The following is a 56,693-nucleotide window of genomic DNA, read 5'->3' on the forward strand; positions in this document are numbered from 1 at the left end:
ACGACAGCCGGAACACCCACGCCCTCGACGACAGCAACGATGTCGTATGTTCCGGCTTCCGGACTTGGCTGCACGCTGTTTTCGACTGTGCCGAACAGCAGAATTTCGGTTCCGGTGAAGCTCGACGTGATCGCAACCTGCCGTGTCGATGCGTCCGCCTCGACGCTCTCCTGAGTGTCGCGCGCATGCCCAACGCTGGCAAAACTCAGAAGTCCAGCAAGGATGACAAAGGCTCGCACGCGCATCACGATCCCTTCAGCGATCCGAGTGAAAAGAGCTCGTTCGGCGTTGCGACGAGATCATACGCGATACGCGCCACGACAACGAGCACCAGCAAGCCGAGAAGAATGCGCATCTGATCGCCCCTCAGCTTCTCGCTCGCGACGGTGCCGAATTGCGCACCGACAACGCCGCCAACGAGCAGGATGGCGGCCAGAACGATGTCGACCGTCTGGTTCTGCCAGGCATGCAACAGCGTCGCGAACGCCGCCACGAATACGATCTGGAATAGCGATGTGCCGACGACGACGCTGGTCGGCATACGCAGGATGTAGATCATCGCCGGGATATAGATGAACCCGCCGCCGATCCCCATGATCGCCGAAATGAAACCGATGAACGCACCGATGACGATCGGCGGCACGACGCTGATGTAAAGCTTCGAGCGCTGAAAGCGCATTTTAAAGGGCAGCCGGTCCACCCAACTGTGCTGACCCGACTTGCGCGGCGAAGCCACGCCCGTCGTCTGCACTTGCCGCCACGAATTGATCCCCTCGATCAACGTCAGCGTTCCGACGACGCCGAGAAATGTGACATAAGTCAGGGAGACCGTCAGTTCGAACAGGCCAGCCTTGCGCAGCAAGCGGACGACTTCGACGCCGACAGCCGTACCGGCAAAACCCGCCACCAGCATCACCAGCGCCATTTTGACATCGACGTTGTTGCGGCGGTAGTGCACGACGGCGCCCGAGACCGACGACGCCACGACATGTGCATTGCACGTCGCCACCGCCACCGCCGGCGGAACGCCGAGGAATGTCAGCAACGGCGTCATCAGAAATCCGCCGCCGACGCCGAAAAGACCGGAAATGAACCCGACGGCAATTCCGAGCACCAGGAAAACGGCGACGGATACCGACATTTCAGCAATCGGCAGATAAAGGGACATCGATCAGGTCTGAATGGCGAGAGCTAGCGTTCCGGAAGACTCCGGATTGGCGCGCCTAAGGGACACCAAAGCGCCGCGCACCGCAAGCGCTCAAAAGCGACGCACAAAGGCGCCAGCCCATGCTGACATCGTGTCTCGCCGCCAGTCGGATTGGCGGTGAGCCCAATCATACCCTACTGCCGTCAGCCCGCGATGCTCTTCGTCGGATTTTTCTTCCATTCCTCGCCGGCGAGACGGGCGTCATTGACCTTGCGATCGACCGGAACCGCCCGCCATTCGCTGATCATCCGCTCGGCTTCGCTGAGATCGCTGGCCGACAGCTTGCTTCGCAGAATGCCTTGCCGTCGCACGGCGTCGGCGTCCTTGTCCTGTGCTGCCAATGAGATCCACATGTAGGCTTGCTTCAGGTCCTTGGTGACGCCAAGGCCGTTCTCATAAAGGATCGCGAGATTGAACTGGCTGTCGGCGAGGCCGCGCTTGGCAGCCTGCTCGAACCATTGTGCCGCGGTGGTATAGTCCGGCGCGTTATCGCTCTGATTGGCGCTCAACACCGCGAGATTATGCATCGCCTTGACGTTGCCTTGGGCGGCGGCGCGCTTGTACCACGCTTGCGCCTGCGCACGGTCGGCCTTCATCCCAAGGCCGCGCTCATAGAAAGTTCCGAGACGATACTGAGCCGGCGCGAGATCCTGATCGGCCGCGCGGCGATACCATTTCGCGGCTTCCTTGAAATCCTGCGGCGTCCCTTTGCCTTCCGCGAGGCGCGCGCCGACTTCGAATTCAGCCGATGCGTCGCCGTTGGCCGCGGCAAGACGCAGCGACAGCGGGCCAACCATCGCCGGTGGCAATTCAAAACGCGTCGATCCGGTTCCGTCGCGCGACGGAGCGGCTGCGGCTGCAGCGGGTGCGCCCTCGGTTTCGGCTTCCGTCGGAACCATGGAGGCAGGCACGAACGCCGCACTACTATTCTGCGAAGCCGCGTCGCCGAGCTTGCCCGACAGCGCCGCCATGGCCTGATGCCGTTGCGCCTGCTGCATGCTGGCTTCGGTCGCCGGACTGTTGAGATCGACGGCAACGCCGAGCATCGACACGTCCGTATTTGCCGTGCCGGTGCCGCCTGGCATCAACTGGCCCTGCTGGTCCTTATGCGCTCCGCCATCAGGCGACTGCGCATCATTGCCCTTCTGGTCCGTTGCCTTCGCACCCGAACCCGATTTGCCATCGTCGTTCGCCGCGGCAGGCGAAACCGAAGACGAGGTCTCCGCAACCGGCGCCGGATTCTCCGATCCGACAGTGAACCACAGTCCGCCCAACGCCAGAACGGCGGCAACGGCGAGCACGATCAGACGCGGCGACGGTCCCGACGGGCCGGAAGCTTTGGAGCGCGCGGGCGTCGGCCGGATCGGCTTGCTGCCTTGCGGGCCGCGCACCGCGTCCGGCGACGACATCGTGAACGTATCGGAATGCATTGCCGACGTAACGACGATGTCATCGTCTCCTGCCGACGACAGGCGCATTTTTGCGCGACGTGCTTCCGCGATGAAGTCCTGCCGCAGCTTCTCGTTCTTGCGAACGCCGGGCTCTGCTGCGTTTTCGTGCGTAAACGGATCGGCCGCGCGCGCGCGTGCTGAAGGCGCCGGCTCGGATGGAATTGCGGGTTCAATATCATCGCTGAAATCGAGCGGATCTTGGTCGCTCTCGGACGAATGGAACGAACCCTCGGGAAGCGGCGGCGATGCCGCGAAATCCTCAAACGACGCCGCCGGAATCGGTGTCGCGTTGCGCTGCGCAAGTTCGATTTCATCGACGCGATCCAGAAGCCGGATCATCGCCTGCTGCAGCGTATCGAGCAGCGCCGAAGTGTTTTCTCCACCGCTGCGATTTTCTTCCATCATCCGCTCGATCAGCGGACGCAGTTCTTCGGCAGCCTCGTGCGACGCGGGCGTCATCCCCTGCAACCGCAGCGCTGTCTGTTCGGCGGCGGCCCGTGCGATGGCTTCGACGTCAAGTCCCGCTCCGGGCAACGACATTGCAGCTTGCGCGCCGGAGAGCGGCGCATCGGGCCCGCCCGACAACGTCTGCGTGATCGCAGCGAGTTGCTCTTCGATGGCGCTGAGACGCGCCAGCTGATCCTGCGTCTGGACGAGATGATTGACCACCTCGCTCACGTGTTCCTCGATCAGCCGCACGGAGTCGAGGTCCGCGCGCGTCGCGACGCCTTCGAGCATGCCGCCGAAACGCTGCTCGAACTGATCGAGCCGTTCGCCGATCTGATGAAACCCGCGATCGGGCTTGATTTCTTCCAGCGATCGCTCGATGTCCCGCGCGATTTCGGCAAACCGCGCTTCGAACCACGCCTGATCGACGACCGTCTGAGGACGCGACGACGGCGTCGCATAAGCGGCTTGCGCGGTCTCCGCACTTTTGTGCGCCTGCGCTTCATAGACATGCGTCAGCGCTTCCGCGTTGCGCTGATCCCAAGCGCTGGCGTCCGGCTCCGCGGCATCCGCGTCATTGGCCTTCGCGAGCCGTTTCGCAAGCTCGGCGACGCCTTGCTCGATGTGCTCGAAGGTCGGCGCGTACTGTTCGGGAATATGCTCGCGCAGCACCTCGGCCTCCCGGCCCATGATCGCGATGCGGTCCTGCATTTCGCCAAGCGTTTCTGAATGGCGGCGCGTCGCGTCCGAAAGCTGCACCGCAATCGCATCGACCAGCGCTTTAAGCTCGCTGTGCTCTTCCTCGTGCTCCGAGGACTCGTGCCTAGCGCCGCTGAACGTGTCGGATGGATTGAATTCTGGACTCGGCATGTTCCCCTCGAAGCGGCGCGGCGTTGCCGGTCCGGCACGACCAGGGCGTTCAATCCGCGGGGCACGTTGGAGGTCGTCCGTGCCGCGTAAAAACGCGATCGTTGGCGGACGCAGCACTGTTCACTTCGACGAGCCTTGCAGAAGGGCAGTAAATAGCCCGTTAAGATGTATGGAAAATCGAGAAAACGTACATATTTTCAGGGACTAAGGGCGGCTAGCCACCCGCTTCCTGAGGCGGGTTTTGTCTCGAAAGCGTGATATCCCCGAGGTGATTCGTTCCAAGGGCCGCAGCTGGATGTGCCACACTCATCGGGTATCAGATGGCCAGACATGAAGAAGGAGGACGGTTCGGATGCGCAAAACGATAGTCTGGGGCACAACGCTTGCGGCACTCGCTTTGGCGGGTACGGCCGTCGCCGATACCGCAGACAACGCCGGCCGCTTTACGATGTCGCCGGTCGATGGCGGGTTCCTGCGTCTCGATAAGGAAACCGGCGCAGTCGCGATGTGCGCGCGCTCCGGCACGGCGTGGGCGTGCGCGCCGGTCGAAGATCGCACGCCTGCCGCTACAGCAGCGGACGTCTCCAAACTCGAACGCGAGAACCGCGATCTCAAGGACCGCGTCAAGGCGCTCGAGGAATCTCTGGAAACGAAAGTTCCGCTCGAAGGCCCACCCGGCGGCAAGGCGGAGCTCCCGACGGAGCAGGAAATCGATCAGGCGCTCGACTATCTGGAGCGCGTTTACAAAAAGGTCCGCGATCGGGTGAAGGATCTCGACAAGCCTCTGCCGCCGCCACCTGCCGACGCGGCGCCGCCTCCGCCTCTCGATGCGCCGCCGCACGCCGACGCACCGCCGCCGAAAGGATCGCTATAAGCTCGCGGCTTCTAGTAGCCGGATGAAAACTGCCGCGTCGCGCGGATGAGTTCGTGCACAAGTCCGGGCTCCGTCATCGCGTGTCCGGCATCGGTCGCGACGCGCAACTCTGAATCGGCCCACGCCTGATGTAGCAGCACAGCGCTTTTGATCGGCGTCACGACGTCATAGCGGCCGTGCGCGATAATCCCCGGAATCCCCTTCAGCCGTTCGGCATTGAACAGCAGCTCGCCGTCGCGGCGAAAAAAACCGCCGTTGACGAAATAATGGCTTTCGATCCGCGCGAACGCGACCGCATACGCATCGGCGCTGAACCGCGCGACGCGATCAGGCTCCGGCACGAGCGACAGCGTCGTACCTTCCCAGATGCTCCACGCGCGCGCCGCTGCCATCACGGTTGCGGGATCGTCGGAATTTAAGCGCCGATGATACGCCGCGATCATGTCGTGACGCTCGTCGTGAGGAATCCGGCGCTGGAATTCCGCGAAGGCCTCGGGGAAAATCCAGCTGCACCCGTCCTGATAAAACCAGCGCAGCTCCGCCTTCGTGCTGAGGAAAATCCCGCGCAGGATCAGCGCGCTCACGCGTTCCGGATAGGTTTCGGCATAGGCGAGCGCGAGCGTCGATCCCCACGACCCGCCGAAAAGCTGCCAGCGATCGATGCCGAATTCCTGCCGAATGCGCTCGATGTCTTCGACCAGATCCTGCGTCGTGTTGTTTTCAATCGACGCGTTCGGAGTGGATTGACCGCATCCGCGCTGATCGAACAGCACGATCTTGTAGCGATCGGGATTGTGAAACCTGCGCATTGTCGGATTGCTGCCGCCGCCCGGACCACCGTGCACGATGAGCACCGGCTGACCATTCGGATTTCCGCACTCCTCGACGTAAAGAGTATGTCCGCCGCCGACCTCAAGACGATGTTCCCGATATGGAAAGATCGGCGGATAGAGATCGAGCCGGTCCCGAATGGTCATATTCTCGCAGCTTTCAATTTGCGCCGTGCAGCGCGCGTTATCTCCGCCGGCACAGCCGCGGCAGGCTTATTGGGTGTCGCGTTTCTCGCAGCGTGCGGATGGCTCGCTCCGAACTCGAAACGCAACGCCTCCACAAGCATTAAGCACTTGCCCGTAGGGCTTCAAGTCCGCGCGTGTTTTCGAAGCTGCAAACGCTGCATCTGCCGGTCATAAATGATCTCGCCGCCGGGAACGCGAATGTCACGCACGATTTCCAGCGCATGCCGCGACGCACCCGGACGCAAAATGCTGATGCCGATCGCGGCTGCAAACGAGAGCGGCAAACCTAAAATGCCGGCGATTGGACTTGGCACGCCGAGCGCGCCGACTTCGCTGAGCAGAATAGCGAAGGCCGCCGCGCCAAATCCCGTCACCAGCCCCGCAACCGCAGCATTCGCCGTCAGCCGTTTCCACCACACCGACAAGATCATGACAGGAAACAGGCTGGCCCCCGTGATGGACAGCGCCCAAAGCACCAGCCGCAGCGGATCCGTCGGCGCAATCATCGCCAGGATCGCACCGCACGCAGCGACGACGCCGACAAAACCTCGTGTGATCCACACACGCGCTTGCGGCGCAACAGGCTCCCACGACATGCCCTGAACGACATCCTCACCGAGGATCGCCGCAAGCGAAACCGTCGTCGAACTCGCCGCGACCAGCACCGCAGCGAGCGCCCCTGCAAGAAGGACGTAGTAAAACGCCTGCGGCAGTCCCGTCGCGATCGGCAGCGCGAACAAGACGCCGTCGCGATCGAACTTCAGTCCGCTGAAGCCAAGCCGCGTCACTGTTTGATCGAAAGAAACGAGATGAACCGCCGCCGCGTCGAACAGCCATTTCGGCAGCGGGCCGAGCCGCTCGCTGACGACCGCTTCCAGCGCGACGTCGCGCATGAACACGGCGACCGACGAGATCGTGAGCAGCGCCAAGCCGGAAAACACCGTCGCCCACCCGAGCGCCTTGCGCGCGTCGTAAACGCTCGGCGACGCAGCAACGCGCGGCAACAACCAGGGGGCGGTGCTGATCCCGGTCGCAATCGCGAACGTGCCGATCGCGAAACCGAAGGTTCCGACAGACCCGAAAGGTTGCGTATAAGGCTTGACCAGAGCCGCAAATCCTTCGCCCGGAAAATCGAACGCCAGCGGCCAGACCTTGATCAGCTGAAGGCCTTCGTTGATTTCGTTGCGCACGAGCCCGCGCACCATCGGACCATTGGCGAGCTGCGGGATCGGCAGGTTGGTCACGATCACGCTGACGGTCGTCGCAACGCCGAGCAGCGCCAGAAACAACGCGATCGATTGTGCGACGCCCGCCCATGTCAACGACCGCTTGCCGCCGGCCGCAGTCGTAATCGCGATGGCGAACGCCAGCACGCACACGATCAGATTTGAATTGAGACCGATCAGACGCGACGCCACTCCGGCGCCGATGTGCAGCTCTGCCGAAAGAACGAGAAGCATCGGCACCGCGACGACGACAGCGGCGACGATCCTGAGCACGCGGCTTTCGAAACGGCCGCCGAGATAGCTCGGCACCGTGAACGCGCCGAATTTGCGATAGAAGGGCGCGAGCACGATCGCCATCACGACGAAGCCGGTCAGGATCCCCATCAGAAGAACGACGGCATCGAAACCAGCGAAAAAGAACGCCCCAGTTCCGGCGACGACAAGCGTGCCGCCGAGCGACGACGCCGCAAGCAGAAGCCCCGTATAGGCCGCGGGCACACGTCGCCCGGCGGCAAAATAGTTCAGCGCATCATTCGATCCGACCGAAAGCCCGATCCCGGCGAAGATGAGGATCGGTACCGCGAAAAACGCGGCTTGCAGCAGCGCTTCGCTGAGCCTGAGCTGCTCGAAAATCAGGACGAGCAGAAACAACGCCGTGAACAGCGCCGCAAAAATGCTGAAGTAGATTCCGAGGCGAGGATTGACCACTCGCGCGCGAGCACCGAACGCCATGCCTGCCCCTCACATCTCTTCGTGGGCGCCGTGCCAGTGATCGATCGCGTTCTGCCGGTTGACGTAGCTCGCCACCGTCACGACGGCGATTGCGAAGAACCCATGCGCCGCGAGGAAGTAGCCGAGCGGGAATCCGAAGAACCGGCTGGCGTTCAGCTGGTCGGCGTACAGCGGCAGCACGATGACGATGGCGAGAAACGGGATCAGGCTGGCCAGAACCTGCCACTTCGTATGCCGCCAGTAAGGCTTGCGCTCTTTACGTTCAATCATGTGCTTGTCCCCCGGGCGGCGTCACCACCGCTAATTGAGATTATGCCCGCCAGTATGACCGTTTGTCCAACCGCGACGATCCGGCGCCCAACGAGCATCCCTTTGCGGCTCCAAAGTCATTCCCTAAAATTGGGGCGCGATTCGAGAAGGGAATGTCGAATTCGTTCTAGGCCGTAACTCAAGAGGCTCTTGCGACGACGGGATGGGCCGATCGCATAAGCCTTTCCGGCTGTTTCAGTAAGCCCCCCGGAATGGACCACAAAGGATATCTCGCATGAAAATCGTGGACGAATTCAAAGAATTTGCGATGCGCGGCAACGTCATAGACCTTGCCATCGGCGTCATCATGGGCGCGGCCTTCGCGCCGATCGTCTCGACGCTCGTCGAAAACATCATCATGCCGCCGATCGGATACCTGCTCGCCGGTATCGATTTTTCGAGCCTCGCCGTCGGCATCCCGACGCCGACCGATCCGGTCCTGATCAAGTATGGCGTTTTCCTCAACGCGCTGATCAAGTTTCTCATCACGGCGTTCGCGATCTTCCTGCTCGTCAAGGCTATCAACCGGATGCAGAAGCCGAAGACCGCCGCCGCACCGGCGCCGACGCAAACCGAACTCTATCTGAAGGAAATCCGCGACCTTCTCGCCAGCAAGAAATAAACGGACGCCGCGTCCTGCCGCGCATCCCAAATCTGCCGGAGTTCGCCAAGCGCGAGCCCGGCAGTTTTCATTTGTGGATGGTCACCTCTTGGCTGACCCATCCACTGACGCTGAGACTGATCGGCGATTTTGTTTGCCCGGCTGCTGTGCGGTTGGCCTCCAACTGATCGATGCGCGACGAGAGATCGTCGGCGGAGGCCTTGTCGCCGCTCGCAGGCGCGGACACGGAACTGGAGGGGATTGAAGTATCGAGCGCACGCGTATGAGCGTCGTCAGCAGCAACCCCGCCGCTGGCGAGCATCGAACCCGCGACCATAGCCAAGCCGATAATCCGCGCTTGCAACCTCATGCGTCCCCCACGACGTCGACGGCAGACCTAACTGAGGGCTGAACCGATTCAATCGCTGTATCTTAAAGCCAGATTTTGGTGACAAACAGGCCAGTCAGGGAAATGCGTGGATAGCCACGCGGCCGAGTTGACGGCCTTGGTCCAAGGTTTGCGCAGGCCCCTGAAATGTGCCAGAAACCGCAGCGGTCACGCACCTGCGGGCGTAGTTCAATGGTAGAACGGCAGCTTCCCAAGCTGCATACGAGGGTTCGATTCCCTTCGCCCGCTCCATTTTTCACATGTAATGGCCTATGAGACATCTCGATCTCTTCAGCAGCATTGGTGGCTTTGCTCTTGCATCTCAATCAGTATGGCAAGACGCTGCTCTACGCTGACATTGCGACCTCATGAATCTCCTTATTTTATGGGGGTTCTCGCCCGTGAAACAATTTCGTTGACGCACTACCTAGAATCACATGAATTGAAGATGGGTTCTTCTCGCATCGGCTCGACTCACGTATGCCTTCCTTCTGCCAAAGTAGAAGGGGGCTTTCTGTGTCTGATGAGGAAAAACCGAAGTTCAATGCATTCTATGATTGGGCTATCCAACACGCCCCAAAATCGAAGAAGCGCAAACAATCCATCGCGCCTCCCATCAATCAAATCCAAGCACCGCATCCTCAACCGCTTCTGTATCGTTGTTGGGGGCGGTTTAAACCTTGGTGCCCGCACATCGTAGTCGGCGCGCTCGGCACGGTCATCGGCGGCATCGCTCTCGCCGTAATACTTCCCGGCCTCGGCCTCAACCAACAAGACATCACGAGCAAGAAGACCGACCCAGTACCAACATCACCTCCGGTGACGGAAGGATGGGATTACGAGCTCAATAGAGAAGCACGGTAGGTTTCACGCGCACCGTACCGCCCGCCCTGCTACGCCTTTCCATGTGCAAAAAGTAGCTGCATACGAGGGTTCGATTCCCTTCGCCCGCTCCAGCGATTTTCCAGACATCGGCGAGCCTTCCCCAAAATGCCTGAGCGCTCCAGCTCAACGGCAACGAATCGCCCCGCCACGCCTGATCGATTCAATAAAAAAGTCCAAATCCCAAAAAAAATCACAGACTTAAATGCTACACGTATCAAAACTGCAACATTTGGATTTAATTGCAGGACGGCAAATCATCCAGGAACATATCCCATATCCGGCAGGCGGCGCCGCCCGATAGCAATATCGTACTGGAAGAATTCTAACGGGGACGGGAATCCTAGGAAGCGACGATAGCAAACGTCGCGACCACAAAATCTCAGCGCCGGTCGAACACCACCGCCACGTCACTTCACGGCAAAACCAACAAGAAAGAAGCCAACCGGGCCGTTCCCGGGGGCAGGGGGAACTTATGCCAAAACACGACCAAAAACCGAGCCTACGCCGCAGACACATCGCACTGGCGACGCTAACCGCGACCCTCACCATGGGCCTTTCCCATCAAGCGATGGCAGCGTGCGTGGCAAGCTCGACGACTGGCACTGTTGTCGACTGCTCCGATACGAGTGAACTGCCGACGACCACCTTCCCCACGGTCTCAATCTCGGATTTTGGTTCGACGGTGACCAATCAAGTCGGCGTGCGCTTGACCACGAATGGCACCAAATTTGAAAACGAAACGACGATCGAGTCGAAAATTACGGACGTCGCCGGACCTCCAAACCGCTACTTCTTCAATGTTTATGGCGTCGCGACGACGGACATCGATGACTCAAACTGGACGATCGACAACAAGGGCAAAATTCACGGAGAGAGCGCCGGCCTCGGCAATCTCGCGGGCGTCGCTGTCATCGGTGATGCAGGTGAAGCCAGGGTAACGAACACAGGCGAGATCAGCATCAAGCGCGGCGACTTCGACATCACCACCAACAGCGCAACGCAGTTGAGAGGCCAGGTCGACGGGCAAGACATTTATTGGTTTGCCGCGTCGAGCCGCAACAATCCTCCGAATCCCGCATCCTCGGGTTATGCTGCCTCCATCTGGATTCAAGAAGAAGAAAACGAGGCCGCTTTCGTCGAGAATAAGGATGGAGGCAAAATCCTCGCGGAAGGAAAAGTGACGGCAGGCATTTTTTCACGCGGCAATTTTCTCTCAGTTGAGAACGAGGAAGGCGGCCTGATCAGCGTCGACGGCGCTGGCGCGACCGCGATTGCGGCTCATAACGGATCAGACACCTCGGGAAATACCGCCATCATCGGCAACACATCGGTCGTCAACGAAGGCGAAATCAAAGCTACTGGAGAGGGGTCGGCCGCGATTCAGATTTCGGACGTCAACGGTCTATTTCTCATGGCGTCGCGTGTCGATGAAGGCACTGGCGCCGGTTACGATCCGAGAACCATCACGAGCCAAGCCGGACGCCGCGACAGCACCATCGTCAACAGCGGCAGCATCACTGGCGACATGTATCTCGGCGCCGGAAACCACGTCCTCGTCAACACCGGCGACATCGAAGGCAATCTCACTGTCGACCAGCGCCGGAATTTCACGTATGCGACCGGCGCGACCCAAGTCTATCGCGGCGGAGAAGGTCCTGCTGATGAAGACGATGGAGACGGCGATGATGGCGACGAGAGCATCTCGCGCGTCTTCAACTCCATGTCGGACTTCCTCGCGGCCCTTCCAGACCACTATTTTGAATTCAACAACGCCAAGCCATTTGACGGTGATGTCACCATCCACACCAATGTGACACAGGAGACAGCAAGATTGTCCTGATGCCTCACATCACTGGCCCAGGCAGCGACTCGACCAACGATAATCCTTCGAAAAACAGCGGCTACATCGACGGCACTCTCTCAATCGGTAAAGATGGTACGACGTCCAACGGACAGGGCATCACCGTCAGCACGATCGCCACGACGACGACACTGAAGCCGGTGATCGACTCGACCGTGCGCAACAACGAGACATTCTTGGTTGCGAGCCATCTCTACGGCACCGAAGTTCCAACCGACATCGACAACAGTAATTCGGTACTCGTCAAATGGTCGGCTTATCAGGTCGGAACCGGCATCAATGGTGCCGTTCAGAGCGGAGACGCTCTCGCAGTCAAGGCGTCGGTGAAGGATGCCGCAGAAATCGAAGGCATCTCAAAATCCGGCGCCGCAGCTATTAACGCTCTGATTGCGGCGGGAAGCGACGATAGCGCTGAACTCGGTGAACTCGGCGCCGCCGTCCAAAGTCTGACCGACGAAGACGATGTCGCCAAGGCGGGCAAACAGCTGTCGCCCGAGACGAACTTCTCCACGCAGCAAGCTGCGATCACGCTGAACAATGCCATCGGCCAGCACATCGATACGCGTCTAAACTCAGTCGGAGCCACCGGCGCATCCCAGGGCTACACGAATGCGCCTTACGGCCTCGGGATGAAACAGCAGCAAACCGATCCCAATCGCTCGAACCTCGGCGGCAGCCTCAAGGACGATCAGGATTTCATCGCGCCGCGTAGCGCCGCTCTCTGGGGGCAGGCGTTCGGCGCAGGCATGAACCAGAACGAGCGTCAGAACGTCGATGCCTATGATGCTCGCATCTATGGCCTCATGGTCGGTTACGATAACTGGATCTCGCCGGGCATGCGCGTCGGCATCGCAGGCGGCTACGCCAACACCCGCATCGACGGCAACGGCGACACGACCAAAAATAGCACCGATATCGATAGCTACCTGGTCGAGGCCTATGGCGCGATCAAAGGCTCCGGATGGTACGCAACTGGACGCACCGGCTTTACATGGCACGATTACGACACCGTGCGTGCAATGACGGAGCCCCTCGACGATGTCGCCAAGGGAAGCCACAACGGCGATCAATTCAATGCCTCGATCGAATTCGGCGCGCCCATGAACCACTCTGGAACGATCATTACGCCGGTTGCCTCGCTCACCTACTCGCGACTGCATCAGGACGGATATTCCGAGACCAGTGATGGCGCGATGGCTCTTTCGGTTGGCAGCCAGAACAACGACTCGTTCGTGTCCGGATTGGGTGTCAAAGCGTTGGTACCGATCGCCAACGACACGATCATCGAAGGTCGCGCGCTCTGGCTGCACGAATTCGCCGACAACGCTCAGATCGTAACCGCAAGCTTCGCGGCTGGCGGCGGCACGTTTACGGCTGCCGGACCCAACGTCGGCCGCGACAGCGCCGATCTCGGCATCGGAATGATTGCTGATATCGGGTTCAACTCGACGTTCCAGATCAACTACGACGCCAATGTTCGCGAAGACTACCTCGCACACGTGGGCTCGGCGCGCGTCGACGTTCACTTCTAGCTAGTCGCCTTCGTTATACTGCCAGCTGACCGGCGCTCCCGTCCGCCGGTCAGCTTTTCTTTTTCTGCCGGCGATGAGGGATTTTCTTATCGCGACGCCTTCAGATGCCCAACTGCGCGTCAGCCCCAAATATTTCAGAATTTGAAGCGAAACGTCGCCGGCCCCGATGCTGCGGGCCGCGATGAGATGCACACACACAATTGCAAGCGCCACCAGATGGCTTGCCACGCCAAAAACCTCCTTTATCTATTTCAGCTCGATCTCCTCGATCCGCTGACCTCAAGCGGCGAAGCTGCGACCGCCTCACCAAGCGAATAGGAAGCCGCGATTTTGACGATTGAAATGGCCGACCTCAAACGTCTCCTCGATACCGTGCGCGATGAGCTTCAGTCGGCGGACCATTCCGGCAAGGTTGCCGACTACATTCCCGAACTCGCGAAGATTGATCCAAAAAAATTCGCGATCTCGATCACCAATCTCAAAGGCGAAACAGTCTCGACCGGAGACGATGTCGAACCGTTTTCGATACAGAGCATCTCCAAGGTCTTCGGACTTGCATTGGCACTCGGCAAAGTTGGTGACGCACTCTGGAAACGCGTCGGGCGCGAGCCGTCAGGCAGCGCCTTCAATTCAATCGTTCAGCTCGAACACGAACAGGGCATTCCCCGAAATCCCTTTATCAACTCCGGCGCCATCGTCGTCGCCGACGTCCTGCTCGCGGGCCACCGCCCACGCGAAGCGATCGCCGAAATTCTGCGCTTTGTCCGGATTGCCGCCAACGACGACACGATCATGATCGACCCGGCCGTCGCACGCTCGGAGCAGGCAACCGGCTTTCGCAATTTCGCGCTGGCAAACTACATGCGCGCATTTGGAAACCTCAATCATCCGAGCGAACTGACGCTCGGCGTCTATTTCCATCAATGCGCGATCGAGATGACGGCGCGGCAGCTTTCGGAAGCCGGGGTCTTTCTTGCGAACGGCGGCCGCGACCCGCGGAGCGGCTTGACGATCGTGTCGAAGGAACGCGCCCGCCGCATCAACGCGCTAATGCTGACCTGCGGCCACTACGACGGCTCCGGCGACTTCGCATATCGCGTCGGCTTGCCCGGCAAGAGCGGAGTGGGCGGCGGAATATTGGCAATTGTTCCGGGAGAGGCATCTATCTCCGTCTGGTCGCCCGCGCTCAACGCGCAGGGAAACTCATTGCTCGGCACGCGCGCCTTGGAACTCATCGTTCGCGAAACCGGATGGTCGGCGTTCTGATCGGCGACGCGCCCACATCGCGTTGTGCTCCATGCCGATCGCCCCGGGTAGCAGATGCGAGACGCGTGCCCTATAGTCGTTTCACTTTTGAATCACGAAACGAAATTGATTTGGAATAATCAAAATCTCGGAGTTTGCCGATGAATGAACAGGCCTTGGAAGCTTGGGCGCCGCGGGTGCTCAGCATCCTTCGGATCGTGGCTGCCGTACTCTTCTTCGAACACGGCACGCAGAAACTTCTCGGATTTCCTGCACGTCCCGATGGCGGAGCGGGACCGGAAATCTTCTCGCTCATCGGCGCTTCCGGAGTTCTGGAACTCGTCGGCGGCGCGCTGCTGATCCTCGGACTCTTTACGCGGCCCGTCGCCTTCGTGCTCTCCGGCGAAATGGCGTTCGCATATTGGATGGCACACGCACCCAAAAGCGCCTTCCCTGTTCTCAATGGCGGCGACGCTTCGATCCTTTACTGCTTTGTCTTTCTGTACATCTTCTTCGCCGGTCCTGGCCCCTGGAGCCTTGACGCGAAACGCGCGGGCTCGACCTTCTGACCTGCAATCGACACCGCATCCTGAAATGAAAAAGCAAGCGGGCGCTTTGCGCTCCGCTTGCTCTCACATGCGATCTGTCAATGAGCGTTGGCGATCAGCAACCGCGACGCCACACGCATCGGCGGTAGTTCGGACCACCCCAGCCCCAGCGCCATGCGCAATTGCGGCGAACGACTCCGCAGCTTCTGCCGACGACCACGCCGCCACCGTAGAATCCCCAACCGGGACCATACCAGCCGCGACGCCAACGACGGCCGTTCCAGCCTGGACGGTACCAGCCGCGATGTCTCCAACCGCCGCCGCGATGCCAACCGCCGTGGCGAACTTGCGTGACGATGGAGTCGCTGGCCGGCGCTACGGGAGTGATGGGTGCGGCCGTCGCGGCGCCAGACATGAAAATGGCTGAAGCGGCTACGATCGCGAAAGCAAGGCTTCTCATGAATCCTCCGGACCTACCTGATGAGCGTGCCCCTGCATCGAACCGAGGCACAGAATTTATGACAGATACGGAGCGAGTGCCATTTGTTTTCCGGGCGAATTGGTTTCAATTCCGTTTTTCGCGCTTCGGAATGATTCAATCGGCGAATTGGGAATAGGCTCCCCATTCGGCCTGATCGGCACACGGAGTTGATCGGACACCAGGTTGCAACAACACCCCAAAATATTCCCAGCGCTGCAAGAGCGGTTCTCGGCATTTGAAATGCTGTCCGATGGGCGAAAACGGGCTGTATTTCAAACGTATTTCGCACCTGCACGCGTGTGACAGCCTCGCGCACGCTTATCCCCCTAAGCTCCAAACGATGCCTAAGGTCCGCGCACGCGTAGCCCTGAACAACCCGCCCGCCGATCGCCGGAGATAGATATGCCGCCGCTCCATCAAGCCTCCGCACCCACTGCGATCGCTCCCGGCGGCCCGGTGATGGACATCGCTAACGACAAAGCCGCCCCGCCTCCTTCCGCGCTCGATCTCCTGAAACTCGGGATTGAGAACGCGAAGATGGGACAGCTCAATGCCGCCGCCGACGTACTCGCGCAATCCATCCTGAAGGACCCGCAGTCGGCCGAAGCGCACGATGCGCTCGCGACGGTTTTGCTGGCGTTGGACAACATCGAATATGCCTGCAAGGCGAAAGCCAAGGCCGTCGGTCTTGGAAACAATTCCGCCGCCGACTGGGAATTGCTGGGCGATATGTTCGTCGCGCTCGGCCAAGCCGACGACGCGGCGCAGGCGTTCGGCACCGCTTTGGCGTTGCAGCCCGGCGGCTCGCCCGAACTCGAACGGAAACTTCAGATCGTCGCGGCCGCCTCGAGCTTTGCCGCACCGGCAGCGAACGCCGCAGCGATACCGGCTGACATTCCTGCAGCTTGGCATAACGTCAATCTCGTCACCATCGAACCGGAAGGCAATCCGCATACGGCCTCGTTCAGCGATCTCGTGTCGAGCTTCGAGAGCGCTCTCCGCGCGCTTGGCATCACGGTTCGCACACGCAAGAATGAAGTCGGCGTTGAAGGCGTCAATTTGCTGATCGGCGCGCACCTCATCGCGTCACCCGAAAGCGCCGACCGCCTTCCTGCCAACACCGTGATCGTGAACCTCGAGCAGCTGCGCGGATTCAACATCGGCGCGCGCCCCGTCTACGCCGGCCTGATGCGCCGTCTGGCGGTATGGGACTACAGCCCGCGCAACATCGCGCAGATCAAGAGCCTGATGCGCACGCCGTACGTCAGCCGCTTCAAGATCGGCTATACGCCCGAGATGACGCGTTGCCAGCCGCAGACGCCGACGACCGACGTGCTGTTCTACGGCAGTCTCAACGACCGCCGCGCGGCGATCCTGAAAGGCCTGCACGAAGCCGGCCTCAACGTGAAGCATCTCTTCAGCGTTTACGGCGCCGAACGCGATGCCGCCATCGCCGACGCCAAGATCGTGCTCAACATGCATTTCTATGAAGACAGCCTGCACGAGATCGGACGCACGTCGTATCTGCTGGCAAACAGCAAGGCGATCGTCAGCGAATGCGGTCCCGACACCGAGATCGAGGACGACATCCGCGAGGCCATGATCGCCGTGCCCTACAAGGACATCGTCGCAAGCTGCGTCGCGCTGATACGCGATGAGCCGCGGCGGCTGGCGCTTGAGAAAAAGGCCTTCGAAATCTTCTCGAAGCGCAGCCAGGCCGAAATGCTGCACGATGCAATCGTGGCGACGACGTTCCCGCCCGCAGCCTAAGCGCCGCCAAGCGCCGGAACGATTACAATCCCTGGGCATCGTTCCCCGAGCGCGGCACGCAGCGGCTTGACACGAGCCCGAAACCCTCGCACGTCAGGCCTTCCTGCCTTAGAGCCGGCTGGCGCCTGGGACCCCACATGACCGCACCGAAAATCAAACTCCATAAAGGCGATCTCCCCGCCGGGCTGACGTTCCCGAACGGAATCGCCATCGACACCGAAACCATGGGTTTGAATCCGCACCGCGACCGCCTCTGCCTTGTGCAGCTCTCCGGCGGCGATGGCACGGCCCACCTCGTCAAGTTCGACGGCAAAAGCTATGACGCGCCGAACCTGAAAGCGCTGCTGGCCGATCCGAAGACGCTGAAAATCTTTCACTTCGCGCGCTTCGACGTCGCCGTGCTCGAGCATTATCTCGGCGTCGTGACGAGCCCCATTTATTGCACCAAGATCGCATCCAAGCTCGCGCGCACCTATACCGACCGCCACGGCCTCAAGGATCTCGTTGGCGAAATTCTGGGGATCGAGATTTCCAAGCAGCAGCAGAGCAGCGATTGGGGCGCCGCCGAACTGTCCGACAGCCAGCGGAGCTACGCAGCAAACGACGTGCTGCATCTCCACGCGGTCAAGACCCGTCTCGACGAAATGCTGGCGCGTACCGGCCGCCAGGATCTCGCCAAGGCGGCATTCGGATTTCTCCCGATTCGGGCAAAACTCGACCTTCTGGGCTTCGAGGACGACATTTTCGCCCACTGAAGGTTGCTCGAACCCGGGCAACACACGTCGCGGAGCCGGTTTTAGGGGCCTTAACAGTCCGGATTGCGGATGTCCCAAAGTCTCCCCAATTACGGCGGACATTGGGGCGACTTCTTGGGGGCGAAAATCATGAGCCGCGATGGCTGCCATATCTGACAGCACCGTAACGAGCGGCCGTGGGCGCGCGTCCGGCAGCAAAATCGTGTTCGCTGCCGATCGCACGACGAGCCGCCGCGTCGCGTCTAAACATACCAGGACTGTGCGGCGGTTGAAGGTTGTTCTGCCGCTGATCGCCGTCGGAACGATCGCCGTTTTCCTGATGACGGTTTTGAACGGCGCCGGCATCGGCCCGAAGATCGCCGACATCCAGATCCCGCAAATCGTCGCCGAAAATCTCAAGATGAAGAACCCGCACTACGAAGGGTTCCAGTCGGACGGCGGCCGCTACTGGGTCAAAGCTGAAACGGCGCAGCAGGATCTGAAGACGCTCACCGTCGTGCACCTGGACGGCATCACCGGCGACCTGCTCGACGTCAAGAAGCAGAAGACGCATCTCGTCGCGAAGCGCGGCACCTTCGACAACAAGGCCAATACGCTCGAACTTTACGACTCGATCAATGTCACGGGCGACGGCGGATTGAACGCAACGCTGACCCACGCGCTGGTGAGAACCAAGGAAGGCGTGATCACGTCCGACCAGCCCTCGACGATCACGATGGGCGCCGGCCAGATCCTGTCCAATCAGCTGACGATCCGGCAGAAGACAAAAGAATATACCTTCGTCGACAACGTGCGCACGCACATCAAGCCGAAGGAGCAAACTCCATCCGCCGGTCAGACGGCACAGCCGACGCTCCCGTTCGGCAAATCCGGTGAGCCGATTGATGTCGCATCGAGCCGTCTCGACGTCGACGACAACAAGAAGGTTGCGCTGTTCACCGGTCAGGTGACCGCAACGCAAGGCGGCTCCACCTTGGTCGCTCCGGAAATGGCGGTGACCTACGAAGGTCAAGTGACGCCGGAAACAGGTGCGGACGCGAGCAAGCAGACACCGGCCGAAGGTGGAACCAAGGTCAAGCGGGTCGTCGCGAAAGAGTCCGTGACGCTGACGCAAGCCTCCGGCGAAACGGCGACGAGCCGAACCGCAACCTTCGATACGGCGGCACAACTCGCCGTTCTCGAAGGCGACGTCGTGCTGACGCAAGGAGCGGACAAAAAAGCCGTTGGAGATCGCGCCGAATACGACGAGGCCAACCAGAAATTGACCCTCACCGGCCCCGTCGTCGTAACCCAGGGCCAGAACGTTCTCAAAGGCCGTCGCCTTGTCTATCATCGCGCCACCAGCAAGATGCAGCTGACAGCGGAAACCGAGACAACCTCGGGCCGCATAACGGCGCACTTCATCAAGCCGGCTGGCAAGCAACCCGCGAAGAACGCCGACTCGGACCAATCCGAATCCGCGGAAGGAATTCCGTTCGGGCAGGCCTTCAAGACCGACCCCAACGCGCCTTACGACGTCACCTCCGATCGCCTGGATGTCGACGACAACGCGAAGACCGCTCTCTTCACCGGAAACGTCGTGACGGTGCAAGGCAACTTCACGATTCAATCCGGTGAAATGACCGCCTACTACACGGGCCGCAGCGGCCTCGGCATGTCCGACGACAAAGCCAAGTCCGGCGCATCGCTGACGCACATCCGCGCCAAGAAAGACGTGACCGTTATCTCCAAGGACGGCCAGAAAGCCTCGGGCGATTGGGCGGAAGTCGACGTCAAAACCAACTTGGCGAAACTCGGCGGCAATGTCGTACTGACGCAAGGAAAGAACGTCGTGCGAGGGACGAAGCTGCTGATCGACATGACGACGGGACAGGCAACGATCAAGACCGAGCCCACCGCGTCGAGCGAAAGCTCGATGGTCTCTGCGGGCGACGTCAGCAAAAACGGTCAAATCATCAAGGCTGACCGGCCGAGCGCAGTCTTCTATCCCGGTGAGTTCGGCAAAAAGATAAAGGGCGCTGCGGAGGCTGTTGATGGCTGGCAAGCCCGTTCGTCACGTTGACCTCGACATCGATTTGAGACCAAGTCCCGAAAACGCGTGTTGCGTGGAGAGGCGATAAGTGTTCAAGGCCCTACCGATCCGCCTCAAATCGAAAGGCGCCGCAGCCCCGCAAGCCGGAGCAAACGGACACGCGCACGCCAACGGCCATGCTCAGCCGAGCGCTCCGAGCGAAGACGATCCGCACGCTATCGGCGCGGAAGGCTGGCTCACCGCCTTCCACATTAAGAAATCCTATCGCAAGCGGATCGTGGTGAAGGGCGTCAGCCTCGCGGTCGGCCGCGGCGAATCCGTCGGACTTCTGGGACCGAACGGCGCCGGCAAGACGACGGTTTTCTACATGATCACCGGGCTCGTCGCCGCCGACGACGGTCGCATCACGATCGACGGCGAGAACGTCACCAGCCTGCCGATGTACCAGCGCGCGCGCCTCGGCGTCGGCTACCTGCCGCAGGAGGCCTCGATCTTCCGCGGTCTGACGGTCGAGCAGAACATCATGGCCGTGCTGGAACTGATCGAGCCCGATCGCAAAGCCCGGCGCGAGCAACTCGATAGCCTGCTTGAGGAATTTTCGATTACGCGCCTCCGGAAATCACCGGCTCTGGCGCTGTCGGGCGGCGAGCGGCGGCGCTGCGAAATTGCCCGCGCACTCGCCTCGCGGCCTTCATTCATGTTGCTGGACGAACCGTTCGCCGGCATCGACCCGATCGCGGTTGGCGACATCCAGCAGCTCGTCCGCCACTTGACGGAGCGCGGCATCGGGGTGCTGATTACGGATCACAACGTTCGCGAAACGTTAAGTCTTATCGATCGCGCCTATATTATCTACGATGGTCAGGTTCTGACACAAGGCAAACCTTCTGAAATCATATCGAACGAAGACGTGCGGCGAGTCTACCTTGGCGATATGTTCGTTAATACGCGTTGAGTACAGCTGTCCGCAGGGTTTAGCCTACGGAGCAGCGGGTTAGCGCATGGCGCTTTCTGCAAAACTTGAGCTGAGACAGGGCCAGCAGCTGGTGATGACACCACAGCTGCAGCAGGCCATCCGGCTCTTGCAGCTCTCGAACCTGGAGCTGACCGAATTCGTCGACGCCGAACTGGAAAAAAATCCGCTGCTGGAGCGCGAGGAAACGAGCGCCGCAGCCAAAACCTCGGATGATCCCGTAGCGCAGGCCGAGGAAAAAACATCCTCGATCGACGAAGAACACTGGCTCGATCTGAGACAGCCCGTGCAGGATCATTCCGGCGGCCTCGATACCGATTTCGGCAACGTCTTCCAGGGACCGGGAACAGGCGAGCCGCTCGGCGGCCCTTCATCGGGCCTCGGCTGGGCGAACCTCACGCAGCGCATGCATTCCGGCGGCGATGACGACAGCGATCTCGAGGATTACGTCGCCAATCAGGTATCGCTTCGCGATCATCTCAACGCCCAATTGCCGCTGACGATCGTCGATCCGGTCGAACGCATCATCGGCCAATACCTCGTCGATCTCGTCGACGAAGCGGGCTACATCCCTGCCAACCTCGAACCTCTTTCTGATCGTCTCGGCGCCCCGCTCGAGCTCGTCGAAAGCGTTCTCGACAAGTTGCAGACATTCGATCCGCCTGGAATTTTCGCGCGGTCGCTCGCCGAATGTCTCGCGTTGCAGCTAAAAGATCAGAACCGCTACGATCCGTTAATGGCCGAGTTGCTGGCCAACCTCGATCTCCTCGGCAATCGCAATCTCGCGGCGCTGAAGAAAGCCGTCGGCGTCGATATGGACGAGCTTGCCGACATGATCCGCGAGATCAAACGGCTCAATCCGAAGCCCGGCCTGAAGTTCGGCTCCGTGCAAATGCAGCCCGTCGTGCCCGACGTGATCGTGCGCGCCGCGTCCGATGGCGGCTGGCACGTCGAGCTGAACAGCGACACGCTCCCCCGCGTTCTCGTCAACCGCACCTATTACACACGCATCGCCAAGACCGCGACGAACGAGCGTGACAAAGGCTATCTCTTCGACTGCCTGCAAACCGCAAACTGGCTTGTGAAAAGCCTCGATCAGCGCGCGCGCACGATTCTGAAAGTCGCCGAGCAGATCGTGAGGCAGCAGGACAGCTTCTTCATGTACGGCGTGCAGCATTTGAGGCCGCTGAACCTCAGAACCATCGCCGACGCGATCTCGATGCACGAGTCGACTGTCTCGCGCGTCACCTCGAACAAATACATCGCGACACCGCGTGGCATCTTTGAATTGAAATACTTCTTCACTTCGGCCATCGCCTCGGCCGCCGACGGCGAAGCTCATTCCTCCGAGTCCGTTCGTCACCGCATCAAGCAGTTGATCGACGCCGAGCACGCCGACGCTGTTCTCTCCGATGATCAGCTTGTTGATCGGTTGAAAGGCGAGGGCATCGACATCGCTCGCCGCACTGTTGCCAAGTATCGCGAGGCGCTGCGCATTCCGTCATCAGTTCAGCGCCGCCGCGATAAGCGGCTGGTCGAAAGACTAGGCGGCGCCGGTTGATGCAGATCAGAAACAACGCATTGATTGAACTATATTTTTTAGATAAATTTATGAACCCAAGCGTGATTTGACAGCGATCCGCTCACGGCCTAACGCTTTGGCGAAATAATGGGCTTGTCGCCGACGGACGCGCTTGCAATCGTGTATGGGGAACGTCGCCACATCGCGGCGTGGGAATGCACGTAGAAAACAGCCCAGATTTCAGCGAGTGCAGACATCCATGACAATCCAAATAACCGGAAAGAATCTCGACGCAGGAAACGCATTCCAGGCTTACGCCAGCGATAAGATTCACACGGTGCTGAACAAGTATCTGGACCGCGTGCCCGATGGGCACGTCCGGCTGGAGCGTGAGCGCGGTTTCTTCAAAACGTCATGCTCCGTGCGCTTGACGAGCGGTCTGCTGCTCGAAGCTCACGGCGAAGGCGACGACGCCTACACCAGCGTCGATTCCGCCGCGCACCGTCTCGAGTCGCGCGTCCGCCGCTACAAGAGCCGGATCAAAAATCATTCCTCTCCGGAAGCAGCCGCGCGCCGCAAGATAGACATGGAAGCGCGCGACTATGTCGTGAGCGTAGGCGAAGAGGATCAGCCGGAGCATCACGACGCGAATCCGCTTATCATCGCCGAAGGCCAGCGCAATATCGGCCACATGACAGTCAGCGAAGCGGTCATGCAGCTCGATTTGTCTGAAGCGCCTTTCATGATTTTCAAGAATGCGGCCCACGGGGGGCTGAATGTCGTTTACCGGCGTAACGATGGTCACATTGGCTGGATAGACGCAGAAACGTCAGCCGCTGCAAAACCTGTAGACTGAGGACAACCGGATCTTTGATCACCAGCGCCGGCCGCGAGAGTGGGGCGCGTCGCAAGACGCGATTGGCTCGGCGCTGTTTTTTCTATGGAGCCTAGATGAATATTGAGGACATGCTCGCCCCGGACGGAATAATTCCGCGGCTGAAGGCAGAGGACAAAAAGCAGGCGCTTCAGGCGCTGGCGACCAAAGCCGAGGCCGCAACGGGCGCTCCAGCGCATGAGATCTACGCCGCTCTGTTACAGCGCGAGCGTCTAAGCTCCACAAGCCTCGGCCGTGGGATCGCGATACCCCACGTCAAACTCCCTGTGGCCAAGGCGATTACGTGCCTGTTCGCACGCCTCGAAAAACCCATCCCGTTCGACAGTCATGACGGCGAACCTGTCGACCTGCTGTTCTTCCTGCTCGCGCCCGAGCAGGCTGGCGGCGATCATCTGAAAGCGCTCGCACGCATCTCGCGTTTGATCCGCGATCCTGCGACGCTCGAAGGCCTTCGCAATGCCAAGGATGTCAACGAATTGCGCCTCGTGCTGACGAAGCCGCTGACGTCGAATGCCGCGTGATGCTGTCGCTCGACAAATGTCTTAGATAAAAAAACGCCCCGCAAATGGGGCGTTTTTTTTATGCATCAATGCAGCACGGCCAGCGCGCCGAGCCCGACGCCGCCAACAAGAAGCCGCCACCAGCCGAAAAACGACAATCCGCGTCGCGCAATGAAATCAAGCGCATAGCGCACGACCACGACACCCGCGACGAACGCCGCAACGAAGCCGATTGCGATCATCCCGACATCGTCCGGTGTGAGAAGCGACCAGTTCTTGTAAAGATCGTAGGCGAAGGCACCGGTCATCGTGGGCATGGCGAGAAAGAACGAGAATTCCGCAGCCGTGCGCTTGTCCGCGCCGAGAAGCATCGCGCCGACGATCGACGAGCCCGAACGCGATACGCCCGGGATCATCGCAAGACACTGGCAGAACCCGATACCCAGCGCACTGAGCAACGGAAGATCCATCACGTCATGATAACGTGGCTTCAGCGGCAACCGGTCGATGAACAGCAAAACGATGCCGCCGAGCACCAGCGCGATGCAGATGATCAGCGGCGATTCAAACAGATAATTCTTGATGAAGCTGTGCGCGGCTGCACCGATGACCGCCGCCGGCAGGAAGGCGATGAGCACGGCCATCACGAAACGCCGCGACCTCGCATCGCTCGGCAGCGCGGTCACAAGATGCCAGAGGCGGCCCGAATAAACCGTCAGCAGCGCCAGGATCGCGCCGAGCTGAATGAGCACCTCGAACGTCCGGCCCGTCGATTTGACGCCGAGCAATTCCTCCGTCAGCAGAAGGTGCGCGGTCGATGAGACCGGCAGATACTCGGTCAATCCCTCGATCAGCCCAAGCAGCAAGGCTTCCCAAGAATGCATGAAATCTATTCCCCCTCAGGCACAACCGCGGGAGCGTTAGCAGAATTCGCCTCCGCGCCATAGCTCCGGTTTTGGCACTGATGCCTTCGAATCGGCCTAGGCCGAAGGTATAGTCGCCGCGTCGCAATCGAAGAGGCCCGATGCCCACACGCTTGACACAATACCGGCTTTGCCCGCGTTCCCGCTCGATCCGCCTCGCGCTCGCCGAGTACGGCGTCGAGGTGACGCTGCTCGACGAAAATCCGTGGGAATGGCGGAAAGGCTTCCTGGCAAAAAATCCGGCTGGAGAGATGCCCGTTCTGGAATACGACAACGGCCTGACGCTGTGCGGCGCTTATTCGATTTCCGAGTTCATCGGCGACGAGCCCATGCCAAGCGCCTCGGTCATGGGCCCGAAACCGCCGCCGCTATTTCCCGGCAATCGCGAGGACCGCGCCGAGGTGCGCCGTCTCGTGGACTGGTTTCACGGCAAATTCGACCGCGAGGTCTCGCGCGAGCTACTGAACGAAAAGGTTTACCAGACGATGCAGCCGTCGGGCGGCGCAGCCCCTGATCCGGCCATTTTGCGGGCCGTCCGCGCCAATCTTCGCTACCATCTCGCCTATACGGGTTATCTCGCCGATGCGCGGCGCTGGCTGGCGGGCGACGATTTGAGCTTTGCCGATTTCGCAGCGGCGGCGCATATCTCCATCGTAGACTATCTGGGCGAGATGCCCTGGCACGAGTATCCCGCGGTCAAGGCTTGGTATCAGAAGATCAAGTCGCGGCCGTCGTTCCGCGCGCTCCTTGCTGATCGCGTGCCGGGGTCCTCGCCGCCGCTCGCGTATTCGGACCTCGATTTTTGACCCATAGTTTGGCCTTGGCCGTTGACCGTGCTCGATAGCGTTACCGCCGCAACTGACCTCAACGTCATGCTCCGCGACGAGGCGCGCAAGCTCGGCCTCGACGCCATCGGCATCGCGCGGCTCGACGCCTCGGGCGAGCTTGCCGAACGGCTCGATTATTTTCTGAAACATGGCCGCCACGGCGACATGGATTGGATGGAAGAAAACGCCGACCGGCGCGGCGATCCCAATCGCCTTTGGCCGGAAGCGAAAAGCGCGATCATGATCGGGCAGTCCTACGCACCGCCCGACAATCCGCTCGATGCCCTTGCCGAACACGACCGCGGCGTCATCTCGGTCTATGCGAAGGGCCGCGACTACCACGACGTCGTGAAGAAAAAAATCAAATCACTGGCGCGCGCCTTCGCGGCGAAGTCGGGCGCCGATGTCAAGGTTTTCGTCGACACCGCCCCATTGATGGAGAAACCGCTCGCGATGAAGGCGGGCCTCGGCTGGCAGGGCAAACATACAGTTCTTGTCTCGCGCGAGCATGGCGACTGGCTCTTTCTCGGCGCAATCCTGACGACGGCGGCCCTCGCGCCGGACGCCGAAGAAGTCAGCCGCTGCGGCTCCTGCACGCGTTGTCTCGACATCTGCCCAACGAAGGCGTTTCCGGCTCCCTATCAGCTCGACGCACGCCGCTGCCTCGCCTACCTGTCGATCGAGCACAAAGGTCATATCCCGCTGGAATTTCGCGAGCCGATGGGCAATCGCGTATTCGGCTGCGACGACTGTCTCGCCGTCTGCCCGTGGAATAAATTTGCCTCCGCCGCGACCGAGATCCGCTTCGCCGCGCAGCCCGCAACCGACAACCCGCCGCTTGCCGATCTGCTGGTGCTCGACGATGCCGCGTTTCGCCAACGCTTTGCGGGAACGCCGGTGAAACGCACGGGACGCAACCGCATCCTTCGCAACACGCTTATCGCAGCCGGCAACTCAGGCGATCGATCGTTGCTGCGCTTGATCACACCGCTATTCGAAGACGAGTCTCCGCTTGTTCGCGCCATGGCGATCTGGTCGGCGAAACGTCTGATGCGCGAAGAAGAGTTCGCACCCTTTAAATCCCGCTACGAAGCGCGCGAAGCCGATCCCGAGGTCGCGCGCGAATGGGCTGAGCCCCTCGAAGGACATTCCGCATGAACCGACTTTTTTGCTTCGGCCTGGGCTACAGCGCGGGTGTGCTCTCGCGCCGCCTCGCCGCAAAAGGCTGGAGCATTTCCGGCACTGCGACGACCGCCGAAAAGGCAGATGCCTTGAAGCAGCACGGGTACGAAGCCTTCGTATTCGACGGACACGAACGCGATTCCGCCATCACCGATGCACTCAGCCGGTCGACGCACGTCCTGCTGTCCATTCCGCCCGGCGAGGACGGCGATCCGGCTTACCGCGTCTACGCATCGGACATCGCCGCGAGCCCCTCGATTGCGTGGATCGGATATTTGTCTTCGATCAGCGTCTACGGAGATTCAAAGGGCGAATGGGTCGACGAAACGACTCCGCCGGGCCCCGTAACGGACCGCGGCAAGCGCCGCCTCGACGCCGAGAAGGCCTGGATCGAACTTGGCCGCACGAGCGGCAAGACGATCGTCGTCCTGCGCCTCCCCGGAATTTACGGTCCGGGCCGCAGCGCCATCGATCAGCTCCGCGCAGGCAAAGCGCGCCGGATTTTCAAACCCGGCCAGGTCACCAATCGCGTCCACGTCGACGACATCGCAACCGCGACCGAAGCCGCCCTCGGCCTTGCCTCCGGCATTCACGTCTTCAACGTCACCGATGATCTGCCCGCCCCGCCTCAGGACGTCATCGCGTACGGCGCGGAAATTTTAGGTGTCCCTTGCCCTCCGGCCACCGATCCGACCGACGCGAGCCTGTCGCCGATGGCGCGCAGCTTCTACGCCGAAAGCAAGAAAGTCTCGAATGCGCGGATGAAAAGCGAGTTGGGCGTCAAGCTCGCATATCCCACCTACATCGAAGGCCTGAACTCTATCGCCAGTTCATAATTCCGAATTTTTTACGATCGTCACACGTTCTCCGCCATTCCGCCGGAATGAGGCATACATATGCTCTCATCGACGCCGCGCACTTCGAGCGCCGGCGTTTCGAATGCGGGCGAATTATTATGCGGGCTATCGTTGTCATAAGCACCGTGCTGACCATGCTGGCAGCGTCGCCCCTATCATCGCGCCCGGCAGCAGCCGAGCCCATCGATCCGGCGCAGGCCATCGCGCAGAAATTCATTGATGCCGATCGAGCGGCACCCGCTTCTCCGCGCGCCAAGCCGAAGCCTGCGCGCGTCACCAAATCGGAGCCGGCGGCACCTGGCCTCGACTACGAAACGGAGATGCTTGAAAACGCACGGGCCGAGCAAGCCGAGCGCCGCAAAGTAATCGCAGAGCGCGCCCCGCTCGTGATCGCGCAGCCTGCTCCCTCCGCAGCGCCGGAACCCGTCGTCAATCCGCCTCCGACGCCGCCACAAACAACCGAACCCGTCGCGAAACCGGTCGCTCCCGCTCTGCCGGCTATGACCCAGCCTCATCAAACGGCCGATACGAAACTAGCGACTGCGCCGGACGCAGTGCCCGCGCGTCCCGACACGCGGGCTACCGTACTGATCGTGCTCGATCCTGACGACACCGAGCAGACGCACGTGAAATCCGATCCGATCATCTGCTTCGATCAGCAATGCTGGATTTCGAACGGCTTGGACTCGCCTGCCAAACCGATGCCGCGCTCCGAGGCTATCGCGCTCAAGACGACGGAAACGCCAACCGGCGATTCTTGCAGCGGCAAATCCGCTTGCGCATTCCGCAACGTCGCGTTTCGACCCGAAACCCAGGTTCAGGTTGTCGAGGTCGGCGAAAGCCGCGGCGTTTCCGATGGCGCCTATACCGTTGCCGCAGATTCCACATGCCGGAAGCTCAACGGCGATCTGACCTGCGATAATGCACTCGTAACTCACGCATTCCGCATGTGGGTCGTGCCTGAAACGACAGCACAACAGGTCGGAGCATCGGCGCTCGAGGATGCCGTTGCGGAAGGTCTGCAAGACAGCAACAACGACAATTCCGCCGACGGCAAATAGCGGCGTTACTGCTAAACGAGCCTGCCGATTTCCTCGAACAGCAACGCCAGATCCTGCGGCCGCGACAGGCGATGCTCGCCGTCCGCGATCTCGACGAGTTTGACATGACCGCCGGTCAGAAATTCCGTTAGCTCGCGCGTATGCGCGGCCGGAACATCCGGATCTTGCAGCCCCTGGAGGATCGCGATCGGCCGTCCCGGATCGAACGGCTCGCGCGCCAGGAGATGGTTGCGACCATCCTCGATCAGCCCGCGCGTGATCGGATACGGCGAACCATAAGCCGACGGCTGTTCGTAAACACCGCGTTCGAGAATGGCGCGCCGCGCTTCATCGCCGAAGCGCTTCCACATCAGCTCTTCCGTCATGTCCCACGCGGGCGCGATGAGAACCAGCCCCTTGATGCGCTGAGCATCAGCCGGTTGCTCGCGCAGAAGCTTGCGCAGAAGCAACAGTGCGATATGCCCGCCCATGCTCGACCCGATGATCACCTGCGGACCCGTCGTGACGCGCGTGAACACCGCACAGGCTTCTTCGAGCCAGCGTCCGATTGTCCCGTCCGTGAATGGCCCATCGGAGACGCCATGCCCCGAGTAGTCGAAACGCGTCGAGGGAAGCCCGCGCGCCGCAGCCCATTCCGCAACGGCCACAGCCTTCGTCGAAGCCATGTCGGACATGAAGCCGGAAAGCCAGAACAACCCCGTCGCGTTTGCAGTGCCGGAGAGCGCCGTGCGATAGGCGATGCGGCGCTGTCCCTTGCCGTCTCCAACGATCAGCGTTTGCGGTTCGTCGCCTGGCACCTTAAACAACCTCGTCATTTCGATTGGAGCGATTCATGGGCCATGAGCTCATGGGCCTGAAGCGCCCTACCATATTGCAGATCATTCCGGAACTCGCCACCGGCGGCGCCGAATTGTCGGCGATCGAGATTGCCGCCGCCGTCGTTCGCGCAGGCGGACGCGCGATCGTACTGAGCGAGGGCGGACGCATGGCAGATCGCCTTGCCGCAGTCGGCGGCGAGCTGGTGATCTTCCCTGCAGCGACGAAGAATCCGATGAAGCTTCTCGCCAACGCCAGCGCGATCGAACGCATCGCGCGCAAGGAGAACGTCGATCTCATTCACGCGCGAAGCCGCGCACCCGCGTGGAGTGCGCTCATCGCAGCGCGGCGCGCGAAACTGCCGTTCGTCACGACCTACCACGGCATCTATAATGAGAAAGGCCGCGCCAAGCGCCTCTATAATAGTGTCATGGCGCGCGGCGACATCGTGATCGCCAACTCCCGCTATACCGCCGACATCGTGAAGAAGAGGTACGCCACGCCGGAGGAGCGCATCCGCGTCATTTATCGCGGCGTCGATCTCGATGCGTTCGATCCCGCAGTCGTTTCGGCAGAGCGAGTTAAAAATCTGCGCGACAAGTGGGGCGTGACCGACGAGCAGCGCATCGTTCTGCACGCCGCGCGGCTGACCAAATGGAAAGGCCAGGGCGAGGTCATCGCAGCCGCCGCACGTATCCGCGACAAGGTCCGTGATTGCGTTTTCATTCTCGCGGGCGACGCCCAAGGCCGCGACGATTATCGCCAGGGATTGTTGGACCAGGTCGCAAGCGCCGGACTCGAAGGTATCGTACGCCTCGTCGGCCACGTCGATGATATACCCGCTGCTTTTGCAGCCTCGCATATCGCCTTCGTCGCCTCGAACGAACCAGAGGCTTTCGGCCGTGCCGCTGCGGAGGCGCAGGCGATGGCGTGTCCCGTGATCTCGACCAACATCGGAGCGCCGCCCGAAACCGTGCTCGCACCACCGCACGTTGCTGCGAGCGATCGAACAGGATGGCTCGTCGCGCCGAGCGATATCGACGAATACGAAAGCGTGCTGCTTGAAGCGCTCTCGCTCGACGACGCTGCACGAGCCGAAATCGGCGCGCGCGCCCGCCGCCACGTGATGGAAATGTTCTCAACGTTCAAAATGCAGCGTCTGACTCTCGCCGTGTACGATGAGCTGCTGAAAACGTCGATGCAGATCACTTTTGCCCGTGGCAATTGAGAAACAATAGCCGCCGATATAACTGCAAGCCCATGAAGCGCAAACGAATTCGCGGCATTGTACGTTAGGGAACAGCGCGCAAGAAATCGCGCATTTTCGGCGCATATTCCATGAAATCGCCCACAAGCGGGCCTGCAAGTTCCACCGTCGCGCCAGCCGGCGCACTGTTGAGAGCTTTCAGGGGAGACAGCTTGTTATGGCAATGCCCGAAACGCAGTTCGCAGAAAGCCATCTCGTAACGAACGCGCGCGCCGATCGAATCTTCGATCACATGATCGCAAAGCTTCACAGCGTTCCGCTCGAAGCCGACCCCTACTGCCACTACTACGGCGCCGGTTGGTTTCCCGATGACTTTTATGCGGATATGCTCGCGAACTTCCCTGATCCGAAACTTTACGAACCGCTGAACATGCGCCTCTACGTTCGCCCGGACGGAGAGAGCAGCCGCGATCAGTTTCATCTTACGGAAGACGCAATCGCCAAGCTGCCGCCAAAGTCGCAGCAAGTCTGGAGCGACCTCGTCGACGTCGTGACGCGCCCAGAATATCGCCGCGCGATATTCGCAAAACTCGCGCCGGATCTGACCAAGCGCTTCGGCATCTCGAAAGACGCCGTCGTGAACAAGACATGTGCGTACGAGGTTCGTCTGGTGCGCGACACCGAAGATTACAAGATCAAGCCGCACTGCGATGGCTTGAACAAGATCGTCACAACTCAGTTCTATCTCGCGCCCGACATGAGCCAGATGGATCTCGGCACATCGGTCTATCGCCGGCATAAGAAATTATTCGGCAGCTCTTTTGAAGAATTGAAGCGCTTCGAATTCCGTCCCAACAGCGGCTACGGCTTTGCCGTCTCGGACTCTCGCGACAAACAAAGCTGGCACGGACGCGAGACGTTGAGCAACTTCAAGGGCGTTCGCAACACGCTCATGGTGCTGTTCCAGCAGACCTCGCCAAACAGCTACAATGGTTCGCCTCGAACCGACAAAGCAGCCGCGGAATACTGAAACGCAAGAAGAGAACGTCTCGAACGGCGGCCGCGGAAACTTATGCTTTGACGCGCAAACCTTCCGCTGCGCGCGTTGGCGCAAGGAGCCTCGGCTGCCGCTGACGGAATACGTCAGCCAGGAGATCGAGCCCGTTTTCGACGAGCGGCCTAATCGAACGAAGCTTTGCCAGCACCGCGTCTGGCGCAAGATCGGCGATGCGCATCGTATGCAGCCAACCGTTGCTTTCGAGGAAGCCGCGGTATTCGAGTTCGCTCGCGTCGAGACTGAAAACGCTCGGCGTGATGGCGATCGTCGGACGGCGCAGCCATACCGACTCCGAGACCATCGAGCTGCTGTCCGCCGTACACAGGATCGCCGACGAAGCCGCATAGAGTGCACGCAGCGTGCCATTTCCGGACGAGCGCACGTCGATATACTGATGGATCGCGCTGTCGTTCTCTTCCGCAAGCCGAACGAGCGCGTCGCTCAACTTCTGCGGCGTCCGCCGCGAGTTAGAGACGTAGAACGTCGTCCCCGTCGCGGCATGCATGTCGCGCATGAAGCTGACGAGGCGCGTCAGATCGGATTCCGAAAACGTGATGCTGGACGTGTTGCCGCCGATCAGAATGCCGATCAGCGCCGGGGGCTGGCTTTGCGACAGCGCCGGCTGGATCATCGAATCCGGATCGATCGGACTGGGCTTCATTGTCCGCACGTGCCGCGAATGGGTCGCGACCTTGGCGTGAGACGTAAACACGAGGTCGAAATTGTTGACGTCGTAATGCTTGCCCGAGCCGTAGAAATAATTCGGCGCATCGAAGAGGCGTGAAAAAGCAACATTCGCGCCAAGGGTATCGCCGCCCCCCGACGCGACGAAGTCGGCCCCGCTTACGGCGTCCGGCGTCAGCCCGTATCCGAGCCGCAGGACAACCTCAGGCCGAACGCCCCGATTGCTCAGAAATGCCAGGAAGCGCGTCGGCGTCCAGCGACGCTGAGATATTTCGATCCGCGTGACCTCGACCGGCCGCAGGCGCTCAATGGCTGCGACCAACCCTTCCGCCAGGTGATAATTCCCGGGCCGGCCGTCGGAAATGAGTAGGCCCTTGAGGGGTTCCGCCGAACGGCCGTCCGATTGCATCGCAAAATCCAATAGCTGTTGAACGGACATAGCCGCCCGATTGTGACGATTTATGGTTTAATCTTGAACCCCTTTTAAGGAGCGTTGTATTCACCCGATAAGACTTGACTTTACACCGCACCTTAAGAATCTTGCGCCGGGATGCTCGAATCTGCGCGCACGGCAGTAGAGTTGCGTCCAATTCGCGAAACAGTAGAGGAGAATGCCCCATCCGTAGACCTATGCGACCCGAGCCCCAGAGCCGGGAAAACCAAGGGCCCCGCATCAACGATCAAATCCGGGCCCGGGAAGTTCGTCTCATCGACGAGAACGGACAGAACATCGGCGTCATCGCCAAATTCGATGCCCTTGCCCGTGCTGAGGATGTTGGACTTGATCTCGTAGAGATCTCGCCGGATGCCGAGCCGCCGGTATGCAAGATTCTCGATTTCGGAAAATTCAAATTCCAGGAACAGAAGAAGGCCGCCGAGGCGCGTAAGAACCAGAAGATCGTCGAATTGAAAGAGATCAAGATGCGACCCGGCATCGACGATCACGATTACGACGTCAAGCTGCGCGCCATCAAACGTTTCTTCGAAGAAGGCGACAAGGTGAAAATCACCCTTCGCTTCCGCGGCCGCGAGATGGCGCATTCACAGCTCGGCATGGCCGTGCTTCAGCGCGTCAAGGTCGATACCGAAGCCATCGCCAAAGTCGAAAGCGAGCCTCGCTTTGAAGGCCGGCAGATGGTCATGGTGCTCGCTCCGAAATGACCGCCCGCGGCGGGGTGAATGATCCCCGCCCCACCCACCGGTTCACGGACAGTCCGGCGAACGCAATCGAGAGCCTTGCTCGGCCATGAGCAGGGCTCTAGTTTTGTCTGGCCTGCAGTGGAGCGAAAGCTATGAGCCAGGACAGCCCGTTTGATTTTTCCATCTTGGATCAAATCGGCGCGCCGTACCGCTTCTTCGAGGCCGGGGAGAAAATCTTCCTCGAGGACGATGCAGCCGACGCCATGTACATGGTCCGCTCAGGACGCGTCGACGTCATCACTTACGGCACGGTCCTCGAAAACGTGCGCGCTGGCGGTATTTTCGGCGAATTGGCGCTGATAGACGACGGTCGTCGCAGCGCCGCCGCGATGGCTACCGAGCCAACCGAAGTCGTGCAAATCGACAAGCAGACATTTCTCGCTGTCATCCGAAACGACCCCGAATTCGCGCTGCGGGTCATGAGCCTGCTCGCCAACAGGCTTCGGCGGATGAACAAGGAACATTAAGTGCTTCCGGAAAAGTGGAAACCGGTTTTCCGGTAAGAAGCACGACGATGCAAAGACCGAGCGTCGATCCGCTATTCAACGAAATGCGGAGCGGCTTGAGGAACGAGCAGCAGCTGTTGCGCGGCTGCTCGCTCCAATCCGGTCGTCAGCAGCCGTTTCTGATCATGCAGCGGCGGAAACGCGGACCGCCCCAGCCCCAACGATCAGCGCAGATGTTGCGCCATTTCACGCAGCGGCCGCCACGCCAGCCCGGGCGACGCCAATACTGAACCTGCTGGATAAGCGACTGGCTGACGCCAGCCTGCTGAGGGGCCGAAACTGGCGCTGCCCGGGCAGGGGCACCTGCTGCGAGGGAAAGTCCCGCCGCGACGACAACGGCCGCGGAAAGCGTTGCAATGCGCATGAAAAAGCTCCGTTAACTGATGGCGCACAAGGCGTTGAGCGCTCTGGACCTTCGCAGCCGACGCCTGAATGACCCGTGAATAACGATATACAAATTGGTGATATGGCCTCAGTCGAGATCGATGATCCCAAGCGATGCCAGCGTTATGAACGTCGCAATCATAAATGCGCCGACGATCAGCACCAAAGCCGGATAAAAAGCCGCGAACACGACGCCGGCGCGCCAGCCGCTCGCGGAGCGGACACTGATGAGGAACGTCGGAAACGCCGCCAGGGATAAAATCATCACGACAAACGGATCGAGTTTCATCGGACTGTCTCACGGACCAGGGCGATTAGTCCGGACATCTTCGCTCCAAGTTGAAATCTGCAACACCCGTGAAGGCGAAAAGAGGCGCAACGAGCGGCAAGTAGTGTTGCTGACAGTTGCAAGCGCCTTGAACTCCCGCCCAGCCCGGTCGAAATAGCGCAGACGCGAACGAGCAACCCGGTTTAAGAGATCATGCGTTGATGATTTGACGGCCAGCCTCCCCGACCGGCGACGTATCAAGAGCCATCACATGCGAGCCAAAGCCGAACACCTGCTGCGCTACACGGGCACGAACATCGTTTCGACCGTCGTCGACTACACGCTTCTGCTGACGCTGACGCATTTCTTTGGCATGCCCGTCGTTCAAAGCATCATCGGCTATTCGGCGGGCGTCATCGTCAATTATCTACTGTCGAAGCGATACGTTTTCACCGTCGACACCTCGCACAAAAGCCAGCACCGCTTATTCATGGAATTCGTCGGCACCGGCTTTATCGGCCTGCTGATCACCGCCGTTGTGGTGTGGTTTGGCGTGCACGTACTGAAACTGTCCGCGGTCGAGAGCAAGACCGCGGCGCTGCTTCTCTGCTTCATCGCGCTATACTTCGCGAGACGGCACATCGTGTTCACGGCAAACCCGGCGAACTCACCCGCAGGCTGATGCTCTGGGTCGCTGAGCGTGATCGCCTCTAGAGATTCACGTGCTGGATCACGTAGCTGCCGCCAGCCGCGATGAGACCGGCGATCAGGACGTAGGGCAGCACCGAGATCAGCACCATCAGCAGATCGACGAACGCTCTGAAAATCTGTTCCGCCGCGCGCCAGAGCTGGAAAAATCCGCGATAGAGAACATAGACGATCGCGAGCACCGCAATCGCGAGTACCGCGATCTTCCAGACCGGCAAGGACTGCCAGTCGGACCGGAAAATCGTCACCATCTGCCCGAACGACCACTGCCAGACGAGTTCGATGAACCTGAAGATCGCGGTGATCCCCTGCTGCAGCAGATTGACGATCTGATCGATGATTTCTCTCACGGTTGCATCTCCCTCGCCCCACGACGCCTTTTTCGGCGTCTGCGCTCCCAACGCGGAAGCGTTTTATCTGGTTCAGCAGGAACGAGCGTGACTTTCCCGTTCCGGCGAGAAAATCATGAGATTGCGTGGCAGAAATCGCATGCCCGCTGAAGATGTTGCGATTTCCGCAACATTTCCGTATAAACCCTCCCAGAGCCGCCCGGCGAGGCATGCCGTGGCGGTTCTTATGCTTTTGAAAAACAAGCGGAAACCGCAAAAAGCACCCTTCGCAGGACCGGCAATTTCACGATTGTCGAGAGTGCGGACGCCGTAAGGCATCTGCATTTCGGCTCGCAAGAGCCGTGAGCGCAACCCGAACCGCCGCACTTCGAACCGCAAGGTCCGGGGACGCAAGGCGGCCCGGCGCGAGCGCCGCCCCCGCGGAGGGCCAGCCGAACGCGTAAGCGGTCGGCGACGGGCCCGCGAGCGAACTAAAGGACACAAAGCAAAATGCCTAAGATGAAGACCAAGAGCGGCGCCAAAAAGCGCTTCAAGATGACCGGTACGGGCAAGGTCGTTGCCGCCCAGGCCGGTAAGCGTCACGGCATGATCAAACGCACGGCGAAGTTCATTCAGAAAGCGCGCGGCACGGGTGTGCTGAACGATTCTGACGCGAAGATCGTCAAGAAGTACATGCCCTACAGCCGATGATCTTTTCGGCGCTTGCGGCCGGCTCGCGGAACGCGAGTCGCAAGCGCCCAATGAAGACTCATCCACCCCACGCACAAATCTTGAAGCATTAGGAGAAATCCCATGGCCCGCGTCAAACGTGGCGTAACCGCCCACGCCAAGCACAAGAAAGTCATCAAGGCCGCCAAAGGCTATTACGGCCGCCGCAAGAATACGATCCGCGTCGCCAAGCAGGCAGTCGAGAAGGCGCAGCAGTACGCATATCGTGACCGCAAGCGTCGCAAGCGCAACTTCCGCGCTCTCTGGATTCAGCGCATCAACGCCGCCGTTCGCGAGCATGGCCTGACCTACGGCCGCTTCATCAACGGCCTGACGAACCTCGGCATCGAAGTCGACCGCAAGGTCCTGTCCGACATCGCGATCAACGATCCCGCAGGCTTCAAGGCGCTCGTCGACAAGGCCGCGAAAGCCGCCGCCTCGCCCGTCGCCAAAGCTGACCAGGACAAAGCCAAGAAGGCGGCCTAATCGCCTTCGCTTTACTGCGCTGACGTCATCCCGGCGAAGGCCGGGATCCATCCAAGCCGGACCGAACTGCGCGAAAGACACTTGGACGGATCCCCGCCTACGCGGGGATGACGTTGGTAATTGGCCAATCCAGCCATCTCACCGACGTCGGACGTGCCATGAGCCAAGACCTGAATAAGCTTGAAGGCGAATTAGTCGCCGAAATCGACGGCGCCAAAGATCTCGCCGCACTGGATGCCGTCCGCGTTTCGGCTCTCGGCAAAAAGGGCCGCGTCTCGGAGCTGATGAGCAAGCTCGGTTCGCTCCCGCCGGAAGAGCGCAAGACCTTCGGCCAGACGGTCAACACCCTCAAAGGCAAGATCTCGACTGCCCTCGACGAACGCAAGGCGGCGCTTGAAACCGCCGCTCTCGATGAACGGCTGAAAATCGAGCGCGCCGACGTCACGCTTCCCGTTCGCCCCGGTCCCGTCGCCGAAGGCCGAATTCATCCCGTCAGCCAGGTCCTCGACGAAGTCATCGAAATCTTCGCCGACATGGGCTTCAGGGTCGCCGAAGGTCCGGACATCGAAACGGACGAGATGAACTTCGACAAGTTGAACATCCCGGCCGACCATCCGGCGCGCCAGGACCACGACACGTTCTATTTCTCGCCGAAGCCCGACGGCTCGCGCCTGCTTCTGCGCACGCACACGAGCCCCGTTCAGATCCGCACGATGGTCTCGCAGAAGCCGCCGCTTCGCATCATCGCGCCGGGCCGCGTCTATCGTTGCGACAGCGACCAGACGCACACGCCGATGTTCCATCAGGTCGAAGGCCTCGTCATCGACGAGAAGACCCACATGGGCCACCTGAAATGGGTGCTGCAGGAATTCTGCAAGGCGTTCTTCGAGGTCGACGAAGTGAAGATGCGTTTCCGCGCCTCGCACTTCCCGTTCACTGAACCCTCGATGGAAGTGGACATCGGCGCCGAGGCGATCGGCAAGCCCGGTCAGTGGCTCGAAATTCTCGGCTGCGGCATGGTGCATCCGAACGTGCTGAGAAACTGCGGCCTCGATCCCGAGAAATATCAGGGCTTCGCGTTCGGCGTCGGCCTCGACCGCCTGACGATGCTGAAATACGGCATCCCCGATCTGCGCGCCTTCTTCTCCGGCGACTTGACCTGGCTCAGCCACTACGGCTTCTCCACCCTCGACGTCCCCACCCTCGGCGGCGGACTGTCAGCGTAGAAAGCGATGGAGCGATCATTATGGCTTGGGTGAAAGCGATCGAACGGACACCTGGCGACGGCAAATTGCAACCAACCCAACTCGCCGCACACGTCAAGGTATTCACCCCGAAAGATTCTCTTCCGATCGTTCAGATTGATACTTACGGATCGGAAGAACGCAAAATCCCAGGCAAGCAAAGCCAGACACTTCAATTTGGAAAAGAAGCCGCCTTCGAACTCTATAAAATTCTAAAAGATACTTACGGCTTCTGAGGCACGAAATGAAATTCACGTTCTCCTGGCTCAAGGATCATCTCGATACCAACGCCTCGCTCGACGAGATCGAGACGACGTTGTCGGCCATCGGTCTTGAAGTCGAAGCCATCGAAGACCCGGCGAAGGCGCTCGGCGCGTTCGTCATCGCGCGCATCGTCGAAGCCAAGAAGCATCCGAACGCCGACAAGCTGCAGGTCGTGCAGGTCGAGATCGCCAAGGGCCAGCCGCTGATGGAGGTCGTCTGCGGCGCACCGAACGCACGCGCTGGCCTCGTATCGGTCTTCGCGCCGCTCGGAACCTACATTCCGGGCTCGAAGATCACGCTCGAAAAGAAACCCGTCCGCGGCGTCGTCTCGAACGGCATGATGTGCTCGGCCGCCGAACTCGAACTCGCCGACGATAGCGCCGGCATTCTCGATCTGCCTGCCGAATGGGCGAGCAAAGTCGGCGAACGCTACATCGACGCCGCCGGGCTCAACGATCCCGTCATCGAAGTGAAGCTTACGCCGAACCGCCCCGACTGCACGGGCGTGCGCGGCATCGCCCGCGATCTCGCCGCCGCCGGACTCGGATCGCTGAAACCGGAGCCGAAACTCAAAGCCATCAAGGAAGCGTTCGACTGCGCCATTCCGGTGAAGCTCGACTTCTCGGCTGACACCGCGAACGCCTGCCCCGTCTTCGCGGCGCGCACGATCCGCAACGTCTCAAATGGCGCCTCGCCCGATTGGCTGCAAAACCGTTTGAAGGCCGTCGGCCTGCGCCCGATCAACGCCCTTGTCGACGTCACGAATTACATTTCGCTCGATCGCGGCCGTCCGCTGCACGTCTATGACGCGCATAAGCTCAAGGGCGCGATCCACGCGCGCCTCGGAAAATCCGGCGAGAAATTCCTCGCACTCGACGGCAAGGAATACGCCGTCGATAACACCATGTGCGTCATCGCCGATGATAGCGGCCCGCTCGGTCTCGGCGGCATCATGGGCGGAGAGTCGACGGGCTGCACACCCGAGACGACCGCCGTCCTGATCGAAAGCGCCTGGTTCGATCCCGTGCGCACCGCCGCCACTGGCCGCAAAACCGGACTGCAGAGCGATGCGCGCTACCGCTTCGAACGCGGTGTCGATCCGGCATCCGTTCGCCCCGGGCTCGATCTCGCAACCGAGATGATCCTCGAATTCTGCGGCGGCGAAGCCTCGAAAGCCAAGGTCGCCGGCAAGGAGCCGATCGAAAATCGCGTAATCGCATTCGATTTCGCACGCGTCGCGAAGCTGACCGGCGTCAAGCTTCCCGAAGCCGAGATCGCGAAAATCCTGACGGCTCTCGGCTTCACGATCGAAGGCGAACCGAGCGCGGCGAAAATCACCGTGCCAACCTGGCGTCCCGACGTGCATGGACCGGCCGATCTCGTCGAAGAGATCGTGCGCATCGCCGGTCTCGAGCTCATTCCCGCAACACCGCTGCCACGCCTCGACGGCGTCGCGCGGCCCGTGCTGACCGAAAAGCAGAAGCGCGCGCGCCGAGCCCGCCGACTGCTTGCGTCGCGCGGATTCGTCGAAGCCGTTACCTGGAGCTTCATTCCGAAGGATCAGGCGAAGCATTTCGGCGGCGGCTCGGAAGCGCTCGACCTCGCCAATCCGATCTCGACGGAACTCTCCTCGATGCGTCCCGGCTTGCTGCCCGGACTGCTCACCGCCGTCACGCGCAATCGCAATCGCGGCGCTTCGGACGTTGCGCTGTTCGAACTTGGCCAAGCCTATCGCGGCGAAAAGCCGGAAGACCAGTATCTGAGCGCCGCGGCCGTGCGCGCCGGAACCGCCCGCATCAGCGGCGCCGGCCGGCAATGGAGCGGCTCGGGCGAACCCGTCGGCGTCTTCGACGTCAAAGCCGATGTCGTTGCAGCCTTGGCATCCCTCGGCATCGACGCCAGCAAAGCCCAGATCACGCGCGATTGCCCGTCCTGGTACCATCCGGGACGGTCCGGCACGCTGCGGCTCGGACCCAAAACCGTGCTCGCCTACTTCGGCGAGGTCCACCCCGCGACGCTCAAGGCGCTCGACGTCGAGGCTCCTGTCGCGGCATTCGAAATCTTTATCGACGCTCTGCCGCCGGAGAAGAAAAAGTCGCGCGCCAAGCCCGCGCTGGCGGCATCCGATCTGTTGCCTGTCAAACGCGACCTTGCGTTCGTCGTGGCGAAGGACGTGGCGGCCGGTGACGTCATCAAGGCCGCGCTCAACGCCGATAAGACATTGATCCGCAACGTCAACATTTTCGACGTCTTCGAAGGCGGCAACCTCGCGGCCGAGGGCAGAAAGTCGGTCGCGATCGAAGTGACTCTGCAGCCCGGAAACGAAACACTTACGGATCAGGCCATAGAGACAATTGTCAAAAAAATAGTGGCGGATGTTAAAAAAGCGACCGGCGCCGAACTTCGGTCCTGAAGGACAGCCCCACACGTAACGCTGGAGGTGACCATGACGACGACTGCACCCGCTTCCGATGCGACGACTGGGCTGCATAAGATCGTCATCATCGGTGGCGGCGCGGGCGGCTTGGAACTCGCAACCCAGCTCGGCAACAAGCTCGGCAAAAAGGGCAAAGCCGAAATTACGCTGGTCGACAAATCGCGCACGCATATCTGGAAGCCGCTGCTGCACGAGATCGCTGCCGGCAGCATGGACACCGGCCGCCACGAGCTGGCGTATCAGGCGCAGGGGCACTGGCACGGCTTCCGTTACCGCTACGGCGAAATGATCGGTCTCGATCGCGCCAACAAGCGCGTGCACCTTGCCGCAACTCACGACGAAGACGGCCGCGAGATTACGCCGGATCGCTGGTTCCCCTACGATACCCTCGTCATCGCGGTCGGCAGCATCTCGAACGATTTCGGCACGCCCGGCGTGAAGGAACACGCGATCACGCTCGACACGCCCGAACAGGCGCGGCGTTTCAATCGCCGCCTGTTGAACGCCTGCGTCCGCGCCTACGCGCAGCAGGGCCCCGTGCGGCCGGGCCAGCTCCACGTCGCGATCATCGGCGCCGGCGCGACGGGCTCCGAGCTTTCCGCCGAGCTGCACCATGCAGCGCGCGGCCTCGTCGACTTTGGCCTCGACAAGATCGACCCCGAAAACGACTTCAAGATCACGCTGATCGAAGCCGCTCCGCGCATTCTGCCGGCACTGCCTGAAAGACTTTCGACGGCGACCACGAATATCTTAAAGAGCATCGGCGTCGACGTGCGCACCGGAAGCCCGGTGACGAACGTCTCCGATCAAGGCGTCACTCTCGCCAACGGCGACTTCATTCCTTCCGAGCTTGTCGTCTGGGCCGCGGGCGTCAAGGGACCGGAAGTTCTGTCGAAACTCGACGGCTTGGAAGTCAGCCGCAGCAACACGCTTATCGTGCGCCCGAGCCTGCAAACGACCAAAGACGATAACATCTTCGTCATTGGCGACGCAGCTTACCTCGTGCCGGATGGCGAGACCGCGCCGATCCCGCCGCGTGCTCAGGCCGCACACCAGCAATCGAGCCACCTCGTCCGCCAGATCCAGCGCCGCATGCATGGCGAGACGAAGCTCGCGCCGTTCAAGTATCGCGATTTCGGATCGCTCGTGTCGCTTGGCAAATATTCGACGGTCGGCAACCTGATGGGCTTCGTCTCCGGCAAGTCGTTACGCATCGAGGGCTGGTTTGCGAAAATTATGTATCGCTCGCTCTACAAGATGCACGAGGTCGCGCTGCATGGCCCGATCAAGGTCGCGCTCGACTCGCTGGCTCGCCTCCTGACTCGGCGCACCGAACCGCAGGTCAAGCTGCACTAGGCGACATTGTCTTCGGCATTGTCGGCCGGCTCGACGAAAGCGAGCCGGCAATGCCAAGCGAAACGATCAGCTCCGCCCGCGCAGCGCTGTCAGCAGTTCCGACGTCGGATAGCTGTCAGCCGGGAAGCCCAGCTTGATCTGCATTTCCTTGACCGCCTTGCGCGTTCCCGCGCCGAGCTTGCCGTCGACTTCGCCGACATCGAAGCCGCGCCGCTTCAGAAGCGCCTGTAGCTCTTTCGTCTGCTCATAGCCGAGCGACGGAACATTTCCGCTCGCGCGGCTGAGATTCGGAGCACCCGCCATGCGCGCCGCCAGATGCGCCGCCGTCGTCGCGTAGGTCAGCGACTGGTTCCACTGCGTGTAGACACGGAAATTATTGTACGCGAGGAAAGCCGGGCCGCTCCGCCCCATCGGCAACAGCAACGACGCCTGGAGATCATCCGACGGCAACTTGTGGCCGACGCCTTCGACACCCCACGCGACCCACTGCGATCGCGGCAACAAAACGGTGAGATCGGCCTTTTCCCACGGCAGCTCTTTCGTGACCCGAACCTGTTCCAGCCACGGCTCGCCGCGCTTCCAGCCCATCGACGCGATAAAGTTCGCCGAGGATCCGATGATGTCCGGGATATCGCGGATCAGATCGACGCGACCGTCGCCGTCATAGTCGACGCCGTAGTTGTAGTAGTGCTGCGGCAGGAACTGCGTCTGCCCAAGTTCGCCCGCCCACGACCCGATCATCTGGTCCGCCGTGAGATCGCCACGCTCGATGATCTTCAGCGCGGCCTTCAGTTCGTTGCGGAAGAAGTCGCCGCGCCGGCAATCCCAGGCGAGCGTCACCAGCGAACGCATGACGGACAGATTTCCCATGCCGCCGCCGAAGTCGCTCTCGAGCGCCCAGAAACCGGTGATGACCGCGCCCGGCACGCCATACTGCTGTTCCGCGCGATCGAAGATCGACTTGTAACGCTGGAGATAGGACTTGCCCATTTTCTCGCGGCCGTTGGTCGCGAGCTTGAAATAGAAATCGATGAACGTCTGCGAGAAGAATCCTTGCTTGCGGTCGCGCGCGACGACGCTCATGTCGGGCGTCATGCCGCCGATCGCCTCATCGATCGTTGCCGCATGAATGCCTTCTGCGATCGCTTCCCGTTTGAAATCGGCAAGCCAGCGCTGAAACGGCACCGTGTTCTGACAGTTGCGTTTATTGGCCGGAGGCGGTGGCGTGGCTTCCGCGAACGCCGCGCCGGACATTGACGCAAACGCCATCGTTGCGATCGAAAGGATCAAAAAACCTGCGCGCATGGAAAGCCTTCGGAGGGTTGTGTGTCGCCGTCACTGTGTCGGCAGACCGGAATGGGTCAAGACACTATGGCCTGAATGAGGCTAACATCTGCTTGACACGCATCGAGCCCAAGCAATCGGCGCGCTAGGCGCTGCCGATCAGGATTCCGACCGCGAAAACGAGCAGGCCTCCGACCACGACTTCCAGCGCCGCTCTGAAGAATTTCGTGTCCATGAACCGCGCACGGACAAACGCGATAATCCAAAGTTCGATGAACACGACGACGATCGCGACCGACGTCGCGGTCCAGAAATTCGGGATGAGATACGGCAGCGTGTGACCAAGCCCGCCCAGCGCCGTCATCAGCCCCGTGACTCCGCCGCGCACCCACGGACTGCCGCGACCTGAAATGTTGCCGTCATCCGCCAGCGCTTCCGCGAACGCCATCGAGATACCCGCGCCGATCGAGGCAGCGATGCCGACGAGAAACGTCTGCCAGGTGTTATGCGTGGCGAACGCCGCCGCGAAGATCGGCGCCAGCGTCGAGACCGAGCCGTCGATCAGACCCGTTAAGCCAGGTTGCACATACTGGAGCACGAACGTGCGACGTGCCGCCTGCTCCTCGACCGACTTCGCCGAGGACGTCAGCTCCACTTCTGAGATGCGCTTCGCAAGGCCAAGATGCCGGTCTTCCGCAACGATGAGATCGCCGATCAGCTTGCGCACTTCGGCGTCCGTAATTTGCGCAATGGCCGCGCGATAGAAGTTGCGCGTTTCGAGTTCAATCTCTTCCGCTTGCCGCCGCACTTTCTCGATGCCGAGCGGCCGCACCAACCAGATCGGATCGTGGCGCACGAAACCCGAGACGTCCTGACGCCGGATCAGCGGAATATGATCGCCGAACTTCCGCCGGAAGAGATCGATCAGCCAGCGCCTGTGATCGTTCTCCTCCTGCCCCATCTCCGTGAAAATCTTCGCCGACGCCGGATAGTCTTCTCCAAGCCCGGCCGCATAGTCGGCGTAGATGCGGCCGTGCTCCTCCTCCAGCGAAATGGCGAGAGCCAGAATTTCACGCGCATCGAGATCGGCGAATTTTCGCATCGGGCAGAATTCCAGGCGCAGCCAAAGGCTGAATAACTTAGAATAGTTCTAATATATGGTGGAGCTATAGATACGGCAAGCATTGCTGACGCGCGGCGCGGTCGCACCCCGGCCTCGCAAACGCGAAAACGCCGACCATCTTGCGAGGGCCGGCGAATGAATCACGTAACCGCTTTGGATCGCGCGAGGTTAACGCGAGCTGGACTTTCCACTGCCGCCCGACTTGCCGAAGGTGTTCTGCTGAGCGTCGACCCAGGTCGACATCGCCTGCTGCCAGCCCTTCTGCCACATCTCTGCGGCCTGCATCCAAAACTGGATCGGATTGGCTGCGCCCGAACTGAAGTCTGGCATGCCCGGGAAGACGCCGCCCGGAAAACCCGACTGACCGGTGGCATTTCCAAAACCGGGGAAATTGGGGAAGTTCGGCAGCTGGCTGGTCGAACCGATCGACTTCACCTGCTTCTCCCACACATCCATGACCTGATCGACGGCCTGAAGCTGCAGTTTCGAGGCGTTTTGCATCTGTTTGCGGCTGAGTTCGACGAAATCCGTCGGCCAGCCCAGCGACTTCGCCGCTTCCGCCATTTTATCGAAAACGGCGTTGCTGTTCTTCTCGCCAAGTTCCGCCAGCTCAGAGCGCCAGTTCGACATTGCATCAAACGCCTGCGCAACGGCCTTACGTGTATCCTCGCCAAGCTTGGTGAAAGCGGGATTGGCATCGAAAGGTGAGTTCGCCATATCGTCTCTCCGGATTTCGCACGTCTCTTGCGGGCTTTCCCCAGCTTTTTCGCACACTGACAACCAAGTCGCCAGTTATCTTATAGGTCCATGCGGCGAAGCAGCCGCCAGCTAAATAGCCTCAACAGCTTAACGGCCCTTTTGCCATCAGGTTCCGGGTGCTATGAGCCCCGCCCATGACCGATATCTCACGTATACGAAATTTCTCTATCATTGCCCACATTGATCACGGCAAGTCGACATTGTCGGACCGCTTGATTCAGCTTTGCGGCAATGTGACGAACCGGGAAATGAAGGCCCAGATCCTCGACTCGATGGATATCGAGCGCGAGCGTGGCATCACGATCAAGGCCCAGACCGTCCGGCTGGATTACAAGGCGAAGGACGGCGAGATCTATCAGCTCAATCTGATGGACACGCCAGGCCATGTCGACTTTGCCTATGAGGTCTCGCGCTCGCTCGCAGCCTGCGAAGGCGCGATCCTCGTCGTCGATGCGAGCCAGGGCGTCGAAGCGCAGACGCTCGCGAACGTCTATCAGGCGCTCGACAACAATCTCGAAATCCTGCCCGTTCTGAACAAGATCGATTTGCCGGCAGCGGATGCCGACCGCGTCAAGCAGCAGATCGAGGACGTGATCGGCATTGATGCATCCGACGCGATCGGCGTTTCCGCGAAGACGGGCCTCAACGTCGAAGCCGTTCTCGAAGCCATCGTCGAACGTCTGCCGCCGCCGAAAGGCGATGGCACGAAGCCGCTCAAAGCCATGCTGATCGACAGCTGGTACGATGCCTACCTCGGCGTCATCGTCCTCGTGCGCGTCATCGACGGCACGTTGAAGAAGGGCCAGCGCGTCAAGCTGATGTCGAGCGGCGCCGACTATCAAATCGAACGCGTCGGCATCTTCCGTCCGAAGCAGGAAATGCTCGAGAAGCTCGGGCCGGGCGAGGTCGGTTTCTTCACCGCCGCGATCAAGGAAGTTGCCGACACCCGCGTCGGCGACACCGTGACGGACGAGAAAAATCCGACCGCCGAACCTTTGCCGGGTTTCAAGCCGGCGCAGCCCGTCGTCTTCTGCGGCCTGTTCCCCGTTGACGCCGCCGACTTCGAAGACTTGCGCGAAGCGATGGGCAAGCTCCGCCTCAACGATGCGAGCTTCTCATTCGAAACGGAAAGCTCGGCCGCTCTCGGTTTCGGTTTCCGTTGCGGCTTCCTCGGACTGCTCCACCTCGAAATCATCACCGAGCGTCTGGAGCGCGAGTTCAACCTCGATCTCATCACCACCGCGCCGAGCGTCATCTACCATCTGCACATGAACGACGGCTCGATGATCGAGATGCACAACCCGGCCGACATGCCGGAGGTCGTCAGGATCGATCACATCGAGGAACCCTGGATCGAAGCCACGATTCTCGTGCCCGATGATTATCTCGGCGCCGTTCTGAAGCTCTGCCAGGATCGGCGCGGGCGTCAGAAGCAGCTCACCTACGCCGGTTCGCGCGCCATGGTGATTTACGAGCTGCCGCTGAACGAAGTCGTGTTCGACTTCTACGACCGGCTGAAAAGCGTCTCGCGCGGCTATGCGTCATTCGACTATCACATCAAGGATTACGAGGAAGGCGACCTCGTCAAGCTGTCGATCCTCGTCAACAGCGAGCCTGTCGATGCACTCTCGATCGTCGTGCATCGTTCACGCGCCGAAAGCCGCGGTCGCTCGATGTGCGAAAAGCTCAAAGAGCTGATCCCGCCGCATCTGTTCCAGATTCCGATTCAGGCCGCGATCGGCGCCAAGGTCATCGCCCGTGAGACGATCAAGGCCCTGCGCAAGGACGTGCTTGCGAAGTGCTACGGCGGCGACATCACGCGAAAGCGCAAGCTGCTCGACAAGCAGAAGGCCGGCAAGAAGAAGATGCGCGAATTCGGCAAGGTCGAAATTCCGCAGGAGGCGTTCATCAACGCCCTGAAGATGGACGACAACTGACCGGCGGAAATCCGCACAAGCAAAAACGGCGATCCTCGGGATCGCCGTTTCGATTTTAAGCTGGGATCGAGCTCAGTCGTTGTCGATTTTTTGCTTGATCACCGACATGTCGGTAGCGCTCAAGTCGACATCGTACTTTTTACCGTCGGCGCCGATGGCATCGTCGACTTCCCACTTTCCGTCTTCGAACTCGACTTTGCCCCATTTCGAAAAACCGGCCTTGGTCAGTGCAGCCGTGACAGCGGTCGTTTCCTCAGCCGTCGGCGGACGGCCATCGGCGAATGCCGCGCCGGCAAACAACGCCATGGATGCAAAAATCGCGGAAGCGGTGATGCTACGGATCATGATTGAAACTCTCCTTGCAAGTGTGACAACCGGCAACGCCCGAGGACCTGATTTCGTTCAGAACCAGCCGCAGGCGAGAGTGGATCTAGGCATCACCGGCCGCCATACCAGCCCTGCCGCCGCATGGCGCGCTGACGTTCGCGAAATTCGATATCGGCCGGCCGGTACGAGCCCGTGTCGCACCACGGATTGCCGTAGTAGCCATAAAAGCCGTTGATCGGCGTGCAGTCTCGCGTCGCGTGCGGCAACTGCCCGTACTTCTGCCTATGGCTGTCCTTGCCTCGCGGCGCGGCAGACGCTGCGAACGACGTCGCGACGAGGATGAGCACTGCCGGTATCAGCATCCGCATTTACGCAATCCTCCAAGATCGTCATGAGCCATGTTTCCCGGCTGAGCACCGCGATGCCTCGCCCTTCAAATATGAAGGCCCCGGCGTCTCCACCAGGGCCCTGCGGTCTTCCTGCGCAATCGCTGCTGAAGGATCAGGGCAGGCGGCCGAAGCTGAACAAGCCATAAAGCCACGCTGCCACGGCCCCGAACCCCGCCGAAATGCAAAGGATCGGCACGATGAGTTCGACGTTGCCCTCAATAAGCGGCGACGTCTGATGTGAGAGGTACGGCACGACGGTGAACGCGCTGATGAGGCCGGGCCCGAACAGCCCGAGGATCGCACCGCGGATCGTCATCATGCCTTCAGGCCGCCAGCCGAGGATCAGCCCGAACAACGCGCCCCAGAGCCCGCCCGTCACGGCCGTTCCGACCAGCCACGGCACCTCGATATCCGGAGCGATCAGGCTGCGCGTCGGCTCCATGCTCCAGGGCTCGACGTTCCATCCCGTCCAGTAGTGCACAAAAAGCCAGCTGATGAACTCTTGCACCGTCACGGCTGCGATCGCCCCTGCGATGAAGCCGACGATAATACTCTTCAAGGCATTCATGTCCGTTCCCCTTCTTCTGTCCCCGTCCGTCACGGACCTTGCTACCCTGCTGCGACCAAATATGCCACGGCCCAGGGACCTATTATAGATTTCAAGCCACTCCTGTTGGCGCACGACCACGCTCATGCGGCATCTTAACCAGCTGCCTTATTCTCGCCCACTGCTTCGCGTTTTCAGCTTCCGCCGCGTACCGGTTCATCCGTAACGCGTTCGTCACGGGGGGCCAGCCTGACACGCTGAGGCCCGGACTCGGCACCAAGGCAGCTGGCGCTCGCGGCTTCCTTTTCCAAACATCCAGAGATGCCCACCGCGCGAGATGCGGTCGCGGTTTCCACCCCTCAGAGAGGCGTGGCCTGGCGTCGATTGGACATTCAGACATCACCACCAACACAAGGACTTCCCATGAGTAAGGGATCTTTTGCTCTGCTTTCTGTTGTGCTTGCGACTGCCGTACCGGCGACCGTCAATGCTGCGCAGTTCGATGCCAAACTGAAGAACCGCGCGATGACCAGCCGCCACCTCGCCGCCGCTTCGGGGTCGTCGGTCACCTGTCTGACGTGGGAGGCACGAGCCCTCCTCAACCGCATCCGCGCGCGCTTCGGCAACGTCGAGATCGTATCGACCTGCCGCCCCGGCGCCAAAATTGCCGGCACCGGTCACCCGTCGCGCCATGCTTCGGGTCAAGCCATCGACTTCCGCGTTCCCGGGAAAAAGGGACAGGTTGTCAGCTGGCTCATTTCCAACCACCACAACGGTGGGGTCATGACGTATCGCGACATGGACCACATCCACGTCGACATCGGCCCGCATTTCGTCGCCTTGAACCGCCCGAGCGGCCGGACCTGATCTAACGGGGGGTGGGCGAAAGACGCCCGCCCCGACCCCGCCCAGCCATTCGTAAACGCGTCGTCCCAAAACTCGAAACAGCCCGGATTTAAAGCCCCTTTAAGCCATTCGGCAGAGCTTCTGGAAGGCTCCACCGCCTTGCCTTTCTTGCCTGATCAAGGCATATAGTCGCCATCGAACACGCCTTGGCTTACTCTTCGACAGCGCTACCGCCTGCTTTAAGACGTCTCCATCGCGCGATTTGATGGCCTCCGTCATTCCGCCGGAGGACGCACGTTTGCTTTGGAGGCAGTTAATGTCGAATGGGACTGTGAAGTGGTTTAATGGTCAGAAGGGCTACGGATTTATTCAGCCGGAAGAAGGTGGCAACGACGTATTCGTGCACATCTCGGCGGTTGAACGCGCCGGCCTTCAGTCGCTCCGCGAAGGCCAGAAGATCTACTTCGAAACCGAACGTGGACGTAACGGCAAGATCGCTGCCGTGAATCTTCGTCCGCTCTAACGATTTCGAGAAGACCACTTTACTCGCGCGGGGAGCAGCTCGTCTGCTCCCCGCTTTTCTTGTCAGACCACAGTCGGACAATCAGACCCTAGAACAGGACGTTCGGAGATCGAATGGCAAAAGAAGAGATGCTCGAGTTCGAGGGGGTGGTGGACGAGGTCCTGCCCGACGCGCGTTGCCGCGTGAAGCTCGATAACGGGCATGAGGTTATCGCGTACACCTCGGGCCGTATGAAGAAGAACCGCATCCGCATTCTCGCGGGCGACCGTGTCACCGTCGAGATGACGCCGTACGACCTCACCAAAGGGCGCATCAACTTCCGTCACAAGGACAGCCGTCCTGGACAGGGCGGTGGCGAATTCTCTGGCGGCGCTCGTCCTGGTGGACCGCCTCGTCGCGGTGGACGCTGAACGTACGTCACAAGGGGCGAACGCCCCTAAGCTGTTTCTTCCGCACGCTGATGATGATCGGCGCCCAGGCGCCGCGCGATCCAGATCCACATGAGCACCAAGGGCATGGCGACGGCGCCCATCGCGCCCGCGGCGAAGCCCAAACCGCCGCCAAGGCCCGCGTATACCCATCCCGACGCCGCGTCGCCGCCACGGAACACGACCGTATCGATGAAGTTCTGGACTTTGTATTTTTCGTCCGGCGACGCCAGCGTGTAGATGACCTTGATCGCCGGATTTGCGAGCGAGAACGCCACGATGCGTTCCGCCACCATCACGGCAGCAACCACCCATAGCGCAGCATCGAAACTCAACAGCACCGTCCCGACGGTGGCCGTGACCGGGAGCGCCAGCAGCGCCACCGTCACGCCGAAGCGCTGCAGAATGCGCGCCGTACCGAACACTTCGATGAGAAACGTCACGATGCTCACAACGAGATCGCGGCCCGAGAAAAACGCGACCCGCTGCGCACTGTCCGGAATGGTCAGCGCCACGAGCCTCGCCTGCTCGAGATAGAAGAACGTTCCGACCACATTCGCGAGAAAGATGAAAATCGCGATGCGCGCGAACATCGGCGTCGTGAACACCTTGATCGCGCCATCGAGGATGCCGCCGCCGGTCGCGTCCATCTCAGGCCCCGCGGCGCCGGTCTTGAACCGTCTGACTGCCAGCCCCGCGATCATCGCCGCAGTGAGCAGCGCCGCCGACACCAAGAGCAGATTGACGGGTTCGACGAAACGGACGAGCCCTTGAGTCAGCAGCGGCCCCGCGAGCGCGCCAGCCGTGCCGCCGGCTGAAATGAACCCGTAAAGGCGCTTCGCTTCAGTGTGGCTCCAGAGCTCGGCCATCAAGCTCCAGAACAGCGAAACGACGAAGAGATTGAAGACGCTGCCCCAAACGAAAAACGTGCCCGCGACCCAGACGTTCTTGTCGCCCGTCCTCATCGCCAGCCAGAAGCCGATCAGGTTGAGCACGAAGAAGATGTAGATCGACGGCAGCACGAGCCGCCGCGGAAAGCGCGCCGCGACGAAGCCAAACAGCGGCACCAGCGCGACCATGACAAAGAAGACGACGGTGAACAGCTGGTGCAGCGCGTCCTTGCCGAGGCTGACGCCGATCTCGTCTCGAACCGGACGCACGATGTAGTAGGCGGACAGAAGCGCGAAAAACATCGCGAACGACGCGAGAAGCGCCGCGACCTCCCCCGGCTCGACGTTGACGAAGCGTTTGAGCCACGAAGCCGGCTGCTCCGCCGAAGGCAGGGGCGTTTCGTCCGTCATGGATCTCCGGGAAGGCTGGCGGCCAGGGAATACCGTTCAGAAATCTGTTTACTCCGAACTGAATCGCCGCCTCAACCGTTCAAAAAGGTGTCGACCCTTGATGCACCGCAGCGGAGAATCGCTCCATGAATGTGTGTCTGCGACACTGTACCTTTCTTGCACGGGTGTGCTTTAGCATTAGGGAACCTAACGTTTTCAGGATTGTCGCAATTTTCAATAGTTCTATACTTATGCAATGCAGCAACAACATGCTGCTCTGCGATTTGGAGATAACTGCCGAAAAACGGCGTTAAATCAAAGGATTCGGAGCGATATGAACTACTATGCCTATGAAATGGCCCACGCGTTCATGTCTCCCGTCCGATTCGGTGTCCAGGCTCTCCGGAACACCCTCGACTGGCCCTTGAACCCCATGGCCTACACGGCAGCCGGCAAAAACATGGTTGCCGCCTGCGAAGTCTTCGAAAGCATCACGCGCCGCTACGGCAAGCCGGAGTTCGGCATCAAGAATGTATCAGTGAACGGCGTCGACGTTCCCGTTCACGAAGAGATCGCGCTGGCGCTTCCGTTCTGCAATCTGATCCATTTTGTTCGCGACGAGACGAAGTCGGGCAAGCGCAACGACCCTAAGGTGCTCATCATTGCGCCGATGTCAGGGCACTACGCGACCCTGCTGCGCGGCACGGTCGAAGCGATGCTGCCCGAGCACGAAATCTACATCACCGATTGGACCGACGCCCGGAACGTTCCCATCGCCGCCGGACGCTTCGATTTCGACGACTTCGTCGAATATCTCACCCATTTCGTCCGCTTCATCGGCGAAGACACGCACGTTCTCGCCGTCTGCCAACCCGCAGTTCCGGCGCTCGTTGCAACCGCTGTCATGGCAGCGCGCCATGAAGACATACAGCCGGCCTCATTGATTCTGATGGGCGGCCCAATCGATACCCGGCGCAACCCGACCAAGGTCAACGAACTCGCTGCTCAGAAATCGATCACCTGGTTCGAGCAGAACGTCGTCATGACGGTGCCGTTTCCGCACGCCGGTTTCATGCGGCCGGTCTATCCGGGTTTCATGCAGCTCACCGGCTTCATGACGATGAACCTCGAGCGCCACATGAACGCGCACGTCGAGCTGTTCAACAACCTCGTCAAGGGCGACTGCGACAGCGTCCGTCAGCACCAGACCTTCTATGAGGAATACCTCTCGGTCATGGACCTGACCGCAGAGTTCTACCTGCAGACCGTCCAGACGGTCTTCCAGGAGCATCTGCTGCCCGACCGCAAGCTGATGCATCGTGGCGAACTCGTCGACTGTTCGGCCATCACCAAGACCGCCCTGATGACGATCGAAGGCGAGCGCGACGACATCTGCGGCCTCGGCCAAACGGAAGCCGCGCACGATCTCTGCACGTCCGTCCCGAGCGACGAAAAAGTCCATTATGTGCAAGCGGGCGTCGGCCACTATGGCGTCTTCAACGGAACGCGCTGGCGCACCGAAATCCAGCCGCGCATCCGCGAGTTCATTCGCGACGTCAATTACAAGCACCGCTCGAACGAACAGGCGACGCGTGCGTCGCGGCCGACCCGCGTTCTGCAGGACGCGCTTGATGCTGCTCCCGAATGGCGAAAGAAGGGTTCAGGTCTGAACGGCGCCAACGGCAGTCACGCCCCCGAGACCACGCTCGCGAAATAAGCAGACGTCTTCGGCACCGACGCCCGACCCAGCGCGCTGAACTCAGCGCGCCGGAGCCGGTAGCTTGGCGTCAGTGCGCCTCGTCCCAGTTGTTCGCAGCCTTCGCATCGACATGAATCGGCACGGCGAGCTTGATCGCGGGTTCAGCCGCCGTCTCCATCACCCGGCGCGCGGTCGCAATGAGCGCCGGAGCCTCGTTATCGGCAACCTCGAACACGAGTTCGTCGTGAACCTGAAGCAGCATCCGCGCCGATGAAAGCTTCGCATCCACGAGGGCCGCCGGCATCCGGATCATCGCCCGGCGAATGATATCAGCCGCTGAACCCTGGATCGGTGCATTGATCGCCGCCCGCTCGAGAAACCCGCGCATCGACGGATTCTTCGTGTTGATCTCCGGGTAATGGATGCGCCGTCCGAAGATCGTCTCGACGTGCCCATGCGCGTGCACCTGCTTCTTCGTCGCGTCCATATAGTCGCGAATACCGGGAAAGCGCTGGAAGTACGTCTTGATGTAATCGCTCGCCTCTTCCCTGCTGATGCTGAGCTGATTGGCGAGCCCGAACGCCGAGATCCCGTAGATGATGCCGAAGTTGATCGCCTTCGCGCGACGGCGAACTTCGGCTGGCATGTCCTTCACCGGCACGCCGAACATTTCCGACGCTGTCATCGCGTGAATGTCGAGACCTTCCGCGAACGCCTTTTTCAGCTGCGGAATATCGGCGACATGCGCGAGCACGCGCAGCTCGATCTGCGAATAGTCCGCCGAGATGAGCTGCATCCCCTTGTCCGCGATGAAAGCAGTGCGGATTTCGCGCCCTTCCTTCGTGCGGATCGGAATGTTCTGCAGATTGGGATCGGACGACGCGAGCCGGCCGGTGGTCGTCGCACCCAGCGCGTAGCTCGTATGAATGCGGCCCGTCTCCGCGTTGATGTACGCCGGCAGCGCATCGGTGTACGTCGACTTCAGCTTCGTCATCTGCCGCCATTCGAGCATCGTATTAATCAGGCGGCGGGCGTCGCCATCGATCTCCTCGTTGGCGGCAAGATCATCGAGAAGATTGGCGCGCGTCTCCCATTGACCGCTTTTCGTTTTTTTGCCGCCTGGCAGCTTCAGCCGATCGAACAGCAATTCCCCGAGTTGCTTCGGCGATCCGAGATTGAACTTATGCCCGACCAGCCCGTTGATCTCTTCTTCGAGCCGAACGGTGCGCTGCGCGAACGCATGCGACAGCCGCGAGAGAATATCCCGGTCGACCTTGATGCCCGCATGCTCCATGCCGACGATCACCGGCACAAGCGGCCGTTCGAGCGTCTCGTAGACGGTCGCCATGCGCTCAGCCGCGAGGCGAGGCTTCAACGCCATCCAGAGCCGCATGGTCACGTCGGCATCTTCCGCCGCATACTCCGTCGCCTTGTCGAGCGGCATCGCGGCGAACGTCTTGTCGGATTTCTTCGCGCCCGGCGCATGCCCCATTGCCTGCGCGAACGTCATGCACATATGGCCGAGATGACGCTCGGCGAGCGCATCCATGCCGTGCTGACCTCTGCCCCCGTCAAGCGCGTAGGACAGAAGCATCGTATCGTCGAACGGCACGATCTCGATGCCGCGCCGCTTCATCACTAGCGCATCGTACTTGATGTTCTGCCCGATCTTCAGAACGCTCGGGTCTTCAAGCAGCGGACCGATCAGCGCCAACGCTTCGTTCGCGGCGAGCTGTTGCGGACGATTGTCATCGCCGCCGAACAGATCGCCGCTCGGCCCCGTATGACCGAGAGGGATATAGCAGGCTTCCCCCGGCGCAACCGCGAGAGATATTCCGACAAGCTCGGCATCGAGCGCGCTGAGATCGGTCGTCTCTGTGTCGAAGGCGACGCGTCCGGCTTCCCGCGCCCGGCGAACCCACTCTTCGAGCCGGGCTCGCGTCGTAACCGTCTCGTACTTGCTGCGATCGATCGCCTGTGCTCTGGCAATCGCGGCGCCCGCAGCAACCGCCGCGGCGGGAGACGAATCCTGCGGCGCGCCTGCCTCGATGACGTCGAGGCTTACTTGCTGCGGCGAAACCTTGACGCTGGTTCCAACGGACACCGCGAGCGGCGGCGGTGCTTCGGCGCCCAGTCCCTCCGCGATGCGCTTCGTCAGCGTGTTGAATTCCATCATGCGCAGAAACCCGAGCAACGCATCCACCTGGGGATCGCGCACGCCGAGCGCTTCGATCGCCGTGTCGAGCACGACGTCGTCCTTAAGCAGCACGAGACTGCGCGATATGCGTGCCTGCTCAGCAAACTCGATGAGCTTTTCGCGCCGCTTCGGTTGCTTGATCTCACCCGCGCGCGCAAGAAGCGTATCGAGATCGCCATAAGCGGCGATGAGCTCGGCCGCCGTCTTGATGCCGATCCCCGGCACGCCCGGAACGTTGTCGACGGAATCGCCCGCGAGGGATTGAACGTCGACGACCTTCTCCGGCGGCACGCCGAATTTCTCGATCACCTCGTCGCGGCCGATGCGCTTCGACTTCATGCCGTCGAACATCGTGACGCCGGGGCGCACGAGTTGCATCAAATCCTTATCCGACGAGACGACCGTCACATCGCCGCCGACGTCGACCGCCCTCCGCGAATACGTCGCGATAAGATCGTCCGCCTCGTAGCCATCGAGTTCGACGCAGGCGACGTTGAACGCTCTGACCGCGTCGCGAATGAGCGGAAACTGCGGAATGAGTTCTTCTGGCGGCGGCGGCCGCTGCGCCTTGTATTGCGGATAGATCTGGTTGCGAAACGTCTCCCGCCCCGCATCGAAAATCACGCCCATGTGCGTCGGGGCTTCCGACGCTTTCGTTTCGCGCAGCAGCTTCCACAACATCTGGCAAAAGCCATGCACCGCGCCGACC

The 56,693-nt window shown here is 60.7% G+C and carries 55 protein-coding genes and 1 tRNA gene (2 of these 56 running past the window's edge); 35 read left to right on the top strand and 21 right to left on the bottom strand.

The window, feature by feature from the left end; translation table 11 throughout:
* The 3 genes from HYPGJ_RS11790 to HYPGJ_RS11800 form a co-directional block, all read right to left on the bottom strand.
* Positions 1 to 245: the 5' end (the start) of a TIGR02186 family protein gene (locus HYPGJ_RS11790; protein WP_046847331.1), read on the bottom strand. The gene continues 550 nt to the left of window position 1, outside the view; only the first 245 of its 795 coding nucleotides appear in the window; it begins with the start codon at positions 243 to 245; its stop codon lies beyond the left edge, outside the window.
* Complete coding sequence (locus HYPGJ_RS11795) at positions 245 to 1,168, bottom strand: sulfite exporter TauE/SafE family protein (protein ID WP_046847332.1); 924 nt, start codon at positions 1,166 to 1,168, stop codon at positions 245 to 247. Before HYPGJ_RS11795 ends, HYPGJ_RS11790 begins: the two co-directional genes overlap by 1 nt.
* A gap of 182 nt (positions 1,169 to 1,350) precedes the next feature.
* Positions 1,351 to 3,975 (bottom strand): tetratricopeptide repeat protein, encoded by a 2,625-nt coding sequence (locus HYPGJ_RS11800; protein WP_046848366.1) that lies wholly within the window; start codon positions 3,973 to 3,975, stop codon positions 1,351 to 1,353.
* A 352-nt stretch (positions 3,976 to 4,327) separates the two neighbouring features.
* On the opposite strand from HYPGJ_RS11800, the gene HYPGJ_RS11805 reads away from it, so the two are divergent.
* Positions 4,328 to 4,849 (top strand): hypothetical protein, encoded by a 522-nt coding sequence (locus HYPGJ_RS11805; RefSeq protein ID WP_046847333.1) that lies wholly within the window; start codon positions 4,328 to 4,330, stop codon positions 4,847 to 4,849.
* A gap of 11 nt (positions 4,850 to 4,860) precedes the next feature.
* Here HYPGJ_RS11805 and pip read toward each other — a convergent pair whose 3' ends face one another.
* From pip to HYPGJ_RS11820, 3 genes are all read right to left on the bottom strand, one after another.
* Complete coding sequence (gene pip / locus HYPGJ_RS11810) at positions 4,861 to 5,826, bottom strand: prolyl aminopeptidase (RefSeq protein WP_046847334.1); 966 nt, start codon at positions 5,824 to 5,826, stop codon at positions 4,861 to 4,863.
* 161 nt (positions 5,827 to 5,987) lie between these two features.
* Positions 5,988 to 7,823, bottom strand: coding sequence for a sodium:solute symporter (locus HYPGJ_RS11815; RefSeq protein WP_046847335.1), 1,836 nt, complete (start codon positions 7,821 to 7,823; stop codon positions 5,988 to 5,990).
* A gap of 9 nt (positions 7,824 to 7,832) precedes the next feature.
* Positions 7,833 to 8,093 carry a DUF4212 domain-containing protein gene (locus HYPGJ_RS11820; RefSeq protein ID WP_041921501.1) on the bottom strand — a complete coding sequence of 87 codons (261 nt, stop codon included), beginning with the start codon at positions 8,091 to 8,093 and terminating at the stop codon, positions 7,833 to 7,835.
* 280 nt (positions 8,094 to 8,373) lie between these two features.
* Between HYPGJ_RS11820 and mscL the strand changes: the two genes are divergently transcribed.
* Entirely contained in the window at positions 8,374 to 8,754 is a 381-nt protein-coding gene (gene mscL / locus HYPGJ_RS11825) for a large-conductance mechanosensitive channel protein MscL (protein WP_348270906.1), read from the top strand.
* A gap of 67 nt (positions 8,755 to 8,821) precedes the next feature.
* On the opposite strand, the gene HYPGJ_RS11830 is transcribed toward mscL, so the two are convergent.
* Entirely contained in the window at positions 8,822 to 9,103 is a 282-nt protein-coding gene (locus tag HYPGJ_RS11830) for a hypothetical protein (protein WP_046847337.1), read from the bottom strand.
* 196 nt (positions 9,104 to 9,299) lie between these two features.
* Here HYPGJ_RS11830 and HYPGJ_RS11835 point away from each other — a divergent pair.
* From HYPGJ_RS11835 to HYPGJ_RS11900, 13 genes are all read left to right on the top strand, one after another.
* A tRNA-Gly gene (locus HYPGJ_RS11835) sits at positions 9,300 to 9,373 on the top strand.
* A gap of 264 nt (positions 9,374 to 9,637) precedes the next feature.
* Positions 9,638 to 9,985 carry a hypothetical protein gene (locus tag HYPGJ_RS19125; protein ID WP_143440520.1) on the top strand — a complete coding sequence of 116 codons (348 nt, stop codon included), beginning with the start codon at positions 9,638 to 9,640 and terminating at the stop codon, positions 9,983 to 9,985.
* A 703-nt stretch (positions 9,986 to 10,688) separates the two neighbouring features.
* Positions 10,689 to 11,846, top strand: coding sequence for a hypothetical protein (locus HYPGJ_RS11840; RefSeq protein ID WP_143440521.1), 1,158 nt, complete (start codon positions 10,689 to 10,691; stop codon positions 11,844 to 11,846).
* The gene (locus HYPGJ_RS11845; protein ID WP_046847339.1) at positions 11,846 to 13,399 is read left to right on the top strand and encodes an autotransporter outer membrane beta-barrel domain-containing protein; all 1,554 of its coding nucleotides are present in this window, start codon (positions 11,846 to 11,848) and stop codon (positions 13,397 to 13,399) included. The genes HYPGJ_RS11840 and HYPGJ_RS11845 overlap by 1 nt, the downstream gene beginning before the upstream one ends.
* 342 nt (positions 13,400 to 13,741) lie before the next feature.
* Positions 13,742 to 14,665 (top strand): glutaminase, encoded by a 924-nt coding sequence (locus HYPGJ_RS11855; RefSeq protein WP_046847341.1) that lies wholly within the window; start codon positions 13,742 to 13,744, stop codon positions 14,663 to 14,665.
* Between the two features lie 140 nt (positions 14,666 to 14,805).
* A complete protein-coding gene (locus HYPGJ_RS11860; protein ID WP_046847342.1) occupies positions 14,806 to 15,213 on the top strand; it encodes a DoxX family protein in 408 nt (135 codons plus the stop codon).
* An 862-nt stretch (positions 15,214 to 16,075) separates the two neighbouring features.
* Complete coding sequence (locus tag HYPGJ_RS11870) at positions 16,076 to 17,443, top strand: hypothetical protein (RefSeq protein ID WP_046847344.1); 1,368 nt, start codon at positions 16,076 to 16,078, stop codon at positions 17,441 to 17,443.
* Positions 17,444 to 17,580: 137 nt separating this feature from the next.
* Complete coding sequence (locus tag HYPGJ_RS11875) at positions 17,581 to 18,198, top strand: ribonuclease H-like domain-containing protein (protein WP_046847345.1); 618 nt, start codon at positions 17,581 to 17,583, stop codon at positions 18,196 to 18,198.
* Between the two features lie 139 nt (positions 18,199 to 18,337).
* Complete coding sequence (gene lptC / locus HYPGJ_RS11880; RefSeq protein ID WP_046847346.1) at positions 18,338 to 20,260, top strand: LPS export ABC transporter periplasmic protein LptC; 1,923 nt, start codon at positions 18,338 to 18,340, stop codon at positions 20,258 to 20,260.
* Between the two features lie 58 nt (positions 20,261 to 20,318).
* Complete coding sequence (gene lptB, locus HYPGJ_RS11885) at positions 20,319 to 21,185, top strand: LPS export ABC transporter ATP-binding protein (RefSeq protein ID WP_046847347.1); 867 nt, start codon at positions 20,319 to 20,321, stop codon at positions 21,183 to 21,185.
* Positions 21,186 to 21,231: 46 nt separating this feature from the next.
* Entirely contained in the window at positions 21,232 to 22,764 is a 1,533-nt protein-coding gene (gene rpoN, locus HYPGJ_RS11890) for an RNA polymerase factor sigma-54 (protein ID WP_046847348.1), read from the top strand.
* Positions 22,765 to 22,984: 220 nt separating this feature from the next.
* Positions 22,985 to 23,581: a ribosome-associated translation inhibitor RaiA gene (gene raiA / locus HYPGJ_RS11895; RefSeq protein WP_046847349.1), complete on the top strand. Its 597-nt coding sequence runs from the start codon at positions 22,985 to 22,987 to the stop codon at positions 23,579 to 23,581.
* Positions 23,582 to 23,676: 95 nt separating this feature from the next.
* Positions 23,677 to 24,141 carry a PTS sugar transporter subunit IIA gene (locus HYPGJ_RS11900; RefSeq protein WP_046847350.1) on the top strand — a complete coding sequence of 155 codons (465 nt, stop codon included), beginning with the start codon at positions 23,677 to 23,679 and terminating at the stop codon, positions 24,139 to 24,141.
* Positions 24,142 to 24,206: 65 nt separating this feature from the next.
* Here HYPGJ_RS11900 and HYPGJ_RS11905 read toward each other — a convergent pair whose 3' ends face one another.
* The gene (locus HYPGJ_RS11905; RefSeq protein WP_200185754.1) at positions 24,207 to 25,013 is read right to left on the bottom strand and encodes an undecaprenyl-diphosphate phosphatase; all 807 of its coding nucleotides are present in this window, start codon (positions 25,011 to 25,013) and stop codon (positions 24,207 to 24,209) included.
* Positions 25,014 to 25,144: 131 nt separating this feature from the next.
* On the opposite strand from HYPGJ_RS11905, the gene HYPGJ_RS11910 reads away from it, so the two are divergent.
* The 4 genes from HYPGJ_RS11910 (at position 25,145) to HYPGJ_RS11925 (ending at position 28,970) form a co-directional block, all read left to right on the top strand.
* Entirely contained in the window at positions 25,145 to 25,849 is a 705-nt protein-coding gene (locus HYPGJ_RS11910; protein WP_046847352.1) for a glutathione S-transferase family protein, read from the top strand.
* A gap of 27 nt (positions 25,850 to 25,876) precedes the next feature.
* Entirely contained in the window at positions 25,877 to 27,028 is a 1,152-nt protein-coding gene (gene queG / locus HYPGJ_RS11915; RefSeq protein ID WP_101536153.1) for a tRNA epoxyqueuosine(34) reductase QueG, read from the top strand.
* The gene (locus HYPGJ_RS11920) at positions 27,025 to 27,888 is read left to right on the top strand and encodes an SDR family oxidoreductase (protein WP_046847353.1); all 864 of its coding nucleotides are present in this window, start codon (positions 27,025 to 27,027) and stop codon (positions 27,886 to 27,888) included. Before queG ends, HYPGJ_RS11920 begins: the two co-directional genes overlap by 4 nt.
* A gap of 119 nt (positions 27,889 to 28,007) precedes the next feature.
* Positions 28,008 to 28,970, top strand: a complete 963-nt coding sequence (locus HYPGJ_RS11925; protein WP_244466106.1) for a hypothetical protein — start codon at positions 28,008 to 28,010, stop codon at positions 28,968 to 28,970.
* Positions 28,971 to 28,981: 11 nt separating this feature from the next.
* Here HYPGJ_RS11925 and HYPGJ_RS11930 read toward each other — a convergent pair whose 3' ends face one another.
* On the bottom strand, positions 28,982 to 29,785 hold the full coding sequence (locus tag HYPGJ_RS11930) for an alpha/beta hydrolase (RefSeq protein ID WP_046847355.1): 804 nt from the start codon (positions 29,783 to 29,785) through the stop codon (positions 28,982 to 28,984).
* 17 nt (positions 29,786 to 29,802) lie between these two features.
* Here HYPGJ_RS11930 and HYPGJ_RS11935 point away from each other — a divergent pair, with 17 nt between their 5' ends.
* Together HYPGJ_RS11935 and HYPGJ_RS11940 are read left to right on the top strand one after the other, a co-directional pair.
* The gene (locus tag HYPGJ_RS11935) at positions 29,803 to 31,014 is read left to right on the top strand and encodes a glycosyltransferase family 4 protein (protein ID WP_046847356.1); all 1,212 of its coding nucleotides are present in this window, start codon (positions 29,803 to 29,805) and stop codon (positions 31,012 to 31,014) included.
* A 196-nt stretch (positions 31,015 to 31,210) separates the two neighbouring features.
* Positions 31,211 to 32,023, top strand: a complete 813-nt coding sequence (locus HYPGJ_RS11940) for a hypothetical protein (protein WP_046847357.1) — start codon at positions 31,211 to 31,213, stop codon at positions 32,021 to 32,023.
* A gap of 40 nt (positions 32,024 to 32,063) precedes the next feature.
* Here the strand turns inward: HYPGJ_RS11940 and HYPGJ_RS11945 are convergent, their stop codons facing one another.
* Positions 32,064 to 33,143, bottom strand: coding sequence for an ELM1/GtrOC1 family putative glycosyltransferase (locus HYPGJ_RS11945; protein ID WP_046848368.1), 1,080 nt, complete (start codon positions 33,141 to 33,143; stop codon positions 32,064 to 32,066).
* A 221-nt stretch (positions 33,144 to 33,364) separates the two neighbouring features.
* Here HYPGJ_RS11945 and infC point away from each other — a divergent pair, with 221 nt between their 5' ends.
* Together infC and HYPGJ_RS11955 are read left to right on the top strand one after the other, a co-directional pair.
* Entirely contained in the window at positions 33,365 to 33,895 is a 531-nt protein-coding gene (gene infC, locus HYPGJ_RS11950) for a translation initiation factor IF-3 (RefSeq protein ID WP_046847358.1), read from the top strand.
* A gap of 131 nt (positions 33,896 to 34,026) precedes the next feature.
* The gene (locus tag HYPGJ_RS11955) at positions 34,027 to 34,401 is read left to right on the top strand and encodes a cyclic nucleotide-binding domain-containing protein (protein WP_046847359.1); all 375 of its coding nucleotides are present in this window, start codon (positions 34,027 to 34,029) and stop codon (positions 34,399 to 34,401) included.
* A 145-nt stretch (positions 34,402 to 34,546) separates the two neighbouring features.
* Here HYPGJ_RS11955 and HYPGJ_RS18830 read toward each other — a convergent pair whose 3' ends face one another.
* Positions 34,547 to 34,804 (bottom strand): glycosyl hydrolase family 5, encoded by a 258-nt coding sequence (locus HYPGJ_RS18830; RefSeq protein WP_083984116.1) that lies wholly within the window; start codon positions 34,802 to 34,804, stop codon positions 34,547 to 34,549.
* A 108-nt stretch (positions 34,805 to 34,912) separates the two neighbouring features.
* Positions 34,913 to 35,113 (bottom strand): hypothetical protein, encoded by a 201-nt coding sequence (locus HYPGJ_RS11960; RefSeq protein ID WP_046847360.1) that lies wholly within the window; start codon positions 35,111 to 35,113, stop codon positions 34,913 to 34,915.
* 250 nt (positions 35,114 to 35,363) lie between these two features.
* Here HYPGJ_RS11960 and HYPGJ_RS11965 point away from each other — a divergent pair, with 250 nt between their 5' ends.
* Positions 35,364 to 35,774, top strand: a complete 411-nt coding sequence (locus tag HYPGJ_RS11965) for a GtrA family protein (RefSeq protein WP_046848369.1) — start codon at positions 35,364 to 35,366, stop codon at positions 35,772 to 35,774.
* 28 nt (positions 35,775 to 35,802) lie between these two features.
* Here HYPGJ_RS11965 and HYPGJ_RS11970 read toward each other — a convergent pair whose 3' ends face one another.
* Positions 35,803 to 36,150: a hypothetical protein gene (locus HYPGJ_RS11970; RefSeq protein ID WP_046848370.1), complete on the bottom strand. Its 348-nt coding sequence runs from the start codon at positions 36,148 to 36,150 to the stop codon at positions 35,803 to 35,805.
* Positions 36,151 to 36,639: 489 nt separating this feature from the next.
* On the opposite strand from HYPGJ_RS11970, the gene rpmI reads away from it, so the two are divergent.
* The 6 genes from rpmI to HYPGJ_RS12005 all read left to right on the top strand — a co-directional run bounded on the left by rpmI (position 36,640) and on the right by HYPGJ_RS12005 (position 42,645).
* Positions 36,640 to 36,840, top strand: a complete 201-nt coding sequence (rpmI, locus tag HYPGJ_RS11980; RefSeq protein WP_013214420.1) for a 50S ribosomal protein L35 — start codon at positions 36,640 to 36,642, stop codon at positions 36,838 to 36,840.
* A gap of 102 nt (positions 36,841 to 36,942) precedes the next feature.
* On the top strand, positions 36,943 to 37,344 hold the full coding sequence (gene rplT, locus HYPGJ_RS11985) for a 50S ribosomal protein L20 (protein ID WP_046847362.1): 402 nt from the start codon (positions 36,943 to 36,945) through the stop codon (positions 37,342 to 37,344).
* A 158-nt stretch (positions 37,345 to 37,502) separates the two neighbouring features.
* A complete protein-coding gene (gene pheS, locus HYPGJ_RS11990; protein ID WP_046847363.1) occupies positions 37,503 to 38,570 on the top strand; it encodes a phenylalanine--tRNA ligase subunit alpha in 1,068 nt (355 codons plus the stop codon).
* Between the two features lie 20 nt (positions 38,571 to 38,590).
* The gene (locus HYPGJ_RS11995) at positions 38,591 to 38,824 is read left to right on the top strand and encodes a hypothetical protein (RefSeq protein WP_143440522.1); all 234 of its coding nucleotides are present in this window, start codon (positions 38,591 to 38,593) and stop codon (positions 38,822 to 38,824) included.
* Between the two features lie 8 nt (positions 38,825 to 38,832).
* Positions 38,833 to 41,265 carry a phenylalanine--tRNA ligase subunit beta gene (pheT, locus tag HYPGJ_RS12000; protein ID WP_046847365.1) on the top strand — a complete coding sequence of 811 codons (2,433 nt, stop codon included), beginning with the start codon at positions 38,833 to 38,835 and terminating at the stop codon, positions 41,263 to 41,265.
* A 33-nt stretch (positions 41,266 to 41,298) separates the two neighbouring features.
* The gene (locus HYPGJ_RS12005; RefSeq protein WP_046847366.1) at positions 41,299 to 42,645 is read left to right on the top strand and encodes an NAD(P)/FAD-dependent oxidoreductase; all 1,347 of its coding nucleotides are present in this window, start codon (positions 41,299 to 41,301) and stop codon (positions 42,643 to 42,645) included.
* A 66-nt stretch (positions 42,646 to 42,711) separates the two neighbouring features.
* On the opposite strand, the gene HYPGJ_RS12010 is transcribed toward HYPGJ_RS12005, so the two are convergent.
* The 3 genes from HYPGJ_RS12010 to HYPGJ_RS12020 all read right to left on the bottom strand — a co-directional run bounded on the left by HYPGJ_RS12010 (position 42,712) and on the right by HYPGJ_RS12020 (position 45,769).
* Positions 42,712 to 43,950 carry a lytic murein transglycosylase gene (locus HYPGJ_RS12010; protein WP_083984117.1) on the bottom strand — a complete coding sequence of 413 codons (1,239 nt, stop codon included), beginning with the start codon at positions 43,948 to 43,950 and terminating at the stop codon, positions 42,712 to 42,714.
* Between the two features lie 124 nt (positions 43,951 to 44,074).
* Positions 44,075 to 45,031: an iron exporter MbfA gene (mbfA, locus tag HYPGJ_RS12015; RefSeq protein ID WP_046847367.1), complete on the bottom strand. Its 957-nt coding sequence runs from the start codon at positions 45,029 to 45,031 to the stop codon at positions 44,075 to 44,077.
* A gap of 189 nt (positions 45,032 to 45,220) precedes the next feature.
* A complete protein-coding gene (locus HYPGJ_RS12020; RefSeq protein ID WP_046847368.1) occupies positions 45,221 to 45,769 on the bottom strand; it encodes a hypothetical protein in 549 nt (182 codons plus the stop codon).
* Positions 45,770 to 45,945: 176 nt separating this feature from the next.
* On the opposite strand from HYPGJ_RS12020, the gene lepA reads away from it, so the two are divergent.
* Positions 45,946 to 47,748, top strand: coding sequence for a translation elongation factor 4 (gene lepA / locus HYPGJ_RS12025; RefSeq protein WP_046847369.1), 1,803 nt, complete (start codon positions 45,946 to 45,948; stop codon positions 47,746 to 47,748).
* 72 nt (positions 47,749 to 47,820) lie between these two features.
* On the opposite strand, the gene HYPGJ_RS12030 is transcribed toward lepA, so the two are convergent.
* The 3 genes from HYPGJ_RS12030 to HYPGJ_RS12040 form a co-directional block, all read right to left on the bottom strand.
* Complete coding sequence (locus HYPGJ_RS12030; RefSeq protein ID WP_046847370.1) at positions 47,821 to 48,093, bottom strand: PepSY domain-containing protein; 273 nt, start codon at positions 48,091 to 48,093, stop codon at positions 47,821 to 47,823.
* A 92-nt stretch (positions 48,094 to 48,185) separates the two neighbouring features.
* On the bottom strand, positions 48,186 to 48,443 hold the full coding sequence (locus HYPGJ_RS12035; protein WP_046847371.1) for a hypothetical protein: 258 nt from the start codon (positions 48,441 to 48,443) through the stop codon (positions 48,186 to 48,188).
* Positions 48,444 to 48,576: 133 nt separating this feature from the next.
* Positions 48,577 to 49,032: a hypothetical protein gene (locus HYPGJ_RS12040; protein ID WP_046847372.1), complete on the bottom strand. Its 456-nt coding sequence runs from the start codon at positions 49,030 to 49,032 to the stop codon at positions 48,577 to 48,579.
* A gap of 402 nt (positions 49,033 to 49,434) precedes the next feature.
* Between HYPGJ_RS12040 and HYPGJ_RS12045 the strand changes: the two genes are divergently transcribed.
* From HYPGJ_RS12045 to infA, 3 genes are all read left to right on the top strand, one after another.
* Positions 49,435 to 49,878 (top strand): D-Ala-D-Ala carboxypeptidase family metallohydrolase, encoded by a 444-nt coding sequence (locus HYPGJ_RS12045; RefSeq protein WP_046847373.1) that lies wholly within the window; start codon positions 49,435 to 49,437, stop codon positions 49,876 to 49,878.
* A gap of 295 nt (positions 49,879 to 50,173) precedes the next feature.
* Positions 50,174 to 50,380: a cold-shock protein gene (locus tag HYPGJ_RS12050; protein WP_013214405.1), complete on the top strand. Its 207-nt coding sequence runs from the start codon at positions 50,174 to 50,176 to the stop codon at positions 50,378 to 50,380.
* A 113-nt stretch (positions 50,381 to 50,493) separates the two neighbouring features.
* The gene (gene infA / locus HYPGJ_RS12055; protein WP_013214404.1) at positions 50,494 to 50,790 is read left to right on the top strand and encodes a translation initiation factor IF-1; all 297 of its coding nucleotides are present in this window, start codon (positions 50,494 to 50,496) and stop codon (positions 50,788 to 50,790) included.
* Positions 50,791 to 50,816: 26 nt separating this feature from the next.
* Here the strand turns inward: infA and HYPGJ_RS12060 are convergent, their stop codons facing one another.
* A complete protein-coding gene (locus HYPGJ_RS12060) occupies positions 50,817 to 52,109 on the bottom strand; it encodes an MFS transporter (protein ID WP_046847374.1) in 1,293 nt (430 codons plus the stop codon).
* Between the two features lie 313 nt (positions 52,110 to 52,422).
* On the opposite strand from HYPGJ_RS12060, the gene phaZ reads away from it, so the two are divergent.
* Entirely contained in the window at positions 52,423 to 53,805 is a 1,383-nt protein-coding gene (phaZ, locus tag HYPGJ_RS12065) for a polyhydroxyalkanoate depolymerase (protein WP_052750893.1), read from the top strand.
* Positions 53,806 to 53,875: 70 nt separating this feature from the next.
* Here phaZ and polA read toward each other — a convergent pair whose 3' ends face one another.
* Positions 53,876 to 56,693, bottom strand: partial view of a DNA polymerase I gene (gene polA, locus HYPGJ_RS12070; protein ID WP_200185730.1) — the 3' portion only. It continues 170 nt past the right edge of the window; only the last 2,818 of its 2,988 coding nucleotides appear in the window; the start codon falls outside the window, past its right edge; it ends in the stop codon at positions 53,876 to 53,878.

It is taken from the genome of Hyphomicrobium sp. GJ21 (assembly GCF_001006785.1).
In the GTDB taxonomy this organism is placed as follows: domain Bacteria; phylum Pseudomonadota; class Alphaproteobacteria; order Rhizobiales; family Hyphomicrobiaceae; genus Hyphomicrobium_B.

Coding starts and splice junctions, on each gene's coding strand:
- infC (WP_046847358.1), top strand. CDS start 33,365: ATGCGACCCGAGCCCCAGAGCCGGGAAAACCAAGGGCCCCGCATCAAC.
- pheT (WP_046847365.1), top strand. CDS start 38,833: ATGAAATTCACGTTCTCCTGGCTCAAGGATCATCTCGATACCAACGCC.
- rpmI (WP_013214420.1), top strand. CDS start 36,640: ATGCCTAAGATGAAGACCAAGAGCGGCGCCAAAAAGCGCTTCAAGATG.
- HYPGJ_RS11830 (WP_046847337.1), bottom strand. CDS start 9,103: ATGAGGTTGCAAGCGCGGATTATCGGCTTGGCTATGGTCGCGGGTTCG.
- HYPGJ_RS11995 (WP_143440522.1), top strand. CDS start 38,591: ATGGCTTGGGTGAAAGCGATCGAACGGACACCTGGCGACGGCAAATTG.
- lepA (WP_046847369.1), top strand. CDS start 45,946: ATGACCGATATCTCACGTATACGAAATTTCTCTATCATTGCCCACATT.
- lptC (WP_046847346.1), top strand. CDS start 18,338: ATGGCTGCCATATCTGACAGCACCGTAACGAGCGGCCGTGGGCGCGCG.
- HYPGJ_RS11805 (WP_046847333.1), top strand. CDS start 4,328: ATGCGCAAAACGATAGTCTGGGGCACAACGCTTGCGGCACTCGCTTTG.
- HYPGJ_RS11900 (WP_046847350.1), top strand. CDS start 23,677: ATGAATATTGAGGACATGCTCGCCCCGGACGGAATAATTCCGCGGCTG.
- HYPGJ_RS11960 (WP_046847360.1), bottom strand. CDS start 35,113: ATGAAACTCGATCCGTTTGTCGTGATGATTTTATCCCTGGCGGCGTTT.
- HYPGJ_RS12040 (WP_046847372.1), bottom strand. CDS start 49,032: ATGAATGCCTTGAAGAGTATTATCGTCGGCTTCATCGCAGGGGCGATC.
- HYPGJ_RS12060 (WP_046847374.1), bottom strand. CDS start 52,109: ATGACGGACGAAACGCCCCTGCCTTCGGCGGAGCAGCCGGCTTCGTGG.
- HYPGJ_RS11815 (WP_046847335.1), bottom strand. CDS start 7,823: ATGGCGTTCGGTGCTCGCGCGCGAGTGGTCAATCCTCGCCTCGGAATC.
- pheS (WP_046847363.1), top strand. CDS start 37,503: ATGAGCCAAGACCTGAATAAGCTTGAAGGCGAATTAGTCGCCGAAATC.
- HYPGJ_RS11920 (WP_046847353.1), top strand. CDS start 27,025: ATGAACCGACTTTTTTGCTTCGGCCTGGGCTACAGCGCGGGTGTGCTC.
- HYPGJ_RS11845 (WP_046847339.1), top strand. CDS start 11,846: ATGCCTCACATCACTGGCCCAGGCAGCGACTCGACCAACGATAATCCT.
- mbfA (WP_046847367.1), bottom strand. CDS start 45,031: ATGCGAAAATTCGCCGATCTCGATGCGCGTGAAATTCTGGCTCTCGCC.
- HYPGJ_RS11800 (WP_046848366.1), bottom strand. CDS start 3,975: ATGCCGAGTCCAGAATTCAATCCATCCGACACGTTCAGCGGCGCTAGG.
- HYPGJ_RS11870 (WP_046847344.1), top strand. CDS start 16,076: ATGCCGCCGCTCCATCAAGCCTCCGCACCCACTGCGATCGCTCCCGGC.
- HYPGJ_RS11925 (WP_244466106.1), top strand. CDS start 28,008: ATGCGGGCTATCGTTGTCATAAGCACCGTGCTGACCATGCTGGCAGCG.
- HYPGJ_RS11945 (WP_046848368.1), bottom strand. CDS start 33,143: ATGCAATCGGACGGCCGTTCGGCGGAACCCCTCAAGGGCCTACTCATT.
- HYPGJ_RS12035 (WP_046847371.1), bottom strand. CDS start 48,443: ATGCGGATGCTGATACCGGCAGTGCTCATCCTCGTCGCGACGTCGTTC.
- HYPGJ_RS11875 (WP_046847345.1), top strand. CDS start 17,581: ATGACCGCACCGAAAATCAAACTCCATAAAGGCGATCTCCCCGCCGGG.
- HYPGJ_RS11855 (WP_046847341.1), top strand. CDS start 13,742: ATGGCCGACCTCAAACGTCTCCTCGATACCGTGCGCGATGAGCTTCAG.
- HYPGJ_RS12005 (WP_046847366.1), top strand. CDS start 41,299: ATGACGACGACTGCACCCGCTTCCGATGCGACGACTGGGCTGCATAAG.
- pip (WP_046847334.1), bottom strand. CDS start 5,826: ATGACCATTCGGGACCGGCTCGATCTCTATCCGCCGATCTTTCCATAT.
- HYPGJ_RS11860 (WP_046847342.1), top strand. CDS start 14,806: ATGAATGAACAGGCCTTGGAAGCTTGGGCGCCGCGGGTGCTCAGCATC.
- HYPGJ_RS11820 (WP_041921501.1), bottom strand. CDS start 8,093: ATGATTGAACGTAAAGAGCGCAAGCCTTACTGGCGGCATACGAAGTGG.
- infA (WP_013214404.1), top strand. CDS start 50,494: ATGGCAAAAGAAGAGATGCTCGAGTTCGAGGGGGTGGTGGACGAGGTC.
- HYPGJ_RS11935 (WP_046847356.1), top strand. CDS start 29,803: ATGGGCCATGAGCTCATGGGCCTGAAGCGCCCTACCATATTGCAGATC.
- HYPGJ_RS11795 (WP_046847332.1), bottom strand. CDS start 1,168: ATGTCCCTTTATCTGCCGATTGCTGAAATGTCGGTATCCGTCGCCGTT.
- HYPGJ_RS12010 (WP_083984117.1), bottom strand. CDS start 43,950: ATGCGCGCAGGTTTTTTGATCCTTTCGATCGCAACGATGGCGTTTGCG.
- HYPGJ_RS12050 (WP_013214405.1), top strand. CDS start 50,174: ATGTCGAATGGGACTGTGAAGTGGTTTAATGGTCAGAAGGGCTACGGA.
- HYPGJ_RS12045 (WP_046847373.1), top strand. CDS start 49,435: ATGAGTAAGGGATCTTTTGCTCTGCTTTCTGTTGTGCTTGCGACTGCC.
- HYPGJ_RS12020 (WP_046847368.1), bottom strand. CDS start 45,769: ATGGCGAACTCACCTTTCGATGCCAATCCCGCTTTCACCAAGCTTGGC.
- HYPGJ_RS11955 (WP_046847359.1), top strand. CDS start 34,027: ATGAGCCAGGACAGCCCGTTTGATTTTTCCATCTTGGATCAAATCGGC.
- raiA (WP_046847349.1), top strand. CDS start 22,985: ATGACAATCCAAATAACCGGAAAGAATCTCGACGCAGGAAACGCATTC.
- HYPGJ_RS12030 (WP_046847370.1), bottom strand. CDS start 48,093: ATGATCCGTAGCATCACCGCTTCCGCGATTTTTGCATCCATGGCGTTG.
- HYPGJ_RS11965 (WP_046848369.1), top strand. CDS start 35,364: ATGCGAGCCAAAGCCGAACACCTGCTGCGCTACACGGGCACGAACATC.
- phaZ (WP_052750893.1), top strand. CDS start 52,423: ATGAACTACTATGCCTATGAAATGGCCCACGCGTTCATGTCTCCCGTC.
- HYPGJ_RS18830 (WP_083984116.1), bottom strand. CDS start 34,804: ATGCGCATTGCAACGCTTTCCGCGGCCGTTGTCGTCGCGGCGGGACTT.
- HYPGJ_RS11930 (WP_046847355.1), bottom strand. CDS start 29,785: ATGACGAGGTTGTTTAAGGTGCCAGGCGACGAACCGCAAACGCTGATC.
- HYPGJ_RS11910 (WP_046847352.1), top strand. CDS start 25,145: ATGCCCACACGCTTGACACAATACCGGCTTTGCCCGCGTTCCCGCTCG.
- rplT (WP_046847362.1), top strand. CDS start 36,943: ATGGCCCGCGTCAAACGTGGCGTAACCGCCCACGCCAAGCACAAGAAA.
- rpoN (WP_046847348.1), top strand. CDS start 21,232: ATGGCGCTTTCTGCAAAACTTGAGCTGAGACAGGGCCAGCAGCTGGTG.
- HYPGJ_RS11940 (WP_046847357.1), top strand. CDS start 31,211: ATGGCAATGCCCGAAACGCAGTTCGCAGAAAGCCATCTCGTAACGAAC.